The sequence below is a fragment of the Halomonas sp. B23F22_20 genome, assembly GCF_043496985.1.
Lineage (GTDB): Bacteria > Pseudomonadota > Gammaproteobacteria > Pseudomonadales > Halomonadaceae > Halomonas.
Genome location: NZ_JBIEKH010000005.1, coordinates 111078 through 168748, shown reverse-complemented (window position 1 = coordinate 168748; position 57671 = coordinate 111078). Strand labels below are relative to the sequence as shown.

Below are 57671 nucleotides of genomic sequence, written 5' to 3'. Positions count from 1 at the left end.
GCGAGTCGGCGCATCACCCCCTGATCCGCCTTCCCCCGGATGTCTCGAGCCTCGCTCTCTCGAGCGAGGCTCATGGGTATCCGCCTTCTCCATATCTGTTCCTGCCATGCCCCTCGGCACCGACCCATCCACTCTCTCCCAGCCCTGGGCGCTCCATGACGACGCTGGGCGAGGCTCACTTGACGCTCTTGGCCTCTGGCGCATCCGGCAAGGCTTCAGGCGGGGCACGCGAGGAAGTATTGCGCGCCGTGCGATGGATCGCCCACTGATCCTCCAGACGAGAAATCTCCTGGTCGGTCACCCGCAGGTTGCCTACCTGGGATTTAGCGTCATCAGAGAGGTCGGACAGCGGATATTCCTTGTCATCGATGCGGATCGTCAGGTTCTGCTGTTCAGCCACGACACGACCCCACAATAATAGATGCATAAAGGCGCCCAACCTTACCCGCTGCCGCCAACTATCCGAATCGGCACTGCATCGTAGGCTTTCCCTGCTTAAGCAAGACTCTTCTGTTCTTCTGCGGGCAAACTGCCCTGATTCCTCATGTCAGGCTTAGCGACATAACGGCGCCGCAGGCCAAGGAAAGGCTTCTCGATCACTGTAAAGCTCAATGCCGCCACCCCCAGACACAGCACGAAAGCCAGCGCAAGGTTGACGCCATAGTTAATGGCGAACCAAGGACTAGGGCGTAACACTCCCCACCCTTCTTGCATCAGCAGCAATACGCTGGCGTGCAACAGATACAGCGAATAGCTAACGCTCCCCCCATATTCAGCGAATCTGGCTGTCAGCTCAGCCACACGGCCACGCATCGGTGGCAAGGCCAGATATCCCAGAATCAACCACGCCCAACCGATCGCTTCCAACCCAGACCATGCGAGCCAGAGCGGTTCATGCCGATTTTCACTCATCCAACTGGCATGACGAGCCAGAACGAACAGCAGACTATAGATGGCCACAACGGCGGATATCATCAAAGGCCAAGCAACACGCATCATGCGGTCTCGATAGTCATGATAGAGACGCGCCGCCCCCATACCGATCAGAAACTGATCCAGCCGACCTGGTAGGGTGGAATACAAAACGTGAATCGGATCATCGACCTGCGTAAAGATCACGATCTTGAAGAGCATCAATAGAGCCAACACTCCTAACAGATAGCGCCAGCCCTGAGCCAGGAAGAACGCCGCCAGGAAAGGGAAAATCAAGTAAAAGGTGAACTCGACCGAAATCGTCCAGGCTGCACCAGTCACGAAGAAATCCGACGTAGGAGGTGAACCGATATTCGAAAACAGCACATAAAGAAAGTCACTGGCCGCAAATTCATCACGTCCTAGAGTGATAGCCAGATAGAAAACCACCAGAAAGAGAGGCGCAATACGTAGTATACGGTTGAACAGGAATCGACCATAGGCGATACCGCCCTGCATGGCAATCAGCATAAACAGAAAGCCAGACAGGGTAAAAAACAATGCCACTCCTGTATGCCCTTCGACGATGAAACCTATAACGGCCGCTTCAGGGTTAGGATTCCAGCCGTGGAAGAAGTAGTGATAGAGATGGAATGCCAACACCAGTCCAGCGGCCAGAAAGCGCAGGTGATCCAGGCGTGGCAGATAGGCAATATTGGAGGAACGCATCCTTGCCTCGTCGCAGTAAGGAAATATGGCATCCATCATACTCGACGGCCCATTCATTCCCCACCCCTTTCAAGCCTCTAGCCAAGCAGATAGCCTTCCAGATCCTGCAGCCCACCAACCAAGTCATCCTCAACGTACTGCTGAAGGCCGGCATCGACCCTCGCCTCGGCTGCCATAAAGCCGTACGAACGACTCGGCTTGGTCTCGATCTTCCGCGAAGAGCTGGGCGTTAAAGCCAAGGCTCGACGGATCCAGCACTTCGAGGCCGATACCCACGGCAACCACTTAGTTGCCTGCACCGGGGTCTCGTTAGCGGCGATATACTCCTCGGACTCGTTCATCGCCAGGTCAGCGAGCGCCCCTTGATTATCTGGCGAATCCAAGACGCGGTGGCCACGGTGTCCAGTGCCTTAACCGTCAGGGCGACACTCAGGCATATCACGGCATCAATCCCCGCATGATGCATGACGACACGCAGCCCTTTCCGAAATAAACGTCTTTGCAAGGCTCCATTCACTTGCCACTGGACCACACCCTTCTCTCTTCCAGACCCACATTCAAGACCCACATTCCAGAGCCACGACGAAAACAGGCCAGGAGATAACTCCTGGCCTGTTGGGTAGCAGAGTCTCGATGACATGGGCCTAGCCCCTGTCAAGCAGTGCCGGCTAGCGGCTCACTGTCGCGAGACGTTGGGTGCGAGGCTCACTTGGCGCCCTTGGCCTCCGGCGCATCCGGCAACGCTGCAGCAAGGGCACGAGAGTAAGTATTGCGCGCCGTGCGATGGATCGCCAGCTGCTGCTCCAGACGAGTAATCTCCTGATCGGTCACCCGCAGGTTTCCTACCTGGGATTTGGCTTCATCAGAGAGCTCGGAAAGCGGATATTCCTTATCATCGATAGTGATCGTAGGATTATCTTCCTTGGCCATAAGGCACTCCTTCTATCGGAAAAGTAAAATAATGTGACATCACCACCACACCCATGACGCCATCAAATTATGCGCCTGACATTGGTGGTTATTCAAGATCCAAAAGCCTGAAAAAATACACTTGATTCGGAGACATAGAATCGAGTCTTAACTGTCAAAATCCAAGTATAGCTCTTCATCACCTTCGAACCACTCATCCAGACTCTCGGCCGGTGGCGATACCGCATGACGGAGGCGGTACAGCTGTGCCAGTTGATCCAGCCGATGCTGCGAAAACAGCTGTGCATAGGCAAGGCTCAGCCCACCGGCATCACGCAGTGCAGCAAGACGATCCGCAGGTAGTGCATTGAGGGCCGGCTCGTCGATGCGATAAAGCCCTTCAACCTTTCGAGTCTGCTCATGCTCGTCCTGGGTCTGGAGCGGCCAAGGCTGAATCAGCCCCTCGTCCGCCAGGGCTTTGACCGCTCGAGCCGCCAGAACCCGGCCGCGTATCAGCTTCTCCAGGAAGGCTCGAATATTGGCCATCCGAGATGACTCGACGCCCGCCTCGGTGAAGCAGCGCTCACCTTGATGACGGGCATCATCGAGCCACAGCCCGCTCTCGACATCCACGCAAAGCCGCCACTGGCGACGGTCCTCGCAGGGCTGCAGACGAAAGGGATGGGCGCGATAACAGGCCGGCACATAGCCGCTGAGCCATCGACCATCGGGCGCGACACAGAGATTCAAACCACCGGTCAAGGCTTGTACGGCGACCAGTTGGTAAGGACCTCCGTCGAGGCGACGAAACGCCAAAGGGACGGCCTTGAGTACGTGGGGCACCTCCTCAAGAGTGACCGGTGCCAAGGCATCGCTGGCGGCGAACTGATAATCCGTGTAGGGAAGCCAGCCAGCATGGGCATGAAGATCGGCCTCTATGGGCATATAGCGGGACATGCTCTCTCCCGGATCGGGGCGGCCAAGGCCGCCGATTCTCGTACATCACAACAAGAAGCCCCCGCTCAGCGGGCTGAGCGGGGGCTTGGGGTAGAAACCCCGGTCTAACCTGACCGCCATTCCGCTGAGCGAGATGGCGCTGCCGTCATCTTAGGCGATGTTGGCGTCGGCCAGGGCCTGAGACTCACCGAAGTCCAGGGTGCCGACCAGGTCGACAGTGTAATCGGTAGAGTTGTTGGCAGAGTTCAGGTCGAAGACCTTGTACTGACCGGCGTTGTTGGCGTGCTCGACCATGATGATGCTGTCGACACGACCATTATCGACGGTGCTGCCGATGGCATCACGGATGTCGTCAGCGTTCAGGTTGCCGAAGTTCGTGTCAGCATCGAAGTCAGAAGCCGCGAAGGTGACAACGTTCACTTCGTCATTGGCCACGTCGTAGTCGTTGCTGCCAACGGTACCGTTGTTCACGCCATAGCTGGTGAAGTCCAGGATATCGCGGTTGGCGACGGTGTCATCACCAGAGGTGAAGTTGACGATGTCGTCGCTGCCGAAGTTGTCCTGCAGCACCAGAGTATCGTTGCTGTCGGCACCGGTACCCAGAACCACTACATCGTTACCTTCGCCGGCGGCGATGGTGTTGTCGCTCTCGGCAGCGCTATCGACACCGCCAACGTTCTGGGCGGCAGCGGTGGCACCATTGCCGGCTTCCTCGGCGTAGATCGCTTCGATCTCGCTCAGGTCGGCGCTGGTATCGGCGTTGCTGTCGCGGAAGGCGACGTTCAGCTCGTCCAGGTTGTTGCCGTCGATCAACGAGGTGATGTCGAGGATGTTGCCGTCACCGTCGGTGGCCTCGAGCAGGTTGGCCAGCACGTGGTCGTTGTTGACCGCATCCTTGATGGCCTGATTGACCTGCAGGGTGCTGATCTCGTCGTCCTGGTTATCGGCAGTGCGAGTGGTCGGCACGTCGATCCAGACGGACTGGTGGCCCTTGAAGGTCACCTGCACCTGAACGGTCGCATCGTTCTCGACGCCGAAGGTCTGACCCACGCCGTTGGCACCGCCAGACAGATCAACATCGCTGTTGGACTGACCGTTCGGCAGAGCGCCGGCGGCAGCGGTGGAGTTGAACTCCCAGCGATCGCGGCCGGTCATCAGGCCGGAGTTGTCGGCATAGACGACGTCGTCGCCGGTGCCGGTGCCGATCACGGCATCGCCCTGACCCCAGGTACGCACCACGTCATCGCCCGCACCAGTGGAGATGGTGTGGTTGGCGTTCAACTGCTGGTCGGTCAGATCGTTGATGTCGTAGTCGTCGTTCTGGGCATCGTCATACACCAGGGTCTCGACGACGTCGTTGCCGGCGCCGCTGTCGATCACCAAGTTGACGTCTTCACGCGCCAGCACGTCGCTGTCGATGGCCAGAGAGATCTGGTCGTCGCCGGCGGCGGTGGTGTAGTTGAAGGTGGCGTTGTCGTCCTTCGGATCGACGGCATCGTCGGTGGCGTTCAGGTCACGCTCGATCACTTCTTCGGTGATCAGGCCGCTGAGCTTGATCTCGCCGCCGAAGTCGCCGCCGTTGAAGTCCTGAACGTCGACCAGACCGAAGTTACCTTCTCCCGCCTGCAGACTTTCCAGGCCATGGACGGTGTCGCCGTCCTGGGAACCGACCTTGAAGTAGCCGTCACCGGACAGGTTCACTTCCTTGAGGAAGTCCTGCCCGCTGTGCGACTCGAGACGAGTCAGCCAGGAACCATTCTCGGAGTCGACGTTGATCTGCTCGACGCCCTTGTCGGACTCGGACTGGCCGACCAGGTTGACGGTGGCACCCTGAGAGCCATAGCCGACGTTGTCCAGGTCGAGGTTGGTCTCGATCAGCTCCTGGATGTTCTGCGGCGCCTCGATGCTCTGCTCACCGTAGAGGGTGAAGCCACCGGCAGAAGCGTCTTCGCTGTAGGTGAAGTTGCCTTCCTCGATGACGCCGCCGTTCTTGTCGGTCAGCACCAGAGTGGTACCGGACACGGTCTTGCCGTTGTCGTCGGTCGCCTGGAACTCACCGCCCAGGCTCGCTTCGAAACCGGCCAGCAGCGGATCGTCGCTGGCGGCCAGGGCGTCCTGGACAGCGGTCAGCAGCTGCGGATAGGTCTCGGCGTTGAAGATATCTTCGGACTGCAGCACGACCTGCTCACCGTCGACGGTGAAGCGGAAGCCGTTGACCGGCAGATCGCCCAGCGGACGCGCGGTATCGGCAGTACGCAGGTCCAGCAGGTCGATGAACAGCTGGGAGTTGGCGGTGCGGTCCTCGGCGGTCAGCACCGGGCTCAGGAACAGGCCTTCGTAGATCTCGTCGGCACCGATCTGGTTGCTGACGTTGAAGGTGTAGTCCTTGGAGCTGGTCGCGACCTGGCCGGCGGCGTCCCACTCGGCCTTGCCGATGTTGACGACCTGCTGGGCACCGTTACCTTCGAAGTCGGTAACATCGCTGTTACCCATGCTGCTGCGCACGAAGGCAGCACCAGGGGAACCGTCGAACTCGCCCTGCTCGCCCAGGCTGCCATCGGCATCAGCCTGATAGACACCGAACTGGCCAGCATTGCTGCCAGAAGTGACGAAGTCGATTCCGGTAGTGTTGCCGGTGTCACCGCCGTCATCGGCCGGGATGTCGGCGACAGCGCCGTCGATGTCCAGGGAGGATACGTCGGTGTCGGCATCAACGTCAGACAGGAAATCGGCTGCATAGTCGGCAGCGTCGTCACCGGCGTAGTCGCTGCCAGCGGCGTCGGTGAAGGCCTGAGCGGCTTCCACCTTGTTGTTGACGGCATCGGCGTCTTCGTTCTGGGCACCGTTCAGAACTTCCAGCGCGATGGCAGCCAGAGTGGTGTCACCCGCTTCGAGCTCGCCCACGTAGTAGTCAAGGCCGGCCTGCTCGGCGTCGCGGCCGAACAGCTGCTGGTACAAGTTGTTGACCAGTTCCTCGTTGCTCAGGTCGCCGAAGCGAGCTTCGTATTCGGCGGAGTTACCGAAGTCGTTGATGACGGCGTCAGCGCCTTTGCTGTCGATCTGCTCAGCCCAGTAGGTCTGACCGGCGGCGTCCGCAGGGCGGCCATAGTAGGCCACGTAGAGCTTCTGAACCAGATCCAATGATGCTTGTGTTGCCATGGGACTATAGTCTCCTTGCTATTCGAAGATGCCGACAGCGCGAGGCATGCCAGACCTCTTTCTACCTTGAGCGCTCAAGGAATTTCCTTGGTTCACCCAACGTCCTGTGGTGGCCATATGTTTGACAGGAAAGCCATTGGCTTCGCTTTTGCCAACGTAAGAACACCCTCTGCGAAGGGCGAACGTGCCTAATGTATAGGCGTCATTCGATACAAGTCAACGTCAATAAAAAAGCGGAGTATCAGGTAAAACATTCCACAAAACTAACTCCATAAGACAAATCTCAATCTAATGTAAGAAATCTGCTATATTGACGTAAGACTTTCGCCATTACCTTCGGATAAACCCAAGAACAAGCCAAGAAAAGCCTTAATTTTCATCGTCATGCGTGATTCAGCACATCGAGAATGTTCAAGAAAGGTCGCTGCTTTTATGCTCACCTTTGGGTAAGCCATTGCTGAGAAAGAAGAAAATAGACGCCCTATGCAGTAGCGGCGCGTCTGAGCCGCATGCCAGGATTGGGGAAGAAATAAACCCTGATCGAGACGCCACCCGATGGAGGCTACTGGGCAATCGTGGCGCGTGCTCGACGACGCACCACTTCCGACTTCACAAGCCTTCTCGTGCGCGCCTGCGTTGCGTGATGCAGTACATCAGCCGACCGCAGGAGAGCAGGCTAGCGGCTCCCCTACTTCCCTGGCAGGAGCCCTCTGGTTCCGAGGAACAGACGAAACGCGATGTAAGCCGCTGAAGCACCCTGCAGCCAGGATGTTGTCACATGCTTTGGTCGACACCCGGGATGCAGCGCCGGCATGAACCCTTGGAATGACGATGGACAGTCTCAAGTAGCCGACCACCGGATGGGCGGGATGCCGGAGAAGAAAAGCGGAGAGACAGGAACTGGCTTACCCCTTCAGGGCGCCAGCAGCGTCGAGACGACGCGTTCCAGCCGATGTCATGGTCCGCGTGCACTGGCCGGGCGGCTTGCCATCTTTCGCTCGATGGACCACCGACCACCAGCGCCTGGCTGCGACGAGACGTGGCGGCTACATACGACTCGCGGAGGAACGGGAGCGACCCAGGACCAGACGATCTCAGGAGGGTGAAGCCGAAAGCCCCATGGCCGCCCCTGGAGCCGGCGGGGCGAATCAACGGCCGAACGCGGGCTGCTGCGCGGAATCGCGCAGCGGCAACGCGATGGCGTCGCTAGCCATCGCGGTGCAGGCAGAACGGCAGGAAATAGAGAGGGATGAACCAGGGGTGAAGCAGGCCGCCGTGGGCGCCGTCGCATGGTCACTCGGCCTTCATGACGCTGATGCGAGCACGGAGGCCGAGAGGCGGCTCAGGGTGACAGAGTAGCGGCGATGGCCGATGGCCAGCTGAAGGCGTCCTCGGTGCGCCTCCGGGCCGCCTGGATGCGGCGCTGGCGATCAGCCTCGGGCGTTGCGAGCAGCCTACGCAGCGCCTCACCGAACTGCGGCAGTTCGGCCAGCCAGACTTCCTCGGCGGTGAACCCCAGGCCGCGGTTGCCGAAGGAGGTGGTCAGTACCGGCACGCCACTGGCGGTGTAATCGAGCATCTTGAGATTGCTGCCCGATCCTGAGGCCATGGGGTTGAGCGCTACGTCGACGCTGGACAGCAGCACCGACAGCTCGGCGTCGCTGACACGCCCCAGGCCACGCACGTTGGGCGGAAGATGCTGAAACGCCGGATGGTCGCAGAGGCTGCCGGCAAGGTAGAAGACGACCTCGGGGCAGGCCGGCGCCATCTCCCGGCAGATGAACTCGGCGGCGTCCAGATTGGGGCCGTGCCAGCTGCCCAGGAACAGCGCCACTGGCCGGTGCTGCTGCAGCCGCGCCTGCCAGCGCTGGCGCATGGCCATGTCGATGCAGGGCAGGCGCTCCAGGTCGGCGCAGTTGGGCACCACGCGCCCCTTGTCGACGCTCAGGCCATGTCGCTCGCGAAAGAGGGACAGATCGCCTTCGGCGCAGGCAAGGATCTGCTCGCTGGCCGTGCAGGCGAGCCGTTCGGCCTCGTCCACTCGGGCAATCGCCTGTTCGGCCTCCGAGGCGCCCCGCTGCAGGGCCTCCTCGAGAATCGTCCGCTTGAGATCGGCTTCGACGTTATGCGACTCGTACCACCAGGGACAGGTGACATGTTCGCGCAGGGCGTGCACCAGGTAGGGATGCGCGCACACGCCGAGCGTCGCCGTGGCGGCGTACTGCCGCAGCACGGCGATGAAACGCGAGTTCTGGCGCCAGCCCTCGATGGCGGCGATATCGTCCACCGAGGCCTCGAGCGCCGCGGCGAGCGACTGCTGGTCGCGGTACTGGGCGGCACTCAGCGGAATGCGATGTTCGATCAGCCCGGGAGCAATCTCGCGACACCGCTCCTCGCTGCCGTGAGGCGCCAGCACCAGCAGCGTGACCTTCACGCCAAGCTCGCTGGCCACATGGCGGTAGAGGTGAAACATGCGATTCTGCCCGCCGCCCATCGGCGGATAGACGGGAAAGGTATTGAGCACCAGCCAGTGCTCGCCCGCCCCGATGCCGCTCACGACGGGAAAGCGAGCATCGTCACCGTCATCTTCTCGAGTGTCTGCTCCGGCCGTGTCGCCGATCAATTCACGCACGGTATCGGGCCAGGTAACATGCGCCACGGCCTCTCTGGCCGCCACGCCCATGGCTCGAGTACGTTCGCGGTCTCCGGCCAGCTCACGAATGGCCCCGGCCAGGGCCTCGGGCTCGGGGGCGACACTCCAGCCGGTCTCGCCATGGCGCACGAACTCGTTGACCCCGCCGGTGTCGCGGCAGGTGAGTACCGGCTTGCCGGCGCCCATGGCCTCCACGGTGATCAGCCCGTAGTCCTCGTCGTAGGGCAGGAAGGGCACGGCCAGGGCATGGCGATACTGCTCGATCACTTCGCTGTCGCGCACGAAGCCCAGGAACCGCACGCGAGGATCGTCGCCCGCCAGGGCCTTGAGTTCGGCCTCCATGGGGCCGGTGCCGGCAATGCGCAGTTCCAGATCCACGTCGGTGGCGAGAAAGGCGCTCAGCAGCAGATCGAGTCGCTTGGGGCCATCGAGTCGGCTGACGGTAAACAGGTAGTCGCGGGGTGCCCGCTCCTCCTCTGCCTTTGTTTCTACCTCTACCGCGAAAGGCGGCAAATCGGAAGGGTGGTGAATTACCTTGATCGGCACGCCACGCGGGAAGTAATCGACACGTCGGGTGACGTTGCGCGAGATGGCGCTGTAACGGGCGATGGCCCCGGGTGCCAGGGCGATGGCATCAAGGTGATGAATCACCGCTCGGCTGAGTGGCCCGGGAAAACCGAAGAGGCCCTCCCGGGCGGCTTCGGGCAGCCAGGGGCCATGCAGCAGCACCTCGAGCGTATCGAACAATTCGGGTAGCTGAGCGCGCTCGGGGCGAGCCGACAGTATGCGGCGCAGGCGCCGGAGCAGCGGATGATGACACAACCAGCCGATGGTGCGCTGCCCGCGCTCGCCGGGCCAGGCACCGGCCGAAAAAGGATCCGCCCCGGCGCGATCGGGCCAGGGATAAGTGTCGTAGAGCCCGCGCAGGGTATGCTGGAGATAGAGATGGTGATCGGGATGTTCGATCATCCAGGCCGGGTACTTGGTGGAGATCACCCGATCGAAGTGGCTGAGATCAAGCTCACTGAAACGCCGATAGCTGGCGATCAGCTCGGTGAAGTTGCGCTCGGGGCTGGGCAACTTGATCAGCTCCATCTGATGGCCACTGAGCTGATTGGTGTGATGCAGCAGCCCCCACCAGAGCTTCTCGGCGCCGCCCACGGCGAAGGGCACCCCGCTGGGCGCGACCAGGGCGATTTTCATGCTCCGCCCTCCTCGCCCAGCAGGCGTGTCACCACGCTGTTCCAGCCGATACCGGCGCGATGATAGGCGGCCTGTCCAGCGCGACCCATCTCGGCGGTGCGGGCGCGATCGGCCCAGGCGCGATCGATGGCATCGGCGATGGCACGGGGATCAGGGTCGACCACCCAGCCGGTCTCGTCATCGGTGACGAATTCCAGCGGGCCACCGCTGTCGGTGCAGGTGATTACCGGCTTGCCGGCCAGCATGGCCTCCAGGGTGATGTAGCCGTAGTCTTCGTCGAAGGGGCCGAAGAAGACCGCCATGGCGTTGGCATACAAGGCGAACTTCTCGGCTTCGCTGAAGCGCCCGACCAGGCGCACCCGATGATCGAGGCCATGCCGTTCGATCAGCCGCTGATAGCGTTCGCGCTGCCCCCCCTCGCCGGCAATGATGATGCGTGCCGGCGAGGTGAGGTGACGAGCGGCCTCGATCAGCAGGTCCTGGCGCTTGAGGCTCTCGAGCCGGCTGGGGCAGAACACATAGCCCCAATCGTCGTCGCAGCGGAAGCGCTCGGCACCGTGTGGCGGATGATAGAGCGGCTCGGCGGACAGGCCATTGTAGTGCTGCAGACGCTCTGCTACGCGCCGTGAATTGGCGAACAGGCGTTGCACGCGCCCCAGGTGACGAGCATCGAAATCTCGGACCGCCTTGCGCAGGGCTCGCTGGTCGTCGTTGGCCTCGTCGTCGTTCCACAGCTCGTAGCAGGCACGATGCTGATGCATCACCCAGACGGTGTGGTGCGGATGGGCGATGCCCCAGGCGGGGAATTGCAGGCTGATCGCGCGGTCGATGGCCACGCCGTTGGGGGCACTCATGTCGAGGGTGTCCACGTAGTGCATCAGCGCCTGGATATCGGCCTCCGGGCTGAAGCGAAACGGCAGCCGCAGCAGCTCGACCTCGTGCCCATGTTCACGCAGCGCACGGGCAACACCCTCGATGTGGTAATCGGCCCCACCGCGCATGAAAGGCACTAGAGTGGCGTTGAGCAGGATTCTCACGGGCGCTCCTCGTCCGATGCGGCGTTCACTGCCAGAGCGTCGTCCTGTTGGCCGGGTTCATCCAGGCACTCCTCGCGACTTGCGTCGCCGAGCTCCTCCGGCTGGGTCACGGCGACCTTCCGGCCGACCACGGCAAAGTCCTGCGGACCACAAAAATGGCCGTTGATCCGGTCGGTAAGCGGATCATCACCCGCCACCTTGGCACTCTCGGGATAGGGGTTGAAGCGCCGCACCTCAACCTCGCCGAAGCCATGGTAGTCGAGCAGGAAGTGCATGGCAGTGGGAGTGAGCGGGTTGCGGTGGGTCGGGTCGTGATAGAAGGTGTGGCTGCCCACCAGCAGGTTTTCGGGATTGGGCGTCTCGATGATGAGTACCCCCCCGGGGGCCAGCACACGACGAGCTTCGTCGACCATGGCATAAAGCACTTCGAAGGGCAGATGCTCAGCGATGTGAAAGGCGCTGACCAGCGCGTGGCTGTCGTCGGGCTGCTGTCGCAACGCGGCCAGAATATCGGCATGCATGACCTCGAGGCCGTGCTCACGACAGTGCTCGACCATGGCGATATTGAGGTCGACGCCATGCGACTCGAACCCCTGCTCGGCGAGCAGGGCGAGCCACTCCCCTCGCCCACAGCCGAGATCCAGCGCCCGGGTACCCATCTGCCGAGCGGTATCGAGCTGGGGCTGGTAGTTCAGCAGGTGCCGACGAATCTGCTCTTCACTGCCGCGACAGGCGTCCTCGAAGGCGAGGTAATAGGCGTCAAACAGCTGCTGCTGCCATGCCTCGGCTCGATCCTCCTGCGGCGCGGCGGGCGACGGGGAATCCAGGAGACGCTCGACGGCACGTCGATGATGGTGCAAGGCGCTCCACAGCGCCGGCTGGATACGCTCCTGCTCGGCCAGCCGTTGCCCGTCTTCCTGCGCCTGATGACTCAGTTCCCCCAGCCGCGCCTCGTGTTGCTCGATCGCTTCATCATGACGGCTGAGCTCACCATCAAGCTCAAGCAGCACCTCGTGCAGCTGACTGGCATGCCATCGCTCACGTGACTCCAGGCGGCATATCCGTTCCAGCAACCGCAGCCGGGGCCGCAGCAGAATCGCCACCAGGCGATAGACCAGACGCATGGGCAGACGCAGCACGCGACCAAGGGAGCCCAGGCGCCCCACCACGCGAAAAGGTAGCGTGAGGAGTCCACGACGCGGCACGGCTACCCCCTGGCGCGAGAGGTAGGCTTGCGCCTCTGCGGCGCAAAGCAGCTCTCCCAGCACATACAGGCGTCCGACATGCGGCAGCCGGGCTCGATAGTGCTGGAAACCATCACCGTCAACCGGACGCCCCATCAGGAGACGATACGCTCTATCCAGAAAGCGCTCGTCGCTCAGGCTGGCCGCGAACAGTTCCTCAAAGCGCGGATGAAGCGGATCCTGAACGTCCACGACGTCCTGGCGCTCCTCGAGCAACTGACCGAGCCGTTCGCGACAGGCAAAGGCCGGCGGTTCTTGCCCGGGATGCTGTTCGTGCTGACGCGCCACGGCCTTGAGCCGCGCCACCAGGCTGTCGATATCGTCAAAGGTCTGGGTCATCTATGCGGCTCCTGGTATTCACGGGACACGGCTGATGCGTCGAGCTCATCGGCTGGCGCGGCATCCATACTCAGCGGCAGCCGGCAGACACCGGAAAAGAGATGCTCCTTGAAGCCAGCCACCTCGAACTGCAGGTAGCTGTCGCACCACCAGTAGCAGTCGTCCAGATGATGTTCCCGACTGTGCAGAGCCACGGTGACGGTGTACTTGCCGGGGGCAATGTCGGCTCGCAGACGCAGGCGTACACGACGCTGCTCGCCGGCAGCAAGACACAGTGTCTGTCCGAGCTGATAGCTGTTGGCACCGAAGATGTCCTGGCCGAAGCGATCACGCAGCATCACGCCCAGAGTAACGTCGTCGAGCGTGTCACGAGCTTGCAGTTCGAGCTCGATGCTCAGCCACTCGCCGCTGGCGATCATATTGCTGGCACTGTCGTCCCCGACCGCACGGCCATCGATCACGGCCACCTCACCGGTACCATAGGCCCCCTGATCACGCTCCAGGTGTCTTCCTTCCTCTTCCTCGGCCTGACGCGCCATGATGCGGTTGTATCGATTGACCGCATCGTCGGCGTCACCGTCGAAGGAAACACGCCCGTCTTCCAGCACGATGGCACGATCGCAGAGCATCTTGACGGCATTCAGATCGTGGGAGACGAACAAGATGGAGCCGCCACTCTGCTTGAACTCGCGAATGCGTTTCATGCATTTCTGCTGGAAGTAACCGTCTCCTACCGAGAGTGCTTCATCGACGAGAAAGCAGCGCGGGTCGGCGTGGATGGCAACGGAGAACGCCAGCCGCATGGCCATGCCGGAGGAGTAGGTACGCAGCGGCTCGTCGATGTAACCGCCAAGCTCGGAGAATTCGATGATCGCCTGGCGACGGCTGTCGATTTCCTGATGGGTCATGCCCAGCATGAGAGCGTTGGCGGTGATGTTCTGCAGGCCGGTGAGTTCGGGATTGAAACCGGTACCCAGCTCCAGCAGGCCGGTGACGCGCCCGTCGACATGGATGCTACCGCTGTCGGGCATCAGCACGCCGGTGAGCAGTTTGAGCAGGGTCGACTTGCCGGCGCCGTTACGACCCAGCACGCCCAGCACCTCTCCAGGTGCCACCGAGAAGCTGATGTCCTTCAGCGCGTGGTAAGTATCGTGACGCATGCGACCGGTCACCACCTCGAGCAGACGGTCGGCAGGCCGGTGGAACAGCTTGAAGGTCTTGTTGAGCTCTTCGATCTGAATCATCGCTACACCTTAGAGACAGTCGCGAAGATCGCGCTCGGTACGACCGATCAGCCACAGTGCCAGGGCCAGCAGGCCGAGCACGCCCAGCGAAAGCAGCGCGAGGGGCAGGAGTTCGGGCAGTTGCTGTCGCATGATCAGGCCGCGATACGCATCGACCAGCACGAAGAAGGGATTGAACTGCATGCCGCGCTGTACCCAACCCGGCAGGATATCGACCACATAGACGATGGGCGTTACCCAGAACCAGACCTGCAAGACCACCGCTACCACTTCCTTGATGTCCTTGAGATAGACGGCCAGAACCGCCAGCGTCAGGCCAATGGCGTAAACGAACAGGCACTGGAGGCCGTAGATGGCCGGCACGGCAAACCAGTAGGCCGACAGCGGGAAGTCCACCAGCAGCAGGAAGCCGATGAAAAAGCCCATGCCGATGAGGTATACGACGGTTTCCGTCAGCAGCACGGAGAGAGGAAGCGCAAGCAGCGAGACATTGACCTTGGTGACCAGATGCCCCTGGTCCTTGAACAGATTGGTGATACGACCAAGGCTGTTGGCGAAGGCAATCCAGGCGAGCATGCCGCAGATCAGGTAGATGCTGTAGGCATAGTGGTCGATCTCGACACCGAAGCCCTCCAGCTTGGCCCCCATGATGCTGGAGAACACCAGCACGAAGACCAGGATGTTGACCAGTGGAGAAACGAACGTCCAGGCGGCTCCCAGCAAGGAGCCGGTATGACGCTCGACCAGATCCTGGCGACTAAGGTGCAGGATCAGCGGCATGCTGTGGCGAATGGCCCGCAGGCGTTGATACATAACGTCAGCTTTCCATGGCGTGGTGAAAAGATGCGAGCAAATCATCGGCGGAGCGAGACCAGCTGAAGCAGGAGGCACGCTCTCTTCCGAGAGAGATCCGATGGGCATGGTCATCCTCGAGCAGCTGCTCCAGGCCGTGGCGAATGGCTTCCATGTTCAGCGGATCCACCTCGATGCCAGCGCCCGCGGATACTTCGGCCGTAGCCGTCACGCTGGCGGTCAGCACCGGAGTACCTGCGGCCATGGCCTCGAGCACCGGCATGCCAAAGCCTTCGTAAAGCGAGACATAGACGAACCCGCTGGCCAGCGCATACAGGCCGGGCAGATCGTTCGAGGGTACATAGCCCAGACGCCGGATGGTGCCCGCGTCGAAAGCTCTCTGCACCGAGGCAGACCAGCATTGCTCTCCCCAACCCGGCATGCCCGCCAGCAGCAGTGGTGTAAGCCGCTGCTGCTCGCGCGGAAGGCTGGCATAGGCTTCGAGCACCCGCGCCAGGTTCTTGCGCGGCTCAAGCGTGCCGACGCTGAGCAGATAGCGTGCCGGAAGCCGATAGCGTTCTTGCAGCGCCACCTCTTCACTCGCCACTGGGGCAGTGCAAAAGCGATCGGCGACGGCTGGCGGCACGATATCGATACGTTCGGCGTCTATATCATGCAAGTCCCTGAGCTCGTTGGCCGTGAACTGCGAGACCACGTTGATTCGGGTAGCACGCTCCAGGCTCGCCGGGAGATGACGGTTGAAGAATGCCACGCGCTCGGCCGGATGACACTCAGGATATCGCTCGTGAGAGAGGTCGTGGACAGTCACGACACTGCGCCCTCTCCAGGGCAGCAGAATATAGTTCGGCTCCCAGTAAAGAGCATGTTGCTGTGCACCGCCATGCTTTAGCCGTTGCGTGTATAGCCAACGATATGCCCTTCGAGTCAGCGGGTTTCGCAGATAACGACGGGCAAACTGCCAGGCCTTGCTGCCTCCTGGCTCCGCCGACGAGTCGCGGTGTGACGTGTCTGATGCTTCGAGCAACAGAGGGTGTTGGCAGGACAGTCGCTCTCGCTTCGAACCGGTAAGCCCTTCCAGCATCAGCTCCGAATCGCCCTCCGTTGCCTGACGCCGAAGAAGCTCGTTCGTCAGCTCACGAGTGTAGTGTCCAATACCGGTCAGAGGTGACAGCAGTGGCTGCAGGTTGACGATGACATTCATGCCTTGGCCTCAACGGAGAAAACGTGCTGCAGGCAGTCTTCCCATTGCCGCCAGAAGGCATCTCGGCCAAACCGCTCGGCCTGCTGGCGGCAGGCAAGCGGAGAAATGGAAGTACTCTCGAAGCGAGACAAGGCCAGGAGAAGGGCATCGACCGTCTGGGAGTCGAAGAAGATACCGGTAGACGCCTCACCGTGTTCCGGCCCGAGAACCGTCTCACAGGCGCCACCGCCTCCATAGGCAATCACCGGCGTGCCGCAGGCCTGAGCCTCAAGCGGCAGGATTCCGAAATCCTCATCGGCAGCGAAGACAAAGCCCTTGGCATTTGCCATCAAATGCTTGAGCATCTCGTTCGGCTGAAAGCCCAGCAGCTCGATGTTCCTGGCGCCGCCGGCCAAGCGTTCGAGCTTCTTGCGCTCCGGGCCATCGCCGATGACCTTGAGGCGTCGTTTACCATCGGCGCGAAACGCCTCAACGATCAAGTCCAGCCGTTTGTAAGGCACCAACCGTGACGCCGCCAGGTAGTAATCATCACGCGGCCCGTCATGAAAGGACATGGATTCGAGATCCACAGGCGGATGAATCACGGTGGCATCGCGCCGATAGTATTTGCGAATACGGCCCGCCACATTGGTGGAATTGGCGATGAAATGATCTACCTGACTGGCCGTAAAGTGATCCCACTGGCGAAGCCGCTTGAGCACCCGCCTCAGGTACCACTCAAGCGGTGCCGAGAAGGCGGCATCATGCAGATAAGCTTCCTTCATGTCCCATGCGTAGCGCATCGGAGTATGGCAGTAGCAGACATGGCACTGGCCGGGATGGGTAACGACGCCCTTGGCCACGCAGTGACTGGATGAAATGACCAGATCGAACTCACTCAGGTCGAACTGTTCGATGGCATAGGGCATCCAGGGGAGATAGTGCCGGTAATGCCGGCGAGCCATCGGCAGGCGCTGGATCAAGCCGGTGTTCACCCTGTGGCGGGCGATGCGCCCACGCTGACCTGCGGGCAGAAAATCCACCAGGGTGAATATCTCTGCCTGAGGGAAGGCCTCGAGCAGGGCGTCCAGCACCTTCTCGGCTCCTCCCTGCACCACCAGCCAATCATGCACGATCGCAACACGACGCCCCTGCCCCCAGCATCGAAGTGCGGCCAGAGAGTCGACCTCACCCTTCATGTGACACGCCAGTCGGCGTCCGCCCATAGATATCATCGAATCGGACGATATCGTCTTCCCCCAGATAAACGCCGGTCTGTACCTCGATCAAACGCAAGGGGATCAAGCCAGGGTTTTCGAGACGGTGCAATGTGCCGAGCGGGATATAGGTCGACTCATCCTCGCTGAGCAAGAAGCTGCGCATGGACTCGCTATCACCGTGGCCACCGCCAAGCGTGACCCTAGCCGTACCAGCGACCACCACCCAATGCTCCGCCCGGTGATGATGCATCTGCAGGGAGAGTCGTCCACCGGGCTTGACCACGATTTCCTTGACCTGAAAGCCTTCGCAGCTAACCAGTGCACGATAATGGCCCCATGGCCGATAGACGCTCTGATGGGACTGGAACTCCGCTCGCCCCGCCGCCTTCAGAGCGCTGACGATCTGCTTGGTCTCCTGGGCATGCTCGCGGTTGGCCACCAGCACGGCATCTGCAGTTTCCACGATCACCAGATCCTTCACGCCAACACCTGCTACCAGGCGCGACTCGCTGCGCACCAGATTGCCCGTCGAGTCGTGAAGCAGCACGTCACCATGAACCGCATTGCCGTCTTCGCCGGCTCCGCGACGCTTGAGATCATGTATCGCATCCCAGGAGCCGATATCACTCCAGCCGGGGTCCATGGGCACGACGGCGGCCGTCCGGGTATGCTCCATGACCGCATAATCGATGGATTCACTGCGGCACTCGGTGAAAGGCCGTGGATCGATACGCAGGAAATCCATGTCTTCCCTGCGCCCATCATAAGCCGCCTGACAGTGCTCGAGGATATCGGGTGCATGTTCTGACAGCTCTTGCAAATAATGTCGGGCCCCGACCAGGAAGATGCCGCTATTCCAGAGATAATCGCCACTGACCAGATAGGCACGCGCACGCTCGATGTCCGGCTTCTCGACAAAGACATCCACCTGGAAGCCTGAGCCAAGCGCTGTCCCGCGACGAATATAGCCATACCCGGTGTGCGGCGAAGACGGCTCGATGCCGAAGGTCACGAGTTGACCTTGCGCCACGAGCTCTCTTCCCTTCGCTACCGCCTCGGCAAAAGCGACATGATCCTCGATGACATGGTCGGCCGGCATGACCAGCAGGCTCGCGTCATCGTCATCCTCGAGGGCCGTCATGCAGGCCAGAGCCAGCGCCGGCGCGGTATTTCGCCCGAGGGGTTCCAGCAGGATAGTCGTGGCCGGCACACCAGCCGTCTGCAGCTGCTCGGCGACCAGGAATCGATGTTCATCGTTGCAGACCACCAACGGCGAAGCACAGCCATCGATGCCTCCCAGGCGCAAGACCGTTTCCTGCAGCAGGCTATGGCGCTCAGAGTTCAGTTTCAGAAACTGCTTGGGGTAGTGTTCGCGGGACACTGGCCAGAGACGAGACCCTGAGCCTCCGGACAGAATGACGGGCCTTAGCATGCGTCCTCCGTGACAGAGCGTCGTATGTGCGCTCTCTGCACCTGGTTCTCAGCACTCCCGCGGCGACCCTGAGCGTGCCGCGAGCACTGCGTCGGAATGGCGCAGAATGATACCACCTCAGTTCATGAGATGGCAGCGGCCCATGACGCAAGACACACGCCCCGTCCTGGTGATGCTGCCCCCCACCACCACAGCGGTCATGTCGGTCCTATGGCTGCCGATTAATGAACCCCCGCGTCGGGGTCATGACGAGAATCTTGAGGTCGAGGCCCAATGACCAATTATCAATGTAGTAAAGGTCATATTCCACTCGGCGCCGCATCAGCTCGATATCCTCGGTGATGCCACGCAGCCCGTTGACCTGGGCCCAGCCTGTCATGCCCGGCTTGACCCGATGCCGTTGCATATAGACTTCGATCACGTCCTTGTAGTGGTCGTTATGATCCATGGCATGTGGCCGCGGCCCCACGAGCGACATTCTCCCTTGCAGTACATTGTAGAGCTGGGGCAACTCGTCGAGGCTCGTCTGGCGCAAGAAGTGTCCCAGCCGCGTGATGCGGGGATCGCCATCAACGGCCTGGCAAGTGCTCCCCTCTGAACCGTGGGGGCGCATGGTGCGGAACTTGTAAATGCGAAAACGCTTCCCATCCAGGCCATGACGATACTGCTTGAACAAAACAGGCGCGCCCATTTTCCAACGCACCAAGGCGGCGATGATCACCATCACGGGAAGAAAAAGCAGGAACATCAAGAGCCCCAGAAGCCGATCCTCCAGCGCCTTGATCCAGCGCATCGGCCCATTGAGCGGGCTGACATTGAGGTCCAGGGAATACATGTCCGCCACTTTCGCGACACGGTGATTCAGCAGTCGCACGTCGGAGAGATCCGGAAAGTAGCGTAGGTTCACCGGCACGGAGAACAGCTCGCCGGCAATGGATTTGACGGTCTCGCCTTCGGTAAGGGGGTAAGTCAACCAGATTTCATCATAGTCCCGCCGGAAGACGCTCTGGGCGACCAGCTGCTTGACGCGGCTCAGGATGTCTCCTTCCGGCATGTCGGTCACGACGTGACTGATGCGATAACCGATATAGGGCAGCGCTGCGAGATGCCGCTGCACTCGCTCGATATTTCCGGCTCGCCCGATGACCAGAACCCGCTTGAGGTTATAGCCCCGGGCCCGCAGCGAGCGAAGATAGGCATAGAGCCCGGCACGCAGCAGGCAACCGAGCCCCAGCACGGACAGCGAGGAGGCCAGCATCCAGCCACGTGAAAAGATAGGCGAACTCTGGGTGATGACGAGAAAGACGCTGAGCAGCACGATGGCCAGCAGCCAGCTGAGCGTATAGATCCCCAGCATGGTGAAAAGGCTACGCCCACGCCAGGGCTCGTAGAGGCCCAGAAGCTCTCCGCAGGCAGGCAGCAGCAATCCCCCCACCAGGATCAGCAGCGGATACTCGATGCCATGGGCATGGTCCAGACCGGGCATCGAGATCAGCACCCCCGCCGCCACCAGCATGGCAATGCCGGCATCGAAGCAGCGCATCAGACGTCGCAACCAATCGCTGGAAGTCGTACTCATGCGCTCCAATCGCCTATCGAGTCGCGATAGCGATGCACTGCGACCGTCGAGTCACAGCGTGCATCAGCCATCTTGCTCAGATGTTCGCGCCATGGCCTGCAGCGTCATCATCGTGCGCACGAGATCATCAGAACCCAGATCACCCACGGCCACTTCGAGCTTCAAGCGCTCGAGAAGGGACTCTCGCACGGTGTCGACGTACTGAATTCTCAAGTCATAGAGCTCGGCCCTGGCATCCAGAACGTCGACCAGGTCGCGCAGCCCAAGCTGCTCGCCTTTTTCTGCCGCTTCCAGAAACAGCCGGCTGGAATCGATGGATTTCCCCAATGCGTTGAGCTGACGACGGCTGCCTGCAATATTCCTCACGCTTTCCCTTACCTGCTGGCGTGCCAATCGGCGGGCATTGGTCAAAGAGGCTTCCCGAGCCAGCGATGACAGTTCCCCCTGCCGCACGTTGGCGCTGGTGTAGCCGCCGCGATAGAGCGGCATGTCGAGCTGGACACTGGCACGTCCATCCTTGCTCACACGATAAGGATCATTCGAGTCGCGATCCGAATAGCTGAGGTTCAATGACACCTCAGGGTAATAGCCCCCACGACGCACGTCGGTATCCGCATCGGCCAGCCCCAGTCGCCGACTGGCCAGCATGACTTCGAGATTGTCAGTGGTTCGCGTTAGCCATTCGTCCAAGTTTCCCGGCACCTCGGACAGCTCGACCGAGCGCAGATCTCCCAGTGACTGCCCGAAGGCCAAGCGCTGCCCCGTCAAACGCTCGAGCTCGCCAAGGGCGTCCTCAAGCTCGTTCTCGGCTTGAATACGGTCCGCCACGGCCTGGTCGAGGCGGGACTGGGATTCGAGCACATTGAGCCGGTCTCCCACTCCCAACTCAAAGGAGCGGGATGCCTGACGATGCTGCAGAGACAGCGACTCACGCTTGGCCTCGAGCAGCCCGACCTTGCGCGAGGCGAGAAAAGCGTTGAGATAGGCCTCGACCACTGACATGGCCAGCTTGTTCTCTCCCACGGCCACTTGCAGGCGTGCTGCCTCGACCTGGCTCTCGGCCTTGTCGACACCGCGCCAGCGCTCAACGCTGAACAGTGACTGGCTCAGGCTCACCTGCCAATTGACATCCCGTGTTTGACCTTCATAACGAGCCTCGTCGTCGCTGGACCTGAACTCGCTGCTGGGGTCATAGTCGGGATTGTCCGTGTAGTAATTATCGCTTTCCTGGTAGGTATACCCCCCGGAGGCGCTGACCTGTGGCTTTAGCTGGGACCACGCCTTATCCACTTCTTCCTGGGTGGCCTGCAGCTCATAGCGCTGGCTCGCCAGGTCGCTATCGTTCTCCAGGGCAAGCACGAACAGTTCTGGCAGTCTCGGCAGATCGACAACCGATGGCGCCGGTGCCTGCTGCGCAAGCTGATCCGGGAATGACACATCCGTTGCCTCGTCAGCTGCCCACAGCAAGGTAGAGAACGTCACGCCCATCACCGACAGTCCACATGCCGCCGACCAGCGTCTGCTCGGCCATTTCCTTCTCGAGTGCGCCATCCTGCGCATGTCCTTACTCCTCTCGCATCGCCCTGGCAAGCATGTCAGTGATGGGCTTGGCAATGTAACTAGCAAAGGTTCGATCACCGGTACGAATCATGACTTCGGCGGGCATTCCCGACAGCAGTTTCATCTGCTCGGTCATGTCCTTCCGACCTTCATCCGTTACCTTGACGCGCCCCTTGTAGTACTGCTGGCCCGTAGCCTCGTCCTCGAAGCTGTCAGCGCTGATATAGGTGACTTCTCCCGAGATCTCGTCGGTCAAGCGCTGATTGAAGGCCGAAAAGCGTATATCGGCGGGCTGCCCGATGAAGATATGATCGATATCGCGATTCGGTATTCTGACCTCAACGACAAAACCATCCCCGCTGGGAACGACATCCATGATCGGGTCCCCCGAACGGATGACAGCCCCCTGAGAGTGCACCTTGAGACCAACGACCGTCCCGGATACCGGGGCGGTCACCGTGGTACGATTCACCTGGTCGGTCAACGAGGTAATCTGTTCTTCGGATTCTGCAATCTTGGCCTGGGCGTTGCGCAACTGCTCGCCAACCTCGGACTGATACTCCTGGCGACGCACTTCCTTCTGGACCTGATTCTCGCTGATCTGGGACTTCAAGCGAGCCACCTCGGACCTGGAACGAGCCACCTGACCTTCATACTCGAGGATTTGTCGCTCCAGCTCTCGCAGGCGCTGATTGTCGCCCAACCCCTCACGGAACAATGAGCGGAAATCCTCCGCTTCGGAACGCAGTGAGGCGATACGCCTGAGATTCACCGAGATCTGGGCCTCGAGCCCCTCGATCTGATCACGCATCTGGTTGGCCTGCTCATCCAGAGACGCCAAAGTGCTGTTGAGCGACTCACGTCGTGACATGAACAAGCTACGCTGTACCGCCAGTACTTCCTGGACACGCTCCAGGCCACTTTCGGTCAACTCCTCGGGAAAGCTCAGGCTGTCGTCACCACCCTGCTCGGCCAGCAGGCGCACTTCCATGGCACGATTGATAAGGTACTGGGCACGAAAAATGTCCAGTTGGGCACGCGCCTGGGTGTCACTCAGGATCACAAGCGCATCCCCCGCCTCGACATGGTCCCCATCCTTCACCAGGATGTCGCGGACGATACCGCCTTCGAGATGCTGCACGGTGCGCTTGAACGATTCGATAGAGACGCTGCCCGGTGCCACCACGGCGACAGCGAGTTTGGCGGTCAGCGCCCAGGTGCCGAAACCGCCAAACGCCACCAGCAATATCACCAGCCCCCAGCGCCTGACTTTCCTGTCGCTGGTGGGCAGCTTCTCGACGGCCTCTCCTTCCAGGGTTTGAGAGCCCGGGGTGATATCGATGCTCGGAAGTTTCCCTGCTTGGCTATCCTCTCGCTCGGCCGCCATTACCGTTGCTCCTCGCTGCCATTCTCGGATTCACCAGGGCGCTTACCCCCACCCACGGAGGCAAGGCGATGATTGTTTCCCGACGCCACACGTCGTTGGGGCGACGTCTTGGCAAACTGTGCCAACACTTGGTCTCGAGGGCCGAACATGCTGACCTGCCCTTCTTTCATCACCAGCAACTTGTCCATGTTCTTGAGGATGCTGGTGCGATGACTGATGACCATCAGGGTCGTTCCCTCGGCCTTGAGCTGGGCAATGGCCTCGGAGAGCGCCTTCTCGCCGGCGTCATCCAGGTTGGAGTTGGGCTCATCCAGTACGACCAGGACGGGGGCTCCGTACAGGGCTCTCGCCAGGCCGACGCGCTGACGCTGACCGCCCGACAAGGCGCCGCTGGAGGCCGAGATTTGCGTGTCGTAGCCGTTAGGCAGCTCGAGAATCATCTCATGCACGCCTGCCTTCTTCGCTGCCGTCACGACCTTCTTCGAATCGATCTCGCCGAAGCGCGCAATGTTCTCGCTGACCGAGCCATCGAACAGCTCGATATCCTGGGGCAGGTAGCCGATATGCGGTCCGAGCTCATCACGGTTGAAGTGATGAATATCGGCGCCGTCCAGCCGCACATTGCCAACCTGGGTAGGCCAGATGCCCAGCAGGACACGAGCCAGGGTCGACTTGCCGGCGGCGCTGGGGCCGATGATGCCGATGTGCTCGCCGCGAGGCACCTCGAAATTGATGCCCCTGATGGTCGCCATGCGCGCCCCGGGGGGAGCCGCCGCGACGGTTTCGATCGCCAGGTGCCCATCGGGAGCGGGCAGTGACATTCGACGCTGCTCCTCGGGGATCTGGGTCAAGAGTTCATTAAGACGCTCATAGGCCCCTCGGGCACCGACGAACCCTTTCCAGCTTCCGATCATCTGGTCGATAGGGGCCAGAGCCCTCCCCATGATGATAGAGCCGGCAATCATCATCCCTGGCGTCATTTCACCTTGCAGCACCAGCAGGGCCCCCAAGCCGAGAATCATCGACTGGAACAACATGCGCAGTACTTTCGATGCATTGGTAAGAGCGCCGGCCCGGTCGCTCGCCTGGGACTGTTTGGCCAGGTATGTGTAATGTTTTTCCGCCCAACGCCCCATGATATTGGGCAGCATGCCCATGGCATGCAGTACTTCGGCATTGCGAAGGTTAGAGTTGGCAAGCTCTTGTGACTTGATGCTCTCATTGCTCGCTTCGGCAAGCAGCCCTTTCGTGGCCATCTCGTTGGCGATGGCCAATGACAAAAGAATGATACCGGCACACAGGGCAAAGACACCGAGCCAGATATGGAATAAACAGAGCACGCCAATATAGATGGGAACCCAGGGGGCATCGAAGAAGGCGAACAAGCCATTTCCGGTGAGGAACTGGCGAAGATTGGTAAGATCATTGAGCGGCTGGGCCGATTGGCGCCCCGGAGCCACGACGCTACGCCGGAACATGGCACTGTAGAGCCTGCTATTGAGACTGGTATCGAGCCGGTTTCCGACGCGCACCAGGATGCGCGAACGCACCAGCTCGAGCCCTCCCATTACCATGAACAGGAACACGACGACCAACGTCAACACGAGCAAGGTTTCCTCGCTGCGTGAGGTAATGACACGATCGTAGACCTGCAGCATATAGAGAGGCGGAACAAGCATCAGCAGGTTCACGAACATGCTGAAGAAGCCCACGGAAAGAAATGATCCCTTGCAGGCACGGAGCGAGAGCTGCAAGTCCGTTGCGTCCTGTTGCTTTGCCATGAGGCGACTCACCGATTGGGGGGATACGACAGAGGCTCGAAGAGAGATAGCGCAGCGAAGCCGAGCGCAGGAGGGTAACAGAAATCCCATTAACGATATAGGACTTGGCTAATCAAGCGAACGTAGGAAATATCGTACAAAACACCAATTAACCGAATTATCAACGCTACCAATAGCTAAAAACTATTAATATACCGTAGCACTCCGCTAGCCGTGTTTTCGCTCATCGACCTGCCCTGCGAAGATAAAAAAATCCCGGCCAAGAGGCCGGGACAACATTCGCTTGCCAGACTAAGCGGCATGCCTGGCGCTGCACCAGGCGGCATCGCCCTCAGCGCAGCACGCCTTCCTCCTTCAGCAGCTTGAGGATCGCCTCGGCGCCCTGCTCCGCGGTGACGTCAGTGAGCACCTGACCGCCGCCGCCCTCGGCCTTGGCAGCCGCGGCCTTGAAGCGGTCGCGGGCCGAAGCGGCCTTGACGATCTTCAGGCGCTTGGGTCGCTTGCGGGCCGGCTGGGTCTCCCAGCTCGCCCAGGCCTCATCCACGGTCACGCCGCTCGGCACCGCGGCCAGATGGCCACGCCGCGCCGGCCCGAAGGCGCTCTGACGGGGCGCCGGCGCCGCACCATCGACGGTCACGATGGCTGGCAGGCGCACCTTGAGGCGACGGCGCTGGCCGCGTGGCAGCGCCTGCAGCAGGGTGGCGACGCCATTTTCGACGCTCTCCACCGCCGCCAACCCACTGACCACCGGCCAGCCCAGGCGCTCGGCCAGCAGGTAGGGCAGCAGGCCGGAGCCCTCGCCCTGTTCGGCACGTTCACCGGTAATCACCAGCTGAGGCGGCGCTTCGCGGAGAGCCTCGGCGAGTGCAGGCAGCGTATCGGCACCCTCGGGCTGCTCGACCAGTGTCAGGGCGTCGAAGCCCATGCCCAGGTAACCGCGCAGGGCCGACTCACTGTCCGCTTCCTTGCCGCCGGCATGCAGCAGCTGAACCCGGGCGTCGGCCACGCCGCGGGCCAGCTCCACCGCCCGGGCATCCTGGTCGGCGCGGCGCGCGCGACCGGTGGTGGGATGACGCCCCACGGAGACCAGCACGGTGATCTCCAGGGGCTCGATCTTGTTCGGTTCAGGCCGCATCGCGCTGCTCCTCTCGTTGCTGCTTCACCAGCTCGACCAACGCCTCGAGCACCTTGGCCGAATCGGCAATCACTGCCAGGTCGGCGCGCTTGATCATGTCGCAGCCGGAATCCATGTTGATCGCCACCACCTTGTCGCAGGTCTGGATTCCCTGCAGGTGCTGGATGGCGCCGCTGATGCCCACCGCCACGTAGACGCGAGCAGTGACCCAGGTGCCGGTGGCCCCCACTTGGCGATCGCGCGGCATGAAGCCATCGTCGACCGCGACCCGCGAGGCCCCTTCCGTCGCACCAAGCACCTCGGCCGCGGCGTGGAAGCCGTCCCAGTCGCGCACGCCGTTGCCGGCAGAGAGGATGAACTCGGCCTCGGCCAGCGCCACGCCGGCCGGATCCACCGGCACCTGGCCCAGGTCTTCGATGCGCGAGATCGGAGACGGCAGCGCCTGGGGCAGGCCAATGGCCTCCGCCGCGTAACGGTTGTCGTCGACCGGCTCGGCGCACTCCGCGAGTGCCAGGGCGACCCGTGACAGCGGTCGGCGGATGTCGATGGTGGCCGCCGCACCGCGCGCGAGACACTGCCAGCCGAGCTCGGCATTCGCATCGGGCTCGATCTGCCACACGCCGGTAGCCGGGCGCTCGCCGAGCCGGGCCGCCAGGCGACGACCCAGGTCGGCGCCACCGAGCTTGGAATCCGGCACCAGCCAGTGGCGCGGCGACCAGGCCTCTTCCACGGCCAGCAGCGCGCCGAGGCGTGCTTCCGGAGCGAAGCCGTCAAAGCGGGAATCGTCGAGGATCAGCAGGCGGTCGACGCCGGCCTCACCGAAACTATCCTCTTTCAGCTCGCCGTCTCCCTCGCGGTGATACCCACCGAAGACCACCGCCATCACTGCCCCCCGGGCATTCGGATCGGCATCGGCCAGTTGCCTGGCCAGGCCCAGCAGGTCGCGGTCGTGACTCGAGAGGCGGCCGCCGGACATGTCCGGCACCACCGTGACCAGGAAAGCCGGCGATTCGATCTCGACCAGCGGCTTGCTCTGGGCAGCCGAGGCTGCGCCCCTGCTGCCACCAACGGCGCCCTGTTGAACGCCGCTACGATCGATGCGCTTGATGCCATTGGGGCCCATGAAGCCCACGGCGTGCGGGTTCTTGCGGACGATGCCCGCAGGCCCCAGCCACTCGCTGGCAGCCCCCTGGCCTAGCTCGCTCAAGACGTCCAGATGCTGCGGGTGTAGCCGGTTACGGGCGATCCATTCCTTGCGCGGATCACGACGGACGATATCGCTCATCACGCCACCTCCACGGCCTGGGGCCGACTCGATGATTGCCGGTCCGCACCGGCGGGCGCCTCGGTCAGCGCTACTGCGACCAGTTCGGCGATGTCGCGCACCTCGGCGGTGGCGTCGACCACTCCCTCGAGCATGGCGGTGCACTGCGGGCAACCCACCGCCACCAGCTCGGCACCGGTCTCGCCCACGTCGTTCATGCGCATGTCGGGAATCCGACGCTCGCCGGGGATATCGGTGATCGGCGCGCCGCCGCCGCCGCCGCAGCAGCGGGAACGGAAGCCGGAGCGTTCCATCTCGGCGACCTCGATGCCCAGCGCCTTGAGCACATTTCGCGGTGCCTCGTACTCGCCGTTGTAGCGGCCCAGGTAGCAGGGATCGTGATAGGTCACGCCGCCGCCCTTCCAGGGCTTGACGTGCAGCCGACCGGCCTCGAACAGCTCGGCGATGTAGGTGCTGTGGTGGCGCACTTCGTACTGGGCCGGCATCCCGGGGGCCCCCAGCTCGCCATACTCGTTGCCGAGCACGTGGAAGCTGTGCGGGTCACAGGTGACAATGCGCTGAAAGCGATACTTCGAGAGGGTGGCGATGTTGCGCTTCGCCAGGCTCTGGAACGTCGCTTCGTCGCCCAGACGACGGGCCACGTCGCCGCTGTCGCGCTCCTCGTTGCCGAGCACTGCGAAGTCCACGTCGGCGGCGCGCAGCACCTTGACCAGCGAACGCAGGGTACGCTGGTTGCGCATGTCGTAGGCGCCATCACCCAGCCACAGCAGCACCTCGGCCTCGCCGCGATCGGCCATCAGCGGCAGCTCCAGGTCGGCCGCCCAGTGCATCCGCGCGCCAGGATCGAAGCCGCCGGGGTTGTCGGTGGCGATCAGATTGTCGAGCACCTCGGCGCCCTTGTTGGGGGTATTGCCATGCTCGAGGGTCAGGAAGCGACGCATGTCGACGATGGCATCGACGTGCTCGATCATCATCGGGCATTCCTCGACGCAGGCGCGGCAGGTGGTACAGGACCACAGGGTCTCGGCGTCCACCAGGGCCTTGCCGTCACGGGCCACGATCGGCCCTTGGGGCGTGCCCTGGTGCTCGCCCACCGGCTTGCCCGGATAGGGGCTGCCGGCGTAGGCGGCATCGCTACCGCCGGCCATGCCGACCACCATGTCCTGGATCAGCTTCTTGGGATTGAGCGGCTGGCCGGCGGCGAAGGCCGGGCACATGGCTTCACAGCGGCCGCACTGCACGCAGGCATCGAAGCCAAGCAGCTGGTTCCAGGTGAAGTCGCTGGGCTTCTCGACGCCTAGAGTGGCGCTCTCGTCGTCCAGGTTCAGGGCCTTGAGGCCAGTCGAGCGGTTACCCTCCCCCCCTTTCGTGGAAAAGCGCTCGGCGCGACGGTGGAAGGCCAGGTGCAGGGCGCCGGCGAAGGCATGCTTCATCGGCCCGCCCCAGGCCATGCCGAAAACCATCTCGCCAAGGCCCCAGACCAGCACGGCACAGAGCGCCAGCGCCAGGATCCAGCTGCCGAAGTCTTCGGGCAGCAGGCCCACGGCGGGCAAGGTGATGGCGAACACGCTCAGCGAGAAGGCCATCAGACTCTTGGGCAGCCGCATCCACGGGCCCTTGGAAAGCCGCGACGGCGGATGGCGGCGCCGGCGGGCCACGAAGCAGCTGCCGACGAACATGGTGGCACTGGCGGCCAGCAGTACCCAACCGAGTACGCCGGCGGCCAGGCCAAGGCCGTGCACCAGGATCATCAGCACGGCCGCGGCGACGAAGCCACCGGCGGTGGCCACGTGGGTATTGGACATCACCTTGTCGCGCCCGACCACGTGGTGCAGGTCGACCAGGTAGCGACGCGGCATGGCCGCCAGTCCCTTTATCACCGGCACCGGCGAGGGGCGGCCCTGGCGCCACAGGCGCACGCGCCGGACGGCACCGATCGCCGCCAGCCCCAGCGCGGCGAAGATCAGGATCGGAAGTAAGGTATCGAGCATCTCGCTCACCTCATCGGCGAGCTGGAAGCTGAAAGCCGGAAGCTGGAAGAAAGGGCGAAAAGCGCGGGTTTTCCTTCCAGCTTCAAGCTTCAGGCTTCCAGCTAGGGGTTAAAAGTCCTTGCAGAGGCGCAGGGCGTCGTAGATCGCCGCATGAGTGTTGCGCGGTGCCGTGCAGTCACCCAGGCGGAACAGCAGGAACCCGTCACCGTCTTCGCTCAGACAGGGCTGCGGCTTGATGTCATACAGCGCCTCCAGGTCGATCTGGCCCTTGTTGCGGGACTGATGCTTCAACTCGAAGTAGAGCCCCTCGTCCGGGCGCACGCCGTTCTCGACCACCACCTGGTCGACCACACGCTCCTCTTGAGTGCCGGTGTACTCGTTCTCGAGCACCGCTACCAGCGAGTCGCCCTCGCGATAGACCTTGTGCAGCATCAGGTCGGAGGTCATGATCACCTCCTTCTGGTAGAGGCTGCGGTAATAGGTCGGGAAGGTGGTGCCGCCCACCGCCGCACCGGGCTTGATGTCGTCGGTCACAATCTCGACCTTGGCGCCTTTGTCGGCCAGGTAATCGGCCGCGGACATGCCGGCAAACTCGCACAAGGCATCGTAGATCAGCACGTTCTTGCCCGGCTCGACACGGCCGTTGAGCACGTCCCAGGTGCTGACCACCAGGCTCTCTTCGGGATTCTCGGAGTAGCCCCACTCGGGGTACTGGTCCAGATAGGGCCGACCGCCGGTCGCCACCACCACGATATCCGCACGCAGGTCCTTGATGGTGGCCTCGTCGGCACGAGTCCCCAAGCGCAGATCGACGTTTAGGCGCGCCAGCTCCAGCTGGTACCAGCGGGTGATGCCGGCGATCTGATCGCGCTGAGGCGCCTTGGCGGCGGTGGTGATCTGTCCGCCGAGCGCCTCGGCGGCTTCGAACAGGGTGACGTCATGGCCGCGCTCGGCGGCCACTCGCGCTGCCTCCATGCCAGCGGGGCCACCGCCGACCACCACGACCTTGCGCTTCTTGCCTTCGGTGGGCTCGATGATATGCGGCAGGCCCATGTACTCGCGGGACGTGGCGGCGTTCTGAATGCACAGTACGTCCAGGCCCTGATACTGGCGGTCGATGCAATAGTTGGCACCCACGCACTGCTTGATCTGATCGACCTGGCCCATCTTGATCTTGGCGATCAGGTGGGGGTCGGCGATATGCGCCCGGGTCATGCCTACCAGGTCCACATAGCCACCCTCGAGGATCCGCTCAGCCTGGTTGGGGTCCTTGATGTTCTGGGCGTGGATCACCGGTGCGGAGACCACTTCCTTGATGCCCGCCGCCAGGTGCAGGAACGGCTCGGGCGGGAACGACATGTTGGGGATGACGTTGGCCAGGGTATCGTGGGTGTCGCAGCCAGAGCCAACCACGCCGAAGAAGTCTACCTGCCCGGTGGCATCGTAGTAGGCGGCGATCTGCTTCATGTCGTCATGTGACAGACCGTCCGGATGGAACTCATCGCCACAGATGCGCATCCCGACCACGAAGTCATCGCCGACCTCGGCACGCACCGCCTTGAGCACTTCCATGCCGAAGCGCATGCGATTCTCGAAGCTACCACCCCACTGATCGGTGCGCTTGTTGACCCGCGGGCTCCAGAACTGGTCGATCAGGTGCTGGTGGACGGCGGACAGTTCGACGCCGTCCAGGCCACCCTCCTTCGCCCGACGCGCCGCCTGGGCGAAGTCACCGATGATGCGCCAGATATCCTCCTCCTCGATGGCCTTGCACGTGGAGCGATGAACCGGTTCCCGGATGCCGGACGGCGACAGCAGGGTCGACCAGTTGTAACCGTCCCAGCGCGAGCGGCGACCCATGTGGGTAATCTGGATCATGATCTTGCCGCCATGCTTGTGCACGGCATCCGCCAGGTTCTGGAAGTGCGGGATGATGCGGTCGGTGGACAAGTTGACCGAGCTCCACCAGGCCTGGGGGCTATCGATGGACACCACCGAGGAGCCGCCGCAGATGCACAGGCCGCAGCCGCCCTTGGCCTTCTCTTCGTAGTACTTGACGTAGCGATCGGTGGTCATGCCGCCGTCGGTCGCATGGACTTCGGCGTGTGCGGTGCTGACCACGCGGTTACGGATGGTGAGATTGCCGATCTGGATCGGCTGGAAGATCGCGTCGAATGCCATGATGAAGCCTCCTCAGCCCTGAGCGGTGTTCGAGAATGCGGCGGGACGGGTAACGAAGATGCCAACGTCGCAGCCTTCCTCGGCGCCGCTCTGGGTCTGCTCGGCGACGGTGCGCAGATCGCTGCCACGGGCGGCGAGGATCTGGTCCATGGCACCGGCGAACCAGCCGGTGAACATGTATTCGATCTTGCGACCTACCTTGCCCATCTGATAGACGAAGGCACTGTGCTCCAGACGCACGCGGCAGGTACCCGCGTCGAGATCGATCTCTTCGGTGATGAACAGCCCCCAGCCGCGCTGGGAGAGGCGCTTCATGTAGTGCTCGAAGACTTCCACACCCTCGAGGCCGTGGCACTCGGCCTCCTTTTCGCACCAGTGCCAGGCGCTCTTGTAGCCGGCCTGATAGAGAATCTCGGCGTACTTGTCGGCGCCCAGGGCCTCTTCCACGGCGATATGGTTATTGATGAAGAAGTGCCGCGGCACGTAGAGCATGGGCAGCGCATCAGTGGTCCAGACGCCGGTCTCGGCATCCACTTCGATGGGCAGTGCGGGAGCCATCTTGGTCACGATCGTATTCCTCGAATTATCGTTATAAAAAGATAAGAAGTAAGAGGTAAGGGATAAGAATCAAGAAACGAGAGGTGAGCAGTCAGAGAAGGGTTAGAGAAAAGCATCTTCTTACTTCCCTCTTCCCTCTTCCCTCTTCCCTCTTCCCTCTTCGTTCTTGGCCCTAGCTGCCCCAGACGTCCTTCAGGACATTGACCCAGTTCTCCCCCATGATCTTGCGCACCTGGCGCTCGCTCATGCCGCGCTTCAGCAATGCCTCGGTGAGGTTGCCGAATTCGCCGATGGTGCGGATGCCCTCGGGATTGATGATCTTGCCGAAGCTGGTCAGGCGGCGGGCATAGCCCTTGTCGTGGGTCAGCCACTCGAAGAACTGCTTGTCGTGCCCCTGGGTGAAGTCGGTGCCGACGCCGATGGCATCCTCGCCGACGATGTTCATCACGTATTCGATGGCCTCGACGTAATCGTCGACGGTGGCGTCGACGCCGGCGCGCAGGAAGGGGGTGAACATGGTCACGCCGACGAAGCCGCCGTTGTCGGCGATGAACCTGAGCTCCTCGTCGGACTTGTTGCGCGGGTGTTCCTTGAGACCGGACGGCAGGCAGTGGGAGTAGCACACCGGTTTCTCGGAGGCCTCGATGACCTCGCGGGAGGTGGTCTCGCCGACGTGGGAGAGATCGCACATGATTCCCACACGGTTCATCTCGGCGACGATCTCGTGACCGAAGCCGGACAGCCCGCCATCACGCTCATAGCAGCCGGTGCCGACCAGGTTCTGGGTGTTGTAGCACATCTGCACGATGCCCACGCCTAGCTGCTTGAAGATCTCGACGTAGCCGATCTGGTCCTCGAAGGCGTGGGCGTTCTGGAACCCGTAGATGATCCCTGTCTTGCCCTCTTCCTTGGCCCGAGTGATGTCGGCGGTGGTACGGACCGGGCGCACCAGATCGCTGGACTCGGCCATCAGGGCATTGGTCTTGACGATGTTGTCGACGGTGGCCTGGAAACCTTCCCAGACGGACACGGTGCAGTTGGCAGCCGTCAGGCCGCCCTTGCGCATGTCCTCGAACAGCTCGCGATTCCACTTGGCGATAATCAGGCCATCAATGACGATGGCATCCTGGTGCAGCTCGGCAGGGGTCATGGCGGGGGCTCCGTGGTGGTGCATGATCACGCCGGCAGCATATCCCCCACCCCGCGGGGCCCGGCGCCTGGAAGCGACCGGGAAAATTCCAAAAACGTCACGATCGTCGCGATCGCGACACGACGGGAAAGCGGTGTCGCGCCAGGGCCCCCTCGGGGGCCATCGAGCGCGTTAGAGTCGTTCGAGGTAAGCGGTGCCGAGATTGCGCATCTGGCCACGGATCCAGGCGCTGCGACTCAGCACGTGGGCACTGGGGCGGGAGGCACTCCAGCCCCGGGGATTAGGCAGGATAGCGGCCAACCGACTGGCCTGGGCGGCACTGAGGCGGGACGCGGAGACACCAAAGTAATGCTGGGCCGCGGCCTCCAGGCCGAAGACCCCGTCGTCCCATTCGGCGATATTGAGATAGACCTCGAGGATCCGCTCCTTGGGCCAGAGCGTCTCGAGCAGCAGGGTGAACCAGGCTTCCAGCCCCTTGCGTACCCAACTGCGACCGGTCCACAGGAACAGGTTCTTGGCGGTCTGTTGACTGAGCGTACTGGCACCGCGCAGGTCACCGCCGTTGAGACTGGCCTCGACGGCGCGGCGAAGCTCGACCAGGTCGAAACCGTGATGATCGGGGAAGCGCTGGTCCTCGGCGGCGATCACCGCCAGTTTGGCTGTATCGGCAAGCTCGGCCCAGGGGCGCCAATCCTGGCGGATATCCAGGGATTCACCGGCGCTCCAGGCTTCCACCTTGCGCTCGAGCATCACCATGGAACCGCCCACCGGCACCACCCGGAACATCAGCACCGCCAGCACGCTGAGCCCGATCCAGCCGAGCAGCGCGAGCCCCAAGGCCCGCACCAGCCATCCTAGTCCTTTGCGCATCGCCTCCCGCCCGGAGCTCCGTGACCGCCAGACGGGCGAGACGGGAGCTCACGGCACCCATCGTCACCGAGGGCCGGGAAGGAGCTCCTAGTTCCTCAACCTGACACTGGCATAGGTCGGCTCGCCCCTGGCTTGATCCAGGGCGCTCATGGCCGCGGATACCGGTGCCTCGGGAACCGACTCGAACGAGGCGGACTGTAGCATGACGGCTGCCTCGCGGCCCAGCTCCACCGGCACCAGCTCGACAGCGCTGGATCCCAGCCGTTCGTCGCGTGGCGGGATACCGAAGTACTCCCGATAGCACTTGGAGAAATGCGGCGTGGAGACGAAGCCGCAGGCCGACGCTACCTCGATGATCGACATCGGGGTCTGCTTGAGCAACTGCCGGGCCCGCGTCAAGCGCAGCTTGAGATAGTAGCGTGACGGCGAGCAGTGCAGATTCTTCTGGAACAGCCGTTCCAGCTGGCGGCGCGAGACGTTGACGTATTCGGCCAGCTCGTCGAGGCTGATCGGCTCCTCCAGGTTGGCCTCCATCAGCGCCACGATCTCCAGCAGCCGCGGCTGGGTCGTGCCGAGCACATGCTTGAGGGGCACTCGCTGCTGATCCTGCTCGTTGCGTACCCTGTCGTAGATGAACATCTCGGAGATGCCGGCGGCCAGCTCGCGACCGTGGTCACGTGCAATCAGGGTCAGCATCATGTCCAGCGGCGCCGTGCCCCCGGAGGAGGTCGCCCGATCGCGGTCGATGGAGAACAGCCGGGTGGTAAGCGCCACCTTGGGAAAGGCTTCCTGCATGGCGGCCAGGCACTCCCAGTGCACGCTGGCCTCGAAGCCGTCGAGCAGCCCCGCCCGAGCCAGCGCCCAGGTGCCGGTGCACACCGCCCCCAGGCGTCGCGACTGTCGCGCCTGGGACTGCAGCCAGATGACATGCTCACGCTGCACGCTGCGCTGAGGTCCCACGCCGCCGCACACGATCACCGTGTCCAGCGCCAGCGGCACCGTGGTCGAGGCGTCGGGCGTCACCTGAAGGCCATCGCTGGCCTTCACCGGCCCGCCGTCGAGGCTCAGGGTATACCAGCGATAGAGCTCACGGCCCGCCAGCTGGTTGGCCATGCGTAGCGGCTCGATGGCCGAGGCCAGCGAGATCAGGGTGAAATTATCCAACAGCAGGAAGCCGAGGGTCTGGGGAACGGCGGCATTACGCGAGGCCTGAGGAGCGCTTGTCATCTTGGTCTCCAGCACGGTGTATATTGTCGTGTTCTTGTTATCGGAAGGGGCTTTGTTCGATTTTTTGGAAAGAGTTGCCTGTCGTTAACAGGCATGCTCATTGCGAAATTTACCCGCCGTGTCGTTTTTCAGCATGTCAAATTTGCCTATCGGGGAATGGATTCCCGGTGTATAGCGACAATGAGTCGTTAACAAGCATGTCGATGACGCAAAAGAAACACGATGCATGCAACGAAAAGCGCCGCCTTGAAAGGCGGCGCGGAGGGGAGAGAAACGGCTCAGCGTCGGGCATGCAGATGCTCGGCGTGGTAGCGTAGATGGTCGTCGATGAAGCTGGCGATGAAGAAATAGCTGTGATCGTAGCCGGGCTGCCGGCGCAGGGTCAGCGGATGATCGTGCTCGGCGCACACCGCCTCCAGGCGCTCGGGACACAGCTGCTCCTCGAGGAAGTCGTCGGCCTCGCCTTGGTCGACGAACAGTGGCTGACGGGAAGCTCCCCGGGCTACCAACTCACAGGCGTCGTACTGGGTCCAGTGGCTGACGTCCTCGCCCAGATAGTTGCCGAAGGCCTTGCGCCCCCAGGGACACTGGGTCGGATTGACGACCGGCGCAAAGGCCGACACCGAGCGATAGTGCCCGGGACGACGCAGGGCCAGGATCAGCGCACCGTGACCGCCCATGGAGTGGCCGCTGATCGCCTCCCGGCCGTTGACCGGGAAGTGCTGGCGCACCACCGAGGGCAGCTCCTCGGCCACGTAGTCATACATCCGGTAGTTGGCCTTCCAGGGTGACTGGGTGGCGTTGACGTAGAACCCTGCCCCGGTGCCGAAATCGTAGCTGTCGTCCTCGCCGGGCAGGTTCAGCCCCCGGGGGCTGGTGTCCGGGCAGACGATGGCGATGCCCAGCTCCGCGGCCAGACGCTGAGCGCCGGCCTTCTGCATGAAGTTCTCGTCGGTGCAGGTCAGCCCCGACAGCCACCACAGCAGCGGCACCCGCTCGGTCTCCGCCTGGGGCGGCAGGTAGATGGCGAAGGTCATCTCGCAGTCGAGCGCCCGCGAACGGTGCCGATAGCGCTTGTGCCAGCCGCCGAAGCTGCGGTTGGCCGAGACCAGCTCGAGGTGTTCGGTCATGGTCATGGGCGATTCCTCGTCAGATTCGCCCGGTGTCGCGGGCGCATCGATCGATGCGGCTCCCGCGACACCGGGCTCGGGTCGGTCAAGAGAAGACGCGCGGCGTCGGGCGCGTATCGAGCCCTGCGCGCGGCATCGGGCGCGATTAAAAGTGCAGCACGGTGCGGATGCTCTCGCCCTTGTGCAGCAGCTCGAAGGCCTCGTTGATCTTCTCGAACGGCATGTCGTGGGTGATGAAGTCGTCGATGTTGATCTCGCCCTTCATGTAACGATCCACGTAGCCCGGCAGTTCGGTGCGGCCCTTGACGCCACCGAAGGCAGAGCCTTTCCAGACCCGGCCGGTGACCAGCTGGAACGGACGGGTAGAGATCTCCTCGCCGGCACCGGCCACGCCGATGATCACCGACTCGCCCCAGCCCTTGTGGCAGCACTCCAGGGCCGAGCGCATGACGTTGACATTACCGATGCACTCGAAGGAGTAGTCGACGCCGCCATCGGTCAGCTCGACGATGACCTCTTGGATGGAGTTGCTGTAGTCCTTCGGGTTGACGAACTCGGTGGCGCCGAACTGCTTGGCCAGCTCGAACTTCTCCGGGTTCACGTCGATGGCGATGATGCGGCTGGCCTTGGCCATCGCCGCGCCCTGGATCACGGCCAGGCCGATGGCGCCGAGGCCAAACACTGCCACGGTGGCGCCCGGCTCGACCTTGGCGGTGTTCATGACCGCACCGATGCCGGTGGTCACGCCACAGCCGAGCAGGCAGATCTTGTCCAGCGGCGCATCCTTGGAGACCACGGCCAGGGACACCTCGGGTACCACGGTGTACTCGCTGAAGGTGGAGCAGCCCATGTAGTGGTGCAGCTTCTTGCCGTCCAGCGAGAAGCGGCTGGTGCCGTCGGGCATCACGCCCTTGCCCTGGGTGGCGCGGACCGCCTGGCACAGGTTGGTCTTGCCGGACAGGCAGAACTTGCACTTGCCGCACTCGGCGGTGTAGAGCGGAATGACGTGGTCGCCGGGACGCAGGCTGGTGACGCCCTCGCCCACTTCTTCGACAATACCGGCGCCCTCATGACCCAGCACGGAGGGGAAGAGCCCCTCCGGGTCGGACCCGGACAACGTATAGGCGTCGGTGTGGCAAACACTGGTAGCGGCCATGCGCACCAGCACTTCGCCCGCCTTCGGGCCTTCAACGTCGATCTCGGCCAGTTCCAGGGGCTTGCCCGCTTCCAGGGCGACGGCGGCGCGTGATTTCATGATCCGATCCTCTCGGTGGGTGATGGTCTCTCCCCAGTCTAGGCAAGGCCCCACACTCGGATAAACTGCATCAAACGCATCACATTATTGTTGATGTGCAACAATCCAGCAGAGAGAGATGGCAATGCAACGCTGGGACCGTGTCGAGGCCTTCATCGAGGTCGTACGTTTGGGCGCCTTCAATGCCGCCGCCGAGCAGCTGAAGGTCTCGAGCTCCCATGTCAGCCGGCTGGTCAGCCAACTGGAAAACCAGCTGGGCACCACCCTGCTCTACCGCACGACCCGTCGGATACGACTCACCGAGGCCGGACGCCTCTACTATCAGCACTGCCAGCACCTGTTCGAGGGCTTCCGCGAGGCCGAGACCGCGGTCAAGGAACTGCAGGATACGCCCACCGGCCGGCTAGGGCTGACCTGTGCCACCACCTTCGGCGAGCGCTTCATCGCCCCGCTGGTGCATGACTTCATGTGCGCCCATCCACGCCTCGAGGTGCACATGCACTTCACCAATCGTCAGGTGGACATCATCGACGAGGGCTTCGACGTCGCCATTCGCATGGGCGCGCTGAAGGACTCCACGCTGATCGCCCGTCGGCTGTGCGAACGCCGCGAGTACGTGGTCGGCTCGCCGAGCTACTTTACCCGCATCGCCCAGCCCCACAGCCTGTCGGAACTGTCACGCCATCGCTGCCTGATCGGCTCGAAGGACCACTGGCGCTTCGACGTCGACGGCGTGCGCCGCGAGGTCCGCGTTGACGGTCCCTGGCGAGGCAATTCCGGCCCGGCCCTGCTCGACGCCACCCTCAAGGGCCTGGGGCTGGCCCAGCTACCCGACTACTATGTCGAGGAATACCTGGCCCGGGGCAAGCTGATCAGCGTGCTCGACGCCTACCGCCATGGCGACACCGCGGTGTGGGCCGTCTACCCTCGACACCGCCACCGTTCGGCCAAGGTCCAGCGCTTCCTCGACTACCTGGTCGCGCACATCGGCGAAACCCTACCGCCGCGGCGCGCCATCGAACGCTGACGGCCACGGCGCCCATCGAGGGCGCCATGCCGAAGCCCTTACTTGAAGTTCTTGCGCACGATCTTGTCGATCTCGCCGACGATGCCGCTGCGGAAGCTCAGCACGCAAATCACGAAGATCGCCCCCAGGATCACGCTGACCCAGTTGCCCAGCGGCGACTGGGCGAGCTGGGTCTGCAGGCTGACTACCAGCCCCGCCCCCACCAGCGGACCGAACAGGGTGCCCACCCCGCCGAGCAGGGTCATCAGGATGACCTCGCCGGACATGTGCCAGTGGGCATCGGTGAGCGAGGCCAGCTGGAAGACCACCGTCTTGGTGGCGCCCGCCAGGCCGGCCAGGCCCGCCGAGATCACGAAGGCAAGCAGCTTGTAGGCATCGACGTTGTAGCCCAGCGACACGGCCCGCGGCTCATTCTCGCGAATCGCCTTGAGCACCTGACCGAAGGGCGAGTGCACGGTGCGCTGGATGATGGCGAAGCCGATCACGAAGACCGCGAACACGAAGTAGTACATGGCCAGGTTGCTGGACAGGTCGACCAAGCCGAACAGCCGTCCGCGGGGCACGCCGTGCAGGCCGTCCTCGCCGCCGGTGAAGGGCGCCTGGATATAGAAGAAGAACACCATCTGCGCCAGCGCCAGGGTGACCATGGCGAAGTAGATGCCCTGGCGGCGAATCGCCAGGGCGCCGAAGGCCAGACCGAGCAGCAGGCTGGCCAGGGTTCCGGCGAGGATCCCGGTCTCCGGCGTCAGGCCCGGGTGACTCGACAGCAAGTAACCGGTGACATAGCCCCCAGTGGCCAGGAAAGCCGCATGGCCGAAGGACAATAGCCCCGCATAGCCCAGCAGCAGGTTAAAGGCGCAGGCGAACAGCGCGAAGCACAGCACCTTCATCAGGAACACCGGATAGGCCACGAAGGGGGCCGCCAGGCCGGCGGCCAGCAGGGCCAGGTAGAGGGCCCCACGACGCTGCCGGGCGCGCCGACGCCGCTTCATCGAGGGGGTGAGGATCTGGGTGGTGGCCGTCATGTCATGCCTCCTTACCGAAGAGTCCCGCGGGACGCAGCATCAGCACCAGGATCATCACCAGGAAGATCACGGTGTTGGCGGCCTCGGGGTAGTACACCTTGGTCAGTCCCTCGACCAGGCCCATGCCCAGGCCGGTGAGGATGGCGCCGAGGATCGAGCCCATGCCGCCGATCACCACCACGGCGAAGACCACGATCAACAGGCTCGAACCCATGGTCGGCGACACCGGATAGAGAGGCGCGGCCAGCACCCCGGCGAAGGCCGCCAGCGCCACCCCGAAGCCGTAGGTCAGGGTGACCAGCTGCGGCACGTTGACGCCGAACGCCTGCATCAGCGCCGGATTCTCGGTGCCGGCCCTCAGGTAGGCCCCGAGGCGGGTACGCTCGATGATGAACCAGGTGGCGAGGCACACCACCAGCGCCGCGACCAGCACCCAGCCGCGATAGGTGGGCAGGAACATGAAGCCCAGGTTCAGGCCGCCCTGCAGTGCCTCGGGGACCGGATAGCTGGCGCCGGACACCCCGAACAGGTTGATCAGGGTGCCCTCGAAGATCAGCGCCAGGCCATAGGTCAGCAGCAGGCCATAGAGGTGGTCGAGATGGGCGATGCGGCGCAGGATGGTGCGCTCGATCACCATGCCGAGTCCGCCAACCACCAGGGGCACCAGCAGCAGCGCCAGCCAGTAGTCGAGACCCAGGTACTGCAGCCCCAGCAGAGCCGCGAAGGCGCCCAGCATGTACTGGGCCCCGTGGGCGAAGTTGATGATCTTCAACAGGCCGAAGATCACCGCCAGCCCCAAGCTCAGAAGGGCATAGAAGGCGCCGTTGATCAGGCCCAGCATCAGCTGGCCCATGAATACCGCCAGCGGCACCCCGAATATCATGGTCATAAGAAGGGTCTCCTCGCCATCAGGGAAACACTGCGTAAATGCCTGCGCATGCAAATCGCTTCGCCATAGCCGCCATCCCTGGCGGCTACCCTGCGGGCCCGTCTAAAGACGGTTCAAATTCGCTCCTGGCGAATTTGTGCACGGCACTCGAAAGCTCGCCTAACCCCTTGTTATGTATCACTTCCTGTGTTCCGTGCGCCTTGCACTTCACTATGCTCGGCGATTTACTCAGCGCTTCCCCAAAAGGGCGGCGGCGCTCGCCGCCGCAGGCTCAGCTCACTGGTTAACCAGGTCACATTGGCTCTCGCTGAGCGGGCGGTAGGCCTGGTCGGCGGGAATGGTGCTCTTGATCTCGTAGAGATCCCACTCGCCGCTGGACTCGGCCGGCGACTTTACCTCGGCCAGGTACATGTCGTGGACCATGCGACCATCCTCACGGATGCGGCCGTTGCGGGCGAAGAAGTCCTCCACCGGGGTCTCGGCCATCTGGGCGCGCACCGCCTCGGGCTCGTCGGTCCCGGCCGCCTGCACGGCATTCAGGTAATGTAGGGTGCTGGAGTAGACCCCGGCCTGGACCATGGTCGGCATGCGCCCGACGCGTTCGAAGTAACGCTCTGCCCACTCGCGAGACTGCTCGTCCATGTCCCAGTACCAGCCGGTGGTCAACAGCAGACCCTGAGTGGATTCCAGCCCCATGGCATGGACGTCGTTGAGGAAGATCAGCAGGCCGGCAAGCTGCTGGCCGGCCTGGGTCAGGCCGAACTGGCTGGCGGTCTTGATCGCATTGACGGTGTCGGAACCGGCATTGGCCAGGCCGACGATATCCGCCCCGGAGCCCTGGGCCTGGAGGATGTAGGACGAGAAGTCGCTGGTCGGGAAAGGATGACGCACCCCGCCGACTACCTCGCCGCCGTTCTCCTCCACCACCTGGGTCACGTCGCCCTCCAGGGCATGGCCAAAGGCGTAGTCGGCGGTGAGCATGAACCAGCGATCGCCGCCCTGCTCGACCACCGCCTTGGCGGTGCCGTTGGCCAGTGGATAGGTGTCGTAGACCCAGTGGATATGGTTCGGGGTGCAGTGCTCGTTGGTGATGCTCGAGGCCGCGGACCCGGAGATGATGGCCAGGCCGTTGGCCTCCTCGAGGGCCTTGGTCACGGCGATGGAGACCGAGGAGGCCACCATGCCGGCCACCAGGTCGACGTTCTGCTGGTCGATCCAGCCGCGCACGGTGTTGGCACCCACGTCGGCGCTGTTGCGGTCGTCGGCGCTGAACACCTCGATGGGCACTCCGCTCACCTCGCCACCGAAATCCTCGATGGCCATGTTCAGTGCCTCGAGGCCACCGGGGCCGGCCAGGTCGCGATAGGTGCCGGACATGTCGGCCAGGTAGCCGATGCGTACGGCCTCGTCGCTCATCTGGGCCTGGGCACTGCCGGCGACGAACAGGGTGGCGGCGATGGCACCAGCGAGACTGCGCTTGTGAAAGGTCATCGTGCTCTCCATGCCCCCGAGGGGGAGTTGTTGTTGTCGAGAGGTGGTGAGTGGCCGGGGCGACGGCGGTGCCGTCAGACCCCCAGCAGGGAATTCAGGTGATCGCGCCGGGACGGCAGCGCGGCGGCCGAGATCTCCTCGACAATGCGACCGTGCTCCATGACGAAATGACGGTCGGCAAGCGGTGCGGCGAAGCGGAAGTTCTGTTCCACCAGCACGATGGTCATGCCGCGCGCCTTGAGCTTGACCAGCACCTCGCCCAACGCCTGGTTGATGACCGGCGCCAGGCCCTCGGTGATCTCGTCGAGTAGCAGCAAGCGGGCCCCGGTGCGCAGGATCCGCGCCATGGCCAGCATCTGTTGCTCGCCGCCGGAGAGCCGGGTGCCCGGGCTGCGGCGACGCTCCTGGAGGTTGGGGAACATGGTGTAGATCTCGTCGAGATCCATCCCGCCGGACCGCACCGTGGGCGGCAGCAGCAGGTTCTCCTCGACGTCGAGGCTCGAGAAGATGCCGCGCTCCTCCGGGCAGTAGCCCACGCCCAGCCGCGGGATGCGGTGCGGGCGCATGGCCAGCGTCTCGTTGCCGTTGATGACGATCGAGCCGGTACGATGGCCGACCATGTTCATGATCGCCTTGAGAGTGGTGCTGCGCCCGGCGCCGTTGCGCCCCAGCAGGGTCACCAGCTCGCCGCGGCGGACGTCGAAGTCGACGCCGTGGAGGATGTGCGACTCGCCGTAGAAGGCGTGCAGGTCGCGGACGCGCAGCATCTCTGCGCCGTCGAGATCGTGGTAGGCCGAAGCGGCCGTCGCGGTTTGAGTCATGCGCCGACCTCCTCTTCCGCCTCGCGGCCCATGTAGGCCTCCTTGACCCGCGGGTCGGCGGAGACCGTGGCGTAGTCGCCCTCGGCGAGCACCGCGCCGCGCGCCAGCACGGTGATGCGGTCGCACAGCCGGCTGACCACGCTGAGATTGTGCTCCACCATCAGCACGGTGCGCCCGGCCGAGACCCGCCGGATCAGCTCGACGATGCGATCGACGTCCTCGGCCCCCATGCCCTGGGTCGGCTCGTCGAGCAGCATCACCGAGGGCTCCAGGGCCAGGGTGGTGGCCACCTCCAAGGCGCGCTTGCGCCCGTAGGGCATCTCTACGGTGAGCACGTCGGCATAGTCCTGGAGACCGACTTGTTCGAGCAGGGCCAGAGCCCGCGCGTCGAGGGGAGCCAGGGAGCGTTCGGACTTCCAGAAGTGGAAGGAGGTGCCGAGCTTACGCTGCAGGGCCACCCGTACGTTCTCCAGCGCCGTCATGTGGGCGAACACCGCCGAGATCTGGAAGGAACGCACCAGGCCGAGCCGGGCGATCTCGTTGGCCTTCATCCCGGTGATCGGCTTGCCGCGGTAGAGGATCTCACCGTGGGTGGGCGGCAGGAACTTGGTGAGCAGGTTGAAGACCGTCGTCTTGCCGGCGCCGTTGGGGCCGATCAAGGCATGGATATGGCCTTCCCGAATCTGCAGGTCGACGCCGTCCACGGCGGTGAAGCCGCGGAACTGCTTGGTCAACCCGCGAGTCTCGAGCACGAACTCCTGGGTCATCTGAGGTCCTCTCGAGGCCGCTGGGGCGGCCCGTCGTTACGTTGCTGTTGTCATTGTTGTAAACCGAGACCATGACAAGGTCACCGGCATCGAGGCCCAAGCCCCGCGGACTCTTTAACCTTTACGTCAACGTAAGCTAGAGGACGAAACGAAGGCCGGCAACCATCGAAACGTTAAACTCGACCAATGGCGTAGATGCCGCTATTTCAATAGGTTGCAAACAAAAAAGGCGCGCCGCCGAAGCAACGCGCCAGGCAGGGCGGCATGCGCCGCCCCGAGAGAGATCGTTCAGCACTCGATGGCGTTGACCGCCAGACCGCCCTTCGAGGTCTCCTTGTACTTCTCCTGCATGTCGGCGCCGGTATCACGCATGGTGCGAATGGCCTTGTCCAGGGAGATGAAGTGCTCGCCATCGCCGCGCAGAGCCATCTGGGTGGCGTTGATCGCCTTCACCGAGGCGATGGCGTTGCGTTCGATGCAGGGTACCTGCACCAGACCGCCCACCGGGTCGCAGGTGAGTCCCAGGTTGTGCTCCAGGCCGATCTCGGCGGCGTTCTCGACCTGGGCCGGGGAGCCGCCCAGCACCTCGGTGAGGCCGGCGGCGGCCATGGCACAGGCCGATCCCACCTCGCCCTGGCAGCCTACCTCGGCGCCGGAGATGGACGCGTTCTTCTTGCACAGGATGCCCACCGCGGCGGCGGTGAGCAGGAAGTCCACCACGCAGCGCTCGTCGGCATCCGGTTGGAACTTCATGTAGTAGTGCAGCACCGCCGGGATAATGCCCGCCGCGCCGTTGGTGGGCGCGGTGACCATACGCCCGCCAGCGGCGTTCTCCTCGTTGACCGCCAGGGCGAAGACGTTGACCCAGTCCATGGCCGAGAAGGTCGTGGAGATCAGGTTGGTATCGCTTTCCAACGCCTCCAGGCGACGGTGCAAGGCCCTGGCGCGGCGCTTGACGTTGAGCCCGCCCGGCAGCACGCCCTCAGCCTCGAACCCCTGGTTCACGCTGTCCTGCATGGCCTCCCAGATGCGCCAAAGACCGGCCCGGATCTCGGCCTCATCGCGCCACGCCTTCTCGTTCTCCATCATCAGCTCGCTGATACGCAGACCGTGCAGCCGACACAGCGCCAGCAGCTCGGCGGCGCTGTTGAAGTCGTAGGGCAAGGCGGTAGTGTCGCTATCGAGTTCGCCGCTGGCCGCCTGGGCCTCGTCAACCACGAAGCCCCCGCCCACCGAGTAGTAGACGTTGCGATAGAGCTCCTCGGCGTGACCATGGGCCACCAGGGTCATGGCGTTGGGATGGTAGGGCAGGCTCTCGTCATGCCACTGCAGGTCCCGGGTCCACAGGAAGGGTATCGCCAGGCGACCGTCGAGCAGCAGGGTCTGGGATTCCAGCAGCTCCTCGATGCAGGGCGAGACGATGGCCGGGTCGATGAGCTCCGGACGCTCGCCCATCAGCCCCATGATGGTGGCGCGGTCGGTGCCGTGCCCCTTGCCAGTGGAGGACAGCGAGCCGTGCAGGTGTACTTCGACCCGGGCCACGCGCTCCAGCAGGTCCCGGGCGCGCAGGGCCTGAACGAAGTCCCAGGCCGCCCGCATCGGGCCGACGGTGTGGGAGCTGGAAGGGCCGATACCAACCTTGAACAGGTCGAAGACGCTGATTGCCATGGGGAGAACCTCGTGTCGGGCCCGGATCACGCCGGAGACGCCTTATTGTCAGTTACACTAAAGCCAACTGGCTTTCACTTTCGTTGGGCCTTAATGTTGTCGCCACCCAGCCGAGACGACAATCCACAATATCTTGCCCACAGTATAGAATTGCTAAACCATGAGCCGACTCCTCAACTCTCAGACCCATGCCTGGCTGAAGGTGTTCACCGTCAGTGCCCGCCACCTGTCGTTCACCCGGGCGGCGGAGGAGCTGCATGTCACCACCGGGGCGGTCAGCCAACAGATCAAGCAGCTCGAGGAACGGCTGGGCTTCAAGCTGTTTCGCCGCCTGCCGCGCCAGCTGGCCCTGACCGAGGAGGGGCGCCGTCTCGCCGCGGTGGTGGACGAGGCCTACCAGGCGGTAGGCCTCGAGGTGAAACGGCTGCGCAGCGGGGTAATGAGCGGCATCATCCGCCTGCGCGTGGTGCCCTCCTTCCTCAACAAGTGGCTGATGCCACGCCTGCCGCGACTGCAGGCCCGCTTCCCGGACATCGAGCTGCACATCACCGCCGAAGACAGCAGCACCTCGCTGCGCGAGGGCGAATTCGACCTGGCGCTTGACCTCAACGACGGCCACTATCCGGGCATGTCGATCACGCCGCTGATGGAGGAGACGATCTTCCCGGTCTGCGCGCCCGCACTGCTGCGCGGGCGCCCGCCGCTGCGCCGTCCCGAGGACCTGGCCTGGTACCCGCTGCTCCACGACGTGACCGCCTGGCGGGGCAGCCATGACTACGGCGAGTGGGAACACTACCTGCAGGCCATCGGAGCTCCGCGACTCAACGTGCGCCGCGGCTATACCTTCAATCGCAACCACCTGACCATGGAGGCCGCCCTGGCCGGCATGGGCGTGGCCATCGCCCGCCAGACGCTGATCACCAACGAGCTCGACACCGGCGCACTGGTGGTGCCCTTCGAGCAGCGCGTAGCGACCGGCATGCATTACGGCATCGTGCACGCCGCCGGCTCACTGGACGATCGTCGGGTCCAGGCGGTCCACGACTGGCTGCTCGAGGAAGCCCGGCGTCAGAGCCGCTCGCGACACCCCGTGGTGGCAGACAACAGCCACGTTGAAGACGTATAATTAGTCGGCTAATACACTACCGACGCCTACTCATGCCCGAACACTCCGCCGACCGAACCAGTTTCAAAGCCCTGTGCCTACGCGGCTTCGGCTACATGCTACTGATCGCCGCCCTGCTTCAAGCCGTGCTCTTCGAAGCGACTCACATGCCGAACCTGCGCTTCACCGAACTCGGCCTCACCGAACCCATGCAGACGCTGCTGCTGCTGGGCGCCATGATCCTGGTGCTGGTCACCCGCCGCGTGGACGGCAGCCTGCCGCACCTGACCCTGCTGCTGATCGGCCTGTTCGGCGCCTCGCTGATTCGCGAGCAGGACTCCTGGCTCGACCAGTTCGTCTTCGACGGCGCCTGGCAGGTGATGGTGACCCTGCTGGTGCTACCAATCCTGTTCGTGGTAATCCGCAACGGCCGCGCCTTCGCCGCCGAGCTCGAGCGCTTCGGGATGACCTTATCCGGCGGCCTGTTCGCCGCCGGCTTCTTCGGCACCTACGTGTTCTCGCGCCTCTACGGCCGCGGCGAGATGTGGCGCAACCTGCTCGCCGATCACTACCTGCGCGTGTTCAAAGACGCCGCCGAGGAAATCACCGAGCTGTTCGGCTACACCCTGATGTTCATCGCCATGGTCGAGCTGCTGATGCTGGTGCTGCGCTGGCGGCGTCAGCGCCTGGCCTGACGCTCCAGGACGCACCCAAACGACGACGCCCGCGGCCATGGCCGCGAGCGTCGTCGTTTCAGGGAGGGGCACTGCCTACAGGACGGCAGGAGGGCCAGCGCATGGCCGGCCCGCTCGGCGATCACTCGTCGAGGAAGGAGCGCAGCGGCTCGGAGCGAGACGGATGACGCAGCTTGCGCAGCGCCTTGGCCTCGATCTGACGGATCCGCTCGCGGGTCACGTCGAACTGCTTGCCGACCTCTTCGAGGGTGTGATCGGTGTTCATGTCGATGCCGAAGCGCATGCGCAGCACCTTCGCCTCGCGAGCGGTCAGGCCGCCGAGCACGTTGCGGGTGGCTTCGATCAGCCCCTCGCCGGTGGCCGAGTCGATGGGCAACACCATGGTGCCGTCCTCGATGAAGTCACCCAGGTGCGAATCGTCGTCGTCACCGATCGGCGTCTCCATGGAGATCGGCTCCTTGGCGATCTTGAGCACCTTGCGCACCTTGTCCTCGGGCATCTCGAGGCGCTCGCCCAGCTCCTCGGGGGTCGGCTCGCGCCCCATCTCCTGGAGCATCTGGCGGGACACCCGGTTGAGCTTGTTGATGGTCTCGATCATGTGCACCGGGATACGGATGGTGCGCGCCTGGTCGGCGATGGAGCGAGTGATCGCCTGGCGAATCCACCAGGTCGCATAGGTGGAGAACTTGTAGCCGCGACGATACTCGAACTTGTCCACCGCCTTCATCAGGCCGATGTTGCCCTCCTGGATCAGGTCCAGGAACTGCAGCCCGCGGTTGGTGTACTTCTTGGCGATCGAGATCACCAGGCGAAGGTTGGCCTCGACCATCTCCTTCTTGGCCCGGCGCGCCTTGGCCTCACCGATGGACAGGCGACGGTTGACCTCCTTGATCTCGGGCACCGGCAGCAGGATCATCTCTTCCTCGAAGGCGATCTTGCGCTGAGCCCGCTGGATGTCCCCCTTGAACACGGCCAGCTTGTCGGCGTACTTGGCGTTGTCCGACATGAAGTCGTCAAGCCAGTCCAGACGCGACTCGTTGCCGGGGAACGACTTGATGAAGGTCTTGCGCGGCACCTTCGCCTTCTTGACGCACAGCTGCATCACCGACTTTTCCTGGGCACGCACCTGTTCGACGCTGATGCGCACTTGGCCAACCAGGCGTTCGAAGTGCTTGGGCACCAGCTTGATCGGCGAGAACAGCTCGGCCAGACGAGCCAGCTCTGCCTGCGCCGACGCGGAGCCACGGCCCTCTGCCTCGATGGCACGCTGCGCCGCTGCATTCTGCTCGCGGATCTGCTCGAAGCGGGCGCGAGCTTCTTCCGGATCGGGACCGCCGCCGCTATCGTCCTCGTCTTCAGCGTCCTCGTCATCCTCGTCGGCATCGCCTTCGGCCACCTCAGGCTCTTCGGCTACTTCCGCCTCGGCGACGCCAGGGATACCCTCGTCGGGATCGATGAAGCCCGAGAACAGGTCGGACAGGCGCCCAGGGGCCTCTTCGTCCTGGGTGGCATCGTAGGCCTCGAGAATCGACTCAACGGCGCCCGGCAGGTAGGCCAGCGCGGACATGACCTCGCGCGTGCCCTCCTCGATACGCTTGGCGATCTCGATTTCGCCCTCGCGGGTCAGCAGCTCCACGGTACCCATTTCGCGCATGTACATGCGCACCGGGTCCGTGGTGCGGCCCACGTCGCTCTCCACCGCTGCCAGGGCGGCCACGGCCTCCTCGGCGGCCGACTCATCGGTGGAGTGATCGGCCATCATCAGGGTATCTTCATCGGGCGCTTCCTCGACGACATTGATACCCATGTCGTTGATCATGCCGATGATGTCTTCCACCTGATCGGGGTCGGCGATATCCTCGGGAAGATGGTCGTTGACCTCGGCATAGGTCAGGAAGCCCTGTTCCTTGCCGCGCGCGATCAACTCCTTCAGACGTGACTGCTGCTGCGCATTTCCAGCCATAGAAACCCTATCTCGACGAAGAAGAATGGAGCACCTGAAGCACTGAGGCGGAGAAAAAACTCGATAAGCCGAACAGTATAGCGGGTGTGACCGCTCGATTGCCAGTTCGGTGTATTTGCGCGGTCATTCAGGTGTGTTAGGTTGTCAGGTTGCGCCCCGTTCGGGTGACGCTGCTGTATATGGTGATGGTAGGAGGAAATTCAACCCCGCCGCCAATTCCCTGGCGCACGAGCCCTCAGCTCTTCAGCTCCATCAACAGTTCGTTCAGCCGCCGGCGTTCCTCCTGCGACAGCCGCTCCCCGGCCTGCGTCCTTGCCAGCAGGGCGTCATACTCTTCCTGCGGCGACCGCTGCTGGCGATGGCGCTGGAAATAGGCGACCCAGTTATCGAGCTCGGCGCCTCGCACCCCCTTGGGCACCAGCGGCGCTTGACGCGCCAATGCCGCCAACCGCTCTCCTTCCGGCGTGCCATGGAAGTGCGCCAACAACACCTGGGCGCTGCGATAGCCCCCAGCCTTGAGCAAGCGCACCACCTCACGACACAGCGGGGCCTCGGGATCGGCCTGGTCGCACCAATCATCGTCCTCGGGCAAACGCTCGACCAGCGACGGCTCATGAACCAGCAACTGCAACGCGCGCGCCATACGCCCCATCGACGACTGCCGCCGACCAGCTTCCGGCGACCGCTCCTCCGGCGGCGGCGGCGAGGATATATCGCTCCCCGGCGGCAATTCGGAGGACGGCGCCGTCTCGGTCTCGCCGCGGGACATCAATGTCTCGAAGCTTGACTGGTCGACGCCGGTGCGCCGCGAGAGTTCCGTCAGCAACAGCGACTTCATCACCCCCTCGGGCAGCCGGCCGATCGCTCCCAGCACCTGGCTGGCGAAGCGCTCGCGCTCCTCGAGGCGATCGAGGTCACGCCCTTGCGCGGCGTGCTCGAAGAGGTACTCCGACAGCGGACTGGCACATGTCACCCGGTCCTCGAAGCCCGCCGGGCCTTCACGACGTACCAGGGTATCCGGATCCTCGCCCTCGGGCAGGAACAGGAAACGCGCCTGGCGGCCGTCGATCATCTGCGGCAGCACCGTCTCCAGCGCCCGATTGGCCGCCTGGCGGCCTGCCCGGTCGCCGTCGAAGCAGAACACTACCTCGTCGACCATGCGGAACAACCGCCCCAGGTGATCCTCGGTGGTGGCCGTACCCAGGGTGGCCACCGCGTTTCGGATACCGAACTGAGCGAGCGCCACCACGTCCATATAGCCCTCGACGATCACCAGCCGCTCGAGGCGCGGATTGGCCTGGCGGGCCTCGTAAAGCCCGTAGAGCTCGCGTCCCTTGTGGAAGACCGGCGTCTCCGGGGAGTTCAGGTACTTGGGCTTGGCATCGCCCAGCACCCGACCGCCGAAAGCAATGGTTCGCCCACGGATATCGCGAATCGGGAAGATCACGCGATCGCGGAAGCGGTCATAGCTGCGACCGCTGTCCTCGCGGTGTACCAGCAGGCCGTACTCGATCTGCACCGCGTCAGCGATGCCGCGCTCGCCGAGGTGGCGCTTCAGCGACTCCCAGCCGCCGGGGGCATAACCGATGCCGAAGTCACGCACGACCTCCGACGACAGCCCGCGGCGCTCCAGGTACTCGCGAGCGCCTTGCCCTTCCGGCATGCGCAAGCGTTCTCGGAAGAAGCTCGCCGAGAGCTCAAGCAGGTTCACGCCTTCCTTGCGCTTGCGCTCACGTGCCTGGGCTCGCGGATCGTCGGCCCCCTCTCGGGGCACCTCGAGCCCCAAGCGAGCCGCCAGCTGCTCTACCGCTTCGGGGAAGCGCAGCTTGTCGTACTCCATCAAGAAGCGCAGCGCGTTGCCGTGGGCGCCGCAGCCGAAGCAGTGATAGAACTGCTTGTCGGCGCTAACGGTGAACGACGGCGACTTCTCCTGGTGGAAGGGGCAGAGCCCCGAATGGTTACGCCCGGCTTTCTTGAGCTTGACCCGCTCGCCGACCACCTCGACCACGTCGACGCGGGCCAGCAGGTCATCGATGAATCGTTGCGGGATCTGACCGGCCATCAGGCAATCCAGGCGAACTTGAGCAACACGGCGCCGAAAACGGGCGCAAAAACAAGCGGCCACCGATCGGCGGCCGCTTGGCGTCCCTCCCGAGTCGACCCGCTAGCGAGCCGGCCGACCCCAGTACGGATCAATAGAGCCGTTCGAAACGCTTGCGCTCGCGCTGAAGCTTCTTGGCGTGACGCTTGACGGCAGCAGCCGCCTTGCGCTTGCGCTCTGCGGTCGGCTTCTCGTACTGCTCGCGACGGCGAACCTCCGAGAGAACACCGGCTTTTTCACAGGAACGCTTGAAGCGACGCAGCGCGACGTCAAACGGCTCGTTATCGCGTACTTTGACAGAAGGCATTAAGCACTCACCTACCTTGGAAAACTTGAGTTCGGTTTGAACGCACGCCTTCCGGGGGCCGATCGCATCCCAGCTCGACGCCGGCGCAAAAACGCTCGCGGAGGTGACGACGGGAACACGATCATTGCCCTGGGCGCACGACCCAGTCTTGCAGCGCACAGCATTCTAGTCGTCGCGCGGTCACCATGCAAACCGTTTCGCTCCCAAGCCCCTGCCGCGAGCCGGCCAAAAGGCGTAGAATGCCGCCATTTCCGCAGCACCGAGCCATCACCATGCGCGTACTGGGCATCGAGACCTCCTGCGACGAGACCGGCGTCGCCCTCTATGACACCGAGCGCGGCCTCGCGGCCGACGCCCTCCACAGCCAGATCGCCATGCACGCCGAATACGGCGGCGTAGTGCCGGAGCTGGCCAGCCGCGACCATACCCGCCGCTTGCTGCCGCTGATCCAGCGGGTGCTCGACGACGCCGGCATGAGCCGCGACGAGCTCGATGCCATCGCCTACACCGCCGGCCCCGGCCTGGTCGGGGCGCTGATGGTTGGCGCCAGCACCGCCCACGGCCTGGCCAGGGCGCTCGACATTCCAGTGCTCGGCGTGCATCACATGGAGGGCCACCTTCTCGCCCCGATGCTCGAGGACGCCCCGCCGGACTTTCCCTTCGCGGCCCTGCTGGTCTCCGGCGGCCATACCCAACTGGTCGAGGTCGCAGGCCTCGGCCGCTATCGGCTGCTCGGCGAATCGGTGGACGATGCCGCTGGCGAAGCTTTCGACAAAGCCGCCAAGATGCTCGGCCTGGATTACCCAGGCGGCCCTGCCGTGGCTCGGCTCGCCGAGGACGGCGACCCGAGCCGCTGGCGTTTCCCGCGGCCGATGACCGACCGCCCCGGCCTCGATTTCAGCTTCTCCGGGCTCAAGACCCACACCCTGACCACGATTCGCCGGCTCGAGGCCGACGGCGAGCTCGACGAGGCCGCCCGCGCCGACGTGGCCCGCGCCTTCGAGGAAGCGGTGGTCGATACCCTGGTCATCAAGTGCCGCCGCGCCCTCGACCAGACCGGCCTCAAGCGCCTGGTGGTGGCCGGCGGCGTCAGCGCCAACGCCCGCCTGCGCGAGCGCCTTGGCCAGGCCGCCGCCAAGCGCGGCGCCGAGGTGTTCTATCCCCGCGGCCGCTTCTGCACCGACAACGGCGCGATGATCGCCTATGTGGGCGCTCAGCGCCTGCTCGCCGGAGAACGCGACGAGCTCGGCCAGATGCAGGCCGTGCCACGATGGCCGATGGAGACCCTTCGGGAGCCGTAAGCTGGAAGCTGGAAGCTGGAAGCTGGAAGCTGGAAGCTGGAAGCTGGAAGCTGGAAGGCAGCATGAACCCCGACATCATGGGATCAAGGTTTTTTGTTCCAGCTTACGTCCGCGTAGCGGACGATCTTCCGGCTCCGGGCGAAGCCCGGCTACAGCCCCGGCTCGTCGCCACGCCCCAGTCGCCGAATGTTCAACGCGTGGCGGCCCAGCACCAGCAGCGTGAAGCCAATCACTACCGGCACGTACTCCGGCGCCAGCCAGATCGCCGCCAGCGGGGCCATGGCCGCGCTGGCCAACGAGGCCACCGCCGCGGTGCGCACCCGCCAGGCCAGCAGGCTCCACAGGGCGGCACAGCACAGCGCCACCCCCGGGGTCAGCAGCAACATGACGCCGAAGGCGCTGGCCACCGCCTTGCCGCCACGGAAGCGATACCACACCGGATAGCTGTGACCCAACAGCACGCCGAGCCCCACCAGCCCCTGCCCCCAAGGCGGCAACCCCACCAGCATCGCCAGCCCCAGCACCGGCATGCCCTTGACGGCATCGACGAGCAGCGTGGCCAGGGCCAGCCGCTTGCCGTGCAGGCGCAGCACGTTGGAGAAGCCGGGATTGCCGGAGCCGGCCAGCCGGGGATCGCCACGCCCGGCCAGGCGGCACACCGTGATCGCCCCCAGCCAGGTGCCGCTGAGATAGCCCAGCGCCATCAGCGGCAGCACGAGTTCGAGTTGGGACAGCACGGCCTGGCCTCACAGGGATGAGGCACCGATTCTGCCAGCCCTTAAGAGCCGGGAACAGCGCAGGATACTGTCACCGGCCGTCTCGCTATCGTACAATCGCCGCCCAATCCGGCACTGCCGCCGCCCTTCCAACGGCTCGGAACCCTATCGATGGATCTCGTACTGATCGAAGCGCTGAAGGTCGACACCGTGATCGGCGTCTATGACTGGGAACGCACCATCACCCAGACCCTGGTACTCGACCTGACACTGGCCACCGATATCCGCCCTGCAGCGGCGAATGACGACATTGCCATGACCCTCGACTATGCGGCCATCAGCGATCGCGTCCTGGCCTTCGGCACCGAGCACAGCTTCGAGCTGGTCGAAACCTTTGCCGAACGCCTGGCCGACACGCTGCGCCGCGAGTTCGGTATCCCCTGGCTGCGCTTGACCCTGCGCAAACCCGGGGCAGTGCCCGCCGCGACCGCCGTGGGCGTCAGCATCGAACGTGGCGAACGGAGCGCAAGCTGATGGCTCGCGTCACCGTCAGCATCGGCAGCAACATCGAGCGCGAACACCACGTGCGAGCCTGCCTCGATGCGCTGGCAGACACCTTCGACGCCTTGCGCCTGTCGCGGGTCTACGAAAGCGAGCCGGTGGGCTTCGAGGACGGCCGCAACTTCTACAACCTGGTGGCGACGTTCGACAGCGACTGGTCGGTGGGCGAGCTGGCGGCCTGGTGCAAGCGGCTGGAATTCGCCAACGGCCGCCGTCCGGACAGCCCCAAGTTCAGCCCCCGGACCCTGGACGTCGACCTGCTGACCGTCGGCGACCTGTGCGGCGAGCACGACAGGATCGCCCTGCCCCGCGCCGAGATCCGCCACCATGCCTTCGTGCTGAAACCCCTGGCGGAATTACTGCCCGATGCCCGCCACCCACAGGACGACATCCGCTACACCGAGCTGTGGGCAGCGTTCGACGCCGACGACCAGGCCCTGTGGCCGGTGGAGTTCGTGTGGCGGGAGCATCACCTGCCGCTGGCCTGAGGTTCAGGCCGCCAGCACCTCGTCGATGGCCGCGCGACGGCGCCGAGCCAGTTCCTCGCCCAGCGCCCGGCCTTGATAGCCTTCCTCGACCAGCCCGCGGGGCAGGATCTGCCCCGCCAGTCGCCAGGCCAGCGCCAGGTCCTCGGCCAGCGCCGGCTCTTCCATGCTCACCAGGCTGATCAGCGGCGCCACCCGTTCAGCGTGGCGCCAGGCGTCAATGCCGTCGAGCCAGGCCATGACGTGCGCGCCGCCCAGTTCGCCTCGGCGTGCCTCCTCTACTAAGCGGCGGGTCAGCGCAGCCTGGGTGGCCAGCCTGCGCGGCACCTTGGGCAGCTTGAGGCGCTCTGACAACCCCCGGCGGGCGTCGGCGTCGAGATGCTCGACCAGGCGCGCCCAGCGCCAGCAAGCTTCTTCGTCGGCCGGGATATCCTCGGGCAACCGGGCCAATCGCCCCAGGGCTTCGTCCAGCGCCTGGGCGTCCGCGGACAGTTCCGGCAGCAGTACCGCCAGGGCTCCGCAGTCGTGCAGGGCCTGGAAGTAGACGTCCGGCCATGGCTCGCCCAGCGCCTTCTCCGTCTCGGTCCAGACGCGCTCGGCCACCAGGTGACCCAGCTCACCGCTGACGGCAAGCCGTCGCATCAGCTCTCGCGTCTCCGGGGCGATCACGAAGCCCAACCCGGCATAGCGGGCCAGGAAGCGTGCGGTGCGCAGCACCCGCAGCGGATCCTCGACGAACGCCGGCGAGACATGGCGCAGCACCCGAGCCTCCAGGTCAGCCTCTCCCCCGTAGGGGTCGACCAGCTCGCCCTCCGGCGATTCCGCCATGGCGTTGATGGTCAGGTCACGCCTCGCCAGGTCCTGCTCGAGGCTGACCTCGGGGCTGGCATGCACCTCGAAGCCGGTATAGCCGTGCCCCGACTTGCGCTCGGTGCGCGCGAGGGCGAACTCTTCCTGGGTCTCGGGATGCAGGAAGACCGGAAAATCGCGCCCCACAGCGCGAAACCCGCGCTTCGTCATGGCCTCGGGGGTGGCACCGACCACGACCCAGTCGACGTCGGTGACCGGCCAGCCGAGCCGAGCATCGCGCACGGCACCACCGACACGATAGACGGTCAGGCCGGTCAGCCGCGCGTCGCGGCAGGACGCCAAGTTCAGGCCTCCACCCGCTCGGGAAGGCGGTGCTGCCAGTCGGTGAAGCCGCCGTCGAGGCTGTAGACGTCTGTGAAGCCCTGTCCGGACAGCCAGGCGGCGGCCTGTTGGCTGGAGTGCCCGTGATAGCAGACCACCACCAGCGGCGTCTCGCGGGGCGCTTCGGCCAGCAGGGCCGACACGCTGTCGTTGTCCAGGTGGAGACAGCCGGGAATGTGGCCGGCGGCGAAGCTTGCCGGGTCGCGGATATCGACCAGGGTCAGGGGCGCGTCGCCGTCGAGCCACTCGGCCAGGGTGGGGATATCCAGGTGCTGGAAGGTCGCGGCAGTCATCGGGCCTCCGAGGAAAAAGAAGGAATCAGTGGCGGCTGGGTACGCTGACCCGCTCGCCGGTCTCGAGATCGAGGGCGGTCAGTGCACCGCCCCATACGCAGCCGGTGTCCAGGGCTTCGGCCCGCACCCGACTGCCGGGCGTTTCCCCTTGCAGGGCCGCCCAGTGGCCGAACAGCAGGCGCGGATCGTCGTCGCGCGAATACTGGAACCAGGGGGCGAAGCCGGGCGGCGCGCTGTCGAGCCCCTCCTTGGCGCTGAAGTCGAGGGTGCCGTCGGCGGCGATGAAACGCATGCGGGTAAAGGTGTTGACGATGGCCCGCAGCCGATCGAGGCCATCCAGATCGTCACGCCAGCGGGCCGGCTCGTTGCCGTACATATGCTCGAGAAAGGCACCGGACCGCTCGCTGCCGAGCCGCGCGGCAACCTCATCGGCCAACGCCTCGCCCTGTGCCGGGCTCCAGTGCGGCGGCAGTCCGGCGTGGCTCATCAGGGTGTCGCCCTGGCGCACCACCAGCGGGCGACTCTGCAACCAGTCGAGCAGACGCTCGCGATCCGGCGCTGCCAGGATGGCGTCCAGGGTATCCTTGCGCTTGATCCGGGCCCCGCCTCGCGCCACCGCCAGCAGGTGCAGGTCGTGGTTGCCCAGCACCACCCGCACGGCATCGCCCAGGGCCATCGCCTCGCGCAGGCAATCCAGCGAGCCGCGGCCGCGATTGACCAGGTCACCGGCCAGCCATACCTCGTCGCGGCGGGGATCGAAGTCGAGGCGCTCGAGCAGGGCCACGAACTCTTCGTGACAGCCCTGGAGATCGCCAACGGCATAGGTGGTCATGACGCTCCTCGTGCTCGATGCGCTGGTCAGTGAACCTGGTTAGGCCCGGCCAGCCGGAAGGGGGCAACGGCGACCTCGAAGGGACGCTGGGAGGCGGTATCGACGCAGGTGAAGGCGCCCTCCATCACCCCCACCGGACCATCCAGGATCGCCCGGCTGGTGTAGCGGAAGGTCTGACCGGGGCCGATCATCGGCTGCTGCCCCACGACGCCCTTGCCGCGCACTTCCTGGATCTCGCCGCTGCTCTGGGTGATCTTCCAGTGGCGCGCCAGCAGCTGCATGCTGTGGCCGGAGTGGTTGTGCACGGTGATGG

General features: G+C 63.8%; 49 protein-coding genes (2 of these 49 cut by a window edge). 7 read left to right on the top strand and 42 right to left on the bottom strand.

Going from position 1 to position 57671, the window contains the following annotated elements:
• Window positions 1-24, top strand: partial view of an invasion associated locus B family protein gene (locus ACGTN6_RS05510; RefSeq protein WP_394590291.1) — the 3' portion only. The gene continues 504 nt to the left of window position 1, outside the view; the window shows 24 of its 528 coding nt (coding positions 505-528); its start codon lies beyond the left edge, outside the window; it ends in the stop codon at window positions 22-24.
• Between the two features lie 151 nt (window positions 25-175).
• On the opposite strand, the gene ACGTN6_RS05505 is transcribed toward ACGTN6_RS05510, so the two are convergent.
• The 28 genes from ACGTN6_RS05505 to ACGTN6_RS05370 form a co-directional block, all read right to left on the bottom strand.
• Window positions 176-400, bottom strand: a complete 225-nt coding sequence (locus ACGTN6_RS05505; protein ID WP_394590289.1) for a hypothetical protein — start codon at window positions 398-400, stop codon at window positions 176-178.
• A gap of 95 nt (window positions 401-495) precedes the next feature.
• The gene (locus ACGTN6_RS05500; RefSeq protein WP_394590288.1) at window positions 496-1641 is read right to left on the bottom strand and encodes an acyltransferase family protein; all 1146 of its coding nucleotides are present in this window, start codon (window positions 1639-1641) and stop codon (window positions 496-498) included.
• 77 nt (window positions 1642-1718) lie between these two features.
• Entirely contained in the window at window positions 1719-1982 is a 264-nt protein-coding gene (locus ACGTN6_RS05495; protein WP_394590287.1) for a hypothetical protein, read from the bottom strand.
• 364 nt (window positions 1983-2346) lie between these two features.
• Window positions 2347-2571, bottom strand: a complete 225-nt coding sequence (locus tag ACGTN6_RS05490; protein ID WP_394590286.1) for a DUF6447 family protein — start codon at window positions 2569-2571, stop codon at window positions 2347-2349.
• A 147-nt stretch (window positions 2572-2718) separates the two neighbouring features.
• Window positions 2719-3507, bottom strand: coding sequence for a SapC family protein (locus tag ACGTN6_RS05485; protein WP_394590285.1), 789 nt, complete (start codon window positions 3505-3507; stop codon window positions 2719-2721).
• Window positions 3508-3657: 150 nt separating this feature from the next.
• On the bottom strand, window positions 3658-6666 hold the full coding sequence (locus tag ACGTN6_RS05480) for a DUF4214 domain-containing protein (protein WP_394590284.1): 3009 nt from the start codon (window positions 6664-6666) through the stop codon (window positions 3658-3660).
• A 1342-nt stretch (window positions 6667-8008) separates the two neighbouring features.
• Window positions 8009-10522, bottom strand: coding sequence for a glycosyltransferase family 4 protein (locus ACGTN6_RS05475; RefSeq protein WP_394590283.1), 2514 nt, complete (start codon window positions 10520-10522; stop codon window positions 8009-8011).
• Window positions 10519-11559: a glycosyltransferase family 4 protein gene (locus ACGTN6_RS05470; protein ID WP_394590282.1), complete on the bottom strand. Its 1041-nt coding sequence runs from the start codon at window positions 11557-11559 to the stop codon at window positions 10519-10521. The genes ACGTN6_RS05475 and ACGTN6_RS05470 overlap by 4 nt, the downstream gene beginning before the upstream one ends.
• Window positions 11556-13142 (bottom strand): class I SAM-dependent methyltransferase, encoded by a 1587-nt coding sequence (locus tag ACGTN6_RS05465; RefSeq protein ID WP_394590281.1) that lies wholly within the window; start codon window positions 13140-13142, stop codon window positions 11556-11558. The genes ACGTN6_RS05470 and ACGTN6_RS05465 overlap by 4 nt, the downstream gene beginning before the upstream one ends.
• Window positions 13139-14386, bottom strand: coding sequence for an ABC transporter ATP-binding protein (locus ACGTN6_RS05460; RefSeq protein ID WP_394590280.1), 1248 nt, complete (start codon window positions 14384-14386; stop codon window positions 13139-13141). Before ACGTN6_RS05460 ends, ACGTN6_RS05465 begins: the two co-directional genes overlap by 4 nt.
• Window positions 14387-14395: 9 nt before the next feature.
• Window positions 14396-15199 carry an ABC transporter permease gene (locus ACGTN6_RS05455; RefSeq protein ID WP_394590279.1) on the bottom strand — a complete coding sequence of 268 codons (804 nt, stop codon included), beginning with the start codon at window positions 15197-15199 and terminating at the stop codon, window positions 14396-14398.
• A 4-nt stretch (window positions 15200-15203) separates the two neighbouring features.
• Window positions 15204-16400, bottom strand: coding sequence for a glycosyltransferase family 4 protein (locus ACGTN6_RS05450; protein ID WP_394590278.1), 1197 nt, complete (start codon window positions 16398-16400; stop codon window positions 15204-15206).
• Window positions 16397-17578: a glycosyltransferase gene (locus ACGTN6_RS05445; RefSeq protein ID WP_394590277.1), complete on the bottom strand. Its 1182-nt coding sequence runs from the start codon at window positions 17576-17578 to the stop codon at window positions 16397-16399. Before ACGTN6_RS05445 ends, ACGTN6_RS05450 begins: the two co-directional genes overlap by 4 nt.
• Window positions 17568-19031 (bottom strand): mannose-1-phosphate guanylyltransferase/mannose-6-phosphate isomerase, encoded by a 1464-nt coding sequence (locus tag ACGTN6_RS05440; protein ID WP_394590276.1) that lies wholly within the window; start codon window positions 19029-19031, stop codon window positions 17568-17570. The genes ACGTN6_RS05445 and ACGTN6_RS05440 overlap by 11 nt, the downstream gene beginning before the upstream one ends.
• Before the next feature lie 208 nt (window positions 19032-19239).
• The gene (locus tag ACGTN6_RS05435; RefSeq protein WP_394590275.1) at window positions 19240-20610 is read right to left on the bottom strand and encodes an undecaprenyl-phosphate glucose phosphotransferase; all 1371 of its coding nucleotides are present in this window, start codon (window positions 20608-20610) and stop codon (window positions 19240-19242) included.
• Between the two features lie 63 nt (window positions 20611-20673).
• Window positions 20674-22098, bottom strand: a complete 1425-nt coding sequence (locus tag ACGTN6_RS05430; RefSeq protein ID WP_394590274.1) for a TolC family outer membrane protein — start codon at window positions 22096-22098, stop codon at window positions 20674-20676.
• A gap of 76 nt (window positions 22099-22174) precedes the next feature.
• Window positions 22175-23557, bottom strand: a complete 1383-nt coding sequence (locus ACGTN6_RS05425; RefSeq protein WP_394590273.1) for an HlyD family type I secretion periplasmic adaptor subunit — start codon at window positions 23555-23557, stop codon at window positions 22175-22177.
• Window positions 23557-25338, bottom strand: a complete 1782-nt coding sequence (locus ACGTN6_RS05420) for a type I secretion system permease/ATPase (RefSeq protein ID WP_394590272.1) — start codon at window positions 25336-25338, stop codon at window positions 23557-23559. The genes ACGTN6_RS05425 and ACGTN6_RS05420 overlap by 1 nt, the downstream gene beginning before the upstream one ends.
• Window positions 25339-25669: 331 nt before the next feature.
• On the bottom strand, window positions 25670-26473 hold the full coding sequence (gene etfB / locus ACGTN6_RS05415) for an electron transfer flavoprotein subunit beta (protein WP_394590271.1): 804 nt from the start codon (window positions 26471-26473) through the stop codon (window positions 25670-25672).
• The gene (gene etfA / locus ACGTN6_RS05410; protein WP_394590270.1) at window positions 26463-27758 is read right to left on the bottom strand and encodes an electron transfer flavoprotein subunit alpha; all 1296 of its coding nucleotides are present in this window, start codon (window positions 27756-27758) and stop codon (window positions 26463-26465) included. Before etfA ends, etfB begins: the two co-directional genes overlap by 11 nt.
• Complete coding sequence (locus ACGTN6_RS05405; protein ID WP_394590269.1) at window positions 27758-29749, bottom strand: (Fe-S)-binding protein; 1992 nt, start codon at window positions 29747-29749, stop codon at window positions 27758-27760. The genes etfA and ACGTN6_RS05405 overlap by 1 nt, the downstream gene beginning before the upstream one ends.
• Window positions 29750-29857: 108 nt before the next feature.
• Complete coding sequence (gene dgcA / locus ACGTN6_RS05400) at window positions 29858-31930, bottom strand: dimethylglycine demethylation protein DgcA (protein WP_394590268.1); 2073 nt, start codon at window positions 31928-31930, stop codon at window positions 29858-29860.
• A gap of 12 nt (window positions 31931-31942) precedes the next feature.
• Complete coding sequence (locus ACGTN6_RS05395) at window positions 31943-32497, bottom strand: DUF5943 domain-containing protein (protein ID WP_394590267.1); 555 nt, start codon at window positions 32495-32497, stop codon at window positions 31943-31945.
• Window positions 32498-32660: 163 nt separating this feature from the next.
• Complete coding sequence (locus ACGTN6_RS05390; RefSeq protein WP_394590266.1) at window positions 32661-33638, bottom strand: dipeptidase; 978 nt, start codon at window positions 33636-33638, stop codon at window positions 32661-32663.
• 171 nt (window positions 33639-33809) lie between these two features.
• A complete protein-coding gene (gene mtgA / locus ACGTN6_RS05385) occupies window positions 33810-34508 on the bottom strand; it encodes a monofunctional biosynthetic peptidoglycan transglycosylase (protein ID WP_394590265.1) in 699 nt (232 codons plus the stop codon).
• A gap of 87 nt (window positions 34509-34595) precedes the next feature.
• The gene (gene gbdR, locus ACGTN6_RS05380; protein ID WP_394590263.1) at window positions 34596-35735 is read right to left on the bottom strand and encodes a choline metabolism transcriptional regulator GbdR; all 1140 of its coding nucleotides are present in this window, start codon (window positions 35733-35735) and stop codon (window positions 34596-34598) included.
• 278 nt (window positions 35736-36013) lie between these two features.
• The gene (gene fghA / locus ACGTN6_RS05375) at window positions 36014-36871 is read right to left on the bottom strand and encodes an S-formylglutathione hydrolase (RefSeq protein ID WP_394590262.1); all 858 of its coding nucleotides are present in this window, start codon (window positions 36869-36871) and stop codon (window positions 36014-36016) included.
• A gap of 139 nt (window positions 36872-37010) precedes the next feature.
• On the bottom strand, window positions 37011-38120 hold the full coding sequence (locus tag ACGTN6_RS05370; protein WP_394590261.1) for an S-(hydroxymethyl)glutathione dehydrogenase/class III alcohol dehydrogenase: 1110 nt from the start codon (window positions 38118-38120) through the stop codon (window positions 37011-37013).
• Between the two features lie 124 nt (window positions 38121-38244).
• Between ACGTN6_RS05370 and ACGTN6_RS05365 the strand changes: the two genes are divergently transcribed.
• The gene (locus tag ACGTN6_RS05365) at window positions 38245-39147 is read left to right on the top strand and encodes a LysR family transcriptional regulator (protein WP_394590260.1); all 903 of its coding nucleotides are present in this window, start codon (window positions 38245-38247) and stop codon (window positions 39145-39147) included.
• Between the two features lie 38 nt (window positions 39148-39185).
• Here the strand turns inward: ACGTN6_RS05365 and ACGTN6_RS05360 are convergent, their stop codons facing one another.
• The 6 genes from ACGTN6_RS05360 to ACGTN6_RS05335 form a co-directional block, all read right to left on the bottom strand.
• Window positions 39186-40172, bottom strand: a complete 987-nt coding sequence (locus tag ACGTN6_RS05360; protein WP_394590259.1) for a branched-chain amino acid ABC transporter permease — start codon at window positions 40170-40172, stop codon at window positions 39186-39188.
• Between the two features lies 1 nt (window position 40173).
• On the bottom strand, window positions 40174-41061 hold the full coding sequence (locus ACGTN6_RS05355; RefSeq protein WP_394590257.1) for a branched-chain amino acid ABC transporter permease: 888 nt from the start codon (window positions 41059-41061) through the stop codon (window positions 40174-40176).
• 276 nt (window positions 41062-41337) lie between these two features.
• A complete protein-coding gene (locus ACGTN6_RS05350; RefSeq protein ID WP_394590256.1) occupies window positions 41338-42552 on the bottom strand; it encodes an ABC transporter substrate-binding protein in 1215 nt (404 codons plus the stop codon).
• A 74-nt stretch (window positions 42553-42626) separates the two neighbouring features.
• On the bottom strand, window positions 42627-43373 hold the full coding sequence (locus ACGTN6_RS05345; RefSeq protein ID WP_394590255.1) for an ABC transporter ATP-binding protein: 747 nt from the start codon (window positions 43371-43373) through the stop codon (window positions 42627-42629).
• Window positions 43370-44140, bottom strand: a complete 771-nt coding sequence (locus tag ACGTN6_RS05340) for an ABC transporter ATP-binding protein (protein WP_394590254.1) — start codon at window positions 44138-44140, stop codon at window positions 43370-43372. The genes ACGTN6_RS05345 and ACGTN6_RS05340 overlap by 4 nt, the downstream gene beginning before the upstream one ends.
• A 288-nt stretch (window positions 44141-44428) precedes the next feature.
• On the bottom strand, window positions 44429-45808 hold the full coding sequence (locus tag ACGTN6_RS05335) for an L-serine ammonia-lyase (protein WP_394590253.1): 1380 nt from the start codon (window positions 45806-45808) through the stop codon (window positions 44429-44431).
• A 160-nt stretch (window positions 45809-45968) separates the two neighbouring features.
• On the opposite strand from ACGTN6_RS05335, the gene ACGTN6_RS05330 reads away from it, so the two are divergent.
• Window positions 45969-46934: a LysR substrate-binding domain-containing protein gene (locus ACGTN6_RS05330; protein ID WP_394590252.1), complete on the top strand. Its 966-nt coding sequence runs from the start codon at window positions 45969-45971 to the stop codon at window positions 46932-46934.
• A 32-nt stretch (window positions 46935-46966) separates the two neighbouring features.
• The gene (locus ACGTN6_RS05325) at window positions 46967-47608 is read left to right on the top strand and encodes a hypothetical protein (RefSeq protein WP_394590251.1); all 642 of its coding nucleotides are present in this window, start codon (window positions 46967-46969) and stop codon (window positions 47606-47608) included.
• 121 nt (window positions 47609-47729) lie between these two features.
• Here ACGTN6_RS05325 and rpoD read toward each other — a convergent pair whose 3' ends face one another.
• The 3 genes from rpoD to rpsU form a co-directional block, all read right to left on the bottom strand.
• Entirely contained in the window at window positions 47730-49571 is a 1842-nt protein-coding gene (gene rpoD, locus ACGTN6_RS05320; protein ID WP_394590250.1) for an RNA polymerase sigma factor RpoD, read from the bottom strand.
• A gap of 235 nt (window positions 49572-49806) precedes the next feature.
• A complete protein-coding gene (dnaG, locus tag ACGTN6_RS05315) occupies window positions 49807-51633 on the bottom strand; it encodes a DNA primase (protein ID WP_394590249.1) in 1827 nt (608 codons plus the stop codon).
• Window positions 51634-51763: 130 nt separating this feature from the next.
• The gene (gene rpsU, locus ACGTN6_RS05310; protein ID WP_013333229.1) at window positions 51764-51979 is read right to left on the bottom strand and encodes a 30S ribosomal protein S21; all 216 of its coding nucleotides are present in this window, start codon (window positions 51977-51979) and stop codon (window positions 51764-51766) included.
• A 272-nt stretch (window positions 51980-52251) separates the two neighbouring features.
• Between rpsU and tsaD the strand changes: the two genes are divergently transcribed.
• Window positions 52252-53280, top strand: coding sequence for a tRNA (adenosine(37)-N6)-threonylcarbamoyltransferase complex transferase subunit TsaD (gene tsaD / locus ACGTN6_RS05305; RefSeq protein ID WP_394590248.1), 1029 nt, complete (start codon window positions 52252-52254; stop codon window positions 53278-53280).
• 149 nt (window positions 53281-53429) lie between these two features.
• On the opposite strand, the gene plsY is transcribed toward tsaD, so the two are convergent.
• Complete coding sequence (gene plsY / locus ACGTN6_RS05300; RefSeq protein WP_394590247.1) at window positions 53430-54017, bottom strand: glycerol-3-phosphate 1-O-acyltransferase PlsY; 588 nt, start codon at window positions 54015-54017, stop codon at window positions 53430-53432.
• A 150-nt stretch (window positions 54018-54167) separates the two neighbouring features.
• Here plsY and folB point away from each other — a divergent pair, with 150 nt between their 5' ends.
• Both folB and folK read left to right on the top strand, forming a co-directional pair.
• A complete protein-coding gene (gene folB, locus ACGTN6_RS05295) occupies window positions 54168-54530 on the top strand; it encodes a dihydroneopterin aldolase (RefSeq protein ID WP_394590246.1) in 363 nt (120 codons plus the stop codon).
• Entirely contained in the window at window positions 54530-55045 is a 516-nt protein-coding gene (folK, locus tag ACGTN6_RS05290; RefSeq protein ID WP_394590245.1) for a 2-amino-4-hydroxy-6-hydroxymethyldihydropteridine diphosphokinase, read from the top strand. Before folB ends, folK begins: the two co-directional genes overlap by 1 nt.
• 3 nt (window positions 55046-55048) lie before the next feature.
• On the opposite strand, the gene ACGTN6_RS05285 is transcribed toward folK, so the two are convergent.
• The 4 genes in view from ACGTN6_RS05285 to apaG are tightly spaced (at most 26 nt apart) and all read right to left on the bottom strand, a layout consistent with a single transcriptional unit that may run on beyond the window.
• Window positions 55049-56194: a polynucleotide adenylyltransferase gene (locus ACGTN6_RS05285; RefSeq protein WP_394590244.1), complete on the bottom strand. Its 1146-nt coding sequence runs from the start codon at window positions 56192-56194 to the stop codon at window positions 55049-55051.
• 2 nt (window positions 56195-56196) lie between these two features.
• Window positions 56197-56526 carry a thiosulfate sulfurtransferase GlpE gene (gene glpE, locus ACGTN6_RS05280; protein WP_394590243.1) on the bottom strand — a complete coding sequence of 110 codons (330 nt, stop codon included), beginning with the start codon at window positions 56524-56526 and terminating at the stop codon, window positions 56197-56199.
• Window positions 56527-56551: 25 nt separating this feature from the next.
• Complete coding sequence (locus ACGTN6_RS05275) at window positions 56552-57358, bottom strand: symmetrical bis(5'-nucleosyl)-tetraphosphatase (protein ID WP_394590242.1); 807 nt, start codon at window positions 57356-57358, stop codon at window positions 56552-56554.
• A 26-nt stretch (window positions 57359-57384) separates the two neighbouring features.
• Window positions 57385-57671: the 3' portion of a Co2+/Mg2+ efflux protein ApaG gene (gene apaG / locus ACGTN6_RS05270; RefSeq protein ID WP_394590240.1), read on the bottom strand. 103 nt of this gene lie beyond the right edge of the window; 287 of the gene's 390 nt are visible here — the last part of the coding sequence; its start codon lies beyond the right edge, outside the window; the stop codon is at window positions 57385-57387.

Coding starts and splice junctions, on each gene's coding strand:
- dgcA (WP_394590268.1), bottom strand. CDS start 31,930: ATGGCATTCGACGCGATCTTCCAGCCGATCCAGATCGGCAATCTCACC.
- ACGTN6_RS05360 (WP_394590259.1), bottom strand. CDS start 40,172: ATGACGGCCACCACCCAGATCCTCACCCCCTCGATGAAGCGGCGTCGG.
- ACGTN6_RS05370 (WP_394590261.1), bottom strand. CDS start 38,120: ATGAAATCACGCGCCGCCGTCGCCCTGGAAGCGGGCAAGCCCCTGGAA.
- folK (WP_394590245.1), top strand. CDS start 54,530: ATGGCTCGCGTCACCGTCAGCATCGGCAGCAACATCGAGCGCGAACAC.
- ACGTN6_RS05435 (WP_394590275.1), bottom strand. CDS start 20,610: ATGAGTACGACTTCCAGCGATTGGTTGCGACGTCTGATGCGCTGCTTC.
- etfA (WP_394590270.1), bottom strand. CDS start 27,758: ATGAGCGATATCGTCCGTCGTGATCCGCGCAAGGAATGGATCGCCCGT.
- ACGTN6_RS05355 (WP_394590257.1), bottom strand. CDS start 41,061: ATGACCATGATATTCGGGGTGCCGCTGGCGGTATTCATGGGCCAGCTG.
- rpoD (WP_394590250.1), bottom strand. CDS start 49,571: ATGGCTGGAAATGCGCAGCAGCAGTCACGTCTGAAGGAGTTGATCGCG.
- ACGTN6_RS05430 (WP_394590274.1), bottom strand. CDS start 22,098: ATGGGCGTGACGTTCTCTACCTTGCTGTGGGCAGCTGACGAGGCAACG.
- etfB (WP_394590271.1), bottom strand. CDS start 26,473: ATGCGGCCTGAACCGAACAAGATCGAGCCCCTGGAGATCACCGTGCTG.
- ACGTN6_RS05340 (WP_394590254.1), bottom strand. CDS start 44,140: ATGACCCAGGAGTTCGTGCTCGAGACTCGCGGGTTGACCAAGCAGTTC.
- ACGTN6_RS05390 (WP_394590266.1), bottom strand. CDS start 33,638: ATGACCCCTGCCGAGCTGCACCAGGATGCCATCGTCATTGATGGCCTG.
- ACGTN6_RS05405 (WP_394590269.1), bottom strand. CDS start 29,749: ATGCTCGATACCTTACTTCCGATCCTGATCTTCGCCGCGCTGGGGCTG.
- ACGTN6_RS05440 (WP_394590276.1), bottom strand. CDS start 19,031: ATGCTAAGGCCCGTCATTCTGTCCGGAGGCTCAGGGTCTCGTCTCTGG.
- rpsU (WP_013333229.1), bottom strand. CDS start 51,979: ATGCCTTCTGTCAAAGTACGCGATAACGAGCCGTTTGACGTCGCGCTG.
- ACGTN6_RS05335 (WP_394590253.1), bottom strand. CDS start 45,808: ATGGCAATCAGCGTCTTCGACCTGTTCAAGGTTGGTATCGGCCCTTCC.
- glpE (WP_394590243.1), bottom strand. CDS start 56,526: ATGACTGCCGCGACCTTCCAGCACCTGGATATCCCCACCCTGGCCGAG.
- ACGTN6_RS05495 (WP_394590287.1), bottom strand. CDS start 1,982: ATGAACGAGTCCGAGGAGTATATCGCCGCTAACGAGACCCCGGTGCAG.
- ACGTN6_RS05485 (WP_394590285.1), bottom strand. CDS start 3,507: ATGTCCCGCTATATGCCCATAGAGGCCGATCTTCATGCCCATGCTGGC.
- ACGTN6_RS05455 (WP_394590279.1), bottom strand. CDS start 15,199: ATGTATCAACGCCTGCGGGCCATTCGCCACAGCATGCCGCTGATCCTG.
- ACGTN6_RS05465 (WP_394590281.1), bottom strand. CDS start 13,142: ATGACCCAGACCTTTGACGATATCGACAGCCTGGTGGCGCGGCTCAAG.
- ACGTN6_RS05350 (WP_394590256.1), bottom strand. CDS start 42,552: ATGACCTTTCACAAGCGCAGTCTCGCTGGTGCCATCGCCGCCACCCTG.
- ACGTN6_RS05500 (WP_394590288.1), bottom strand. CDS start 1,641: ATGCGTTCCTCCAATATTGCCTATCTGCCACGCCTGGATCACCTGCGC.
- tsaD (WP_394590248.1), top strand. CDS start 52,252: ATGCGCGTACTGGGCATCGAGACCTCCTGCGACGAGACCGGCGTCGCC.
- gbdR (WP_394590263.1), bottom strand. CDS start 35,735: ATGACAAGCGCTCCTCAGGCCTCGCGTAATGCCGCCGTTCCCCAGACC.
- ACGTN6_RS05325 (WP_394590251.1), top strand. CDS start 46,967: ATGCCCGAACACTCCGCCGACCGAACCAGTTTCAAAGCCCTGTGCCTA.
- ACGTN6_RS05475 (WP_394590283.1), bottom strand. CDS start 10,522: ATGAAAATCGCCCTGGTCGCGCCCAGCGGGGTGCCCTTCGCCGTGGGC.
- ACGTN6_RS05365 (WP_394590260.1), top strand. CDS start 38,245: ATGCAACGCTGGGACCGTGTCGAGGCCTTCATCGAGGTCGTACGTTTG.
- dnaG (WP_394590249.1), bottom strand. CDS start 51,633: ATGGCCGGTCAGATCCCGCAACGATTCATCGATGACCTGCTGGCCCGC.
- fghA (WP_394590262.1), bottom strand. CDS start 36,871: ATGACCATGACCGAACACCTCGAGCTGGTCTCGGCCAACCGCAGCTTC.
- ACGTN6_RS05450 (WP_394590278.1), bottom strand. CDS start 16,400: ATGAATGTCATCGTCAACCTGCAGCCACTGCTGTCACCTCTGACCGGT.
- ACGTN6_RS05420 (WP_394590272.1), bottom strand. CDS start 25,338: ATGGCAAAGCAACAGGACGCAACGGACTTGCAGCTCTCGCTCCGTGCC.
- mtgA (WP_394590265.1), bottom strand. CDS start 34,508: ATGCGCAAAGGACTAGGATGGCTGGTGCGGGCCTTGGGGCTCGCGCTG.
- folB (WP_394590246.1), top strand. CDS start 54,168: ATGGATCTCGTACTGATCGAAGCGCTGAAGGTCGACACCGTGATCGGC.
- ACGTN6_RS05480 (WP_394590284.1), bottom strand. CDS start 6,666: ATGGCAACACAAGCATCATTGGATCTGGTTCAGAAGCTCTACGTGGCC.
- ACGTN6_RS05425 (WP_394590273.1), bottom strand. CDS start 23,557: ATGGCGGCCGAGCGAGAGGATAGCCAAGCAGGGAAACTTCCGAGCATC.
- ACGTN6_RS05445 (WP_394590277.1), bottom strand. CDS start 17,578: ATGAAGGGTGAGGTCGACTCTCTGGCCGCACTTCGATGCTGGGGGCAG.
- ACGTN6_RS05275 (WP_394590242.1), bottom strand. CDS start 57,358: ATGACCACCTATGCCGTTGGCGATCTCCAGGGCTGTCACGAAGAGTTC.
- ACGTN6_RS05490 (WP_394590286.1), bottom strand. CDS start 2,571: ATGGCCAAGGAAGATAATCCTACGATCACTATCGATGATAAGGAATAT.
- ACGTN6_RS05330 (WP_394590252.1), top strand. CDS start 45,969: ATGAGCCGACTCCTCAACTCTCAGACCCATGCCTGGCTGAAGGTGTTC.
- ACGTN6_RS05345 (WP_394590255.1), bottom strand. CDS start 43,373: ATGACTCAAACCGCGACGGCCGCTTCGGCCTACCACGATCTCGACGGC.
- ACGTN6_RS05460 (WP_394590280.1), bottom strand. CDS start 14,386: ATGATTCAGATCGAAGAGCTCAACAAGACCTTCAAGCTGTTCCACCGG.